48 protein-coding genes (1 of these 48 running past the window's edge) are annotated in these 56,525 nt (G+C 73.4%); 29 read left to right on the forward strand and 19 right to left on the reverse strand.

The features are described 5' to 3' along the window. The first annotated feature begins 133 nt into the window (after positions 1–133). Entirely contained in the window at positions 134–316 is a 183-nt protein-coding gene (locus ACZ58N_RS22040) for a ribbon-helix-helix protein, CopG family (protein ID WP_266574969.1), read from the forward strand. A 5-nt stretch (positions 317–321) separates the two neighbouring features. On the opposite strand, the gene ACZ58N_RS22045 is transcribed toward ACZ58N_RS22040, so the two are convergent. Beyond that, positions 322–1,749: an NCS2 family permease gene (locus tag ACZ58N_RS22045; RefSeq protein ID WP_471162438.1), complete on the reverse strand. Its 1,428-nt coding sequence runs from the start codon at positions 1,747–1,749 to the stop codon at positions 322–324. 138 nt (positions 1,750–1,887) lie between these two features. Between ACZ58N_RS22045 and ACZ58N_RS22050 the strand changes: the two genes are divergently transcribed. Beyond that, the gene (locus ACZ58N_RS22050; RefSeq protein WP_471162441.1) at positions 1,888–2,175 is read left to right on the forward strand and encodes a DUF2530 domain-containing protein; all 288 of its coding nucleotides are present in this window, start codon (positions 1,888–1,890) and stop codon (positions 2,173–2,175) included. Between the two features lie 214 nt (positions 2,176–2,389). Further along, entirely contained in the window at positions 2,390–4,843 is a 2,454-nt protein-coding gene (locus ACZ58N_RS22055; protein ID WP_471162443.1) for an HAD-IC family P-type ATPase, read from the forward strand. 54 nt (positions 4,844–4,897) lie between these two features. Here ACZ58N_RS22055 and ACZ58N_RS22060 read toward each other — a convergent pair whose 3' ends face one another. The 4 genes from ACZ58N_RS22060 to serC all read right to left on the reverse strand — a co-directional run bounded on the left by ACZ58N_RS22060 (position 4,898) and on the right by serC (position 11,041). Next, positions 4,898–8,062 (reverse strand): sacsin N-terminal ATP-binding-like domain-containing protein, encoded by a 3,165-nt coding sequence (locus ACZ58N_RS22060; protein ID WP_471162446.1) that lies wholly within the window; start codon positions 8,060–8,062, stop codon positions 4,898–4,900. A gap of 76 nt (positions 8,063–8,138) precedes the next feature. Further along, positions 8,139–8,789: a class F sortase gene (locus ACZ58N_RS22065; RefSeq protein ID WP_471162448.1), complete on the reverse strand. Its 651-nt coding sequence runs from the start codon at positions 8,787–8,789 to the stop codon at positions 8,139–8,141. After that, on the reverse strand, positions 8,782–9,591 hold the full coding sequence (locus ACZ58N_RS22070) for a hypothetical protein (protein WP_471162451.1): 810 nt from the start codon (positions 9,589–9,591) through the stop codon (positions 8,782–8,784). The genes ACZ58N_RS22065 and ACZ58N_RS22070 overlap by 8 nt, the downstream gene beginning before the upstream one ends. 331 nt (positions 9,592–9,922) lie before the next feature. After that, positions 9,923–11,041: a phosphoserine transaminase gene (gene serC / locus ACZ58N_RS22075; protein WP_471162454.1), complete on the reverse strand. Its 1,119-nt coding sequence runs from the start codon at positions 11,039–11,041 to the stop codon at positions 9,923–9,925. 85 nt (positions 11,042–11,126) lie between these two features. Between serC and ACZ58N_RS22080 the strand changes: the two genes are divergently transcribed. The 3 genes from ACZ58N_RS22080 (at position 11,127) to ACZ58N_RS22090 (ending at position 15,385) form a co-directional block, all read left to right on the forward strand. After that, complete coding sequence (locus tag ACZ58N_RS22080) at positions 11,127–13,853, forward strand: FAD-binding and (Fe-S)-binding domain-containing protein (RefSeq protein WP_471162457.1); 2,727 nt, start codon at positions 11,127–11,129, stop codon at positions 13,851–13,853. Between the two features lie 141 nt (positions 13,854–13,994). Further along, on the forward strand, positions 13,995–14,972 hold the full coding sequence (locus ACZ58N_RS22085; protein WP_471162460.1) for an EamA family transporter: 978 nt from the start codon (positions 13,995–13,997) through the stop codon (positions 14,970–14,972). Further along, positions 14,972–15,385, forward strand: coding sequence for a DUF1801 domain-containing protein (locus ACZ58N_RS22090; protein WP_471162463.1), 414 nt, complete (start codon positions 14,972–14,974; stop codon positions 15,383–15,385). The genes ACZ58N_RS22085 and ACZ58N_RS22090 overlap by 1 nt, the downstream gene beginning before the upstream one ends. A gap of 46 nt (positions 15,386–15,431) precedes the next feature. On the opposite strand, the gene ACZ58N_RS22095 is transcribed toward ACZ58N_RS22090, so the two are convergent. After that, the gene (locus ACZ58N_RS22095) at positions 15,432–16,391 is read right to left on the reverse strand and encodes a helix-turn-helix transcriptional regulator (protein WP_471162466.1); all 960 of its coding nucleotides are present in this window, start codon (positions 16,389–16,391) and stop codon (positions 15,432–15,434) included. Between the two features lie 97 nt (positions 16,392–16,488). On the opposite strand from ACZ58N_RS22095, the gene ACZ58N_RS22100 reads away from it, so the two are divergent. After that, positions 16,489–16,950, forward strand: coding sequence for a hypothetical protein (locus tag ACZ58N_RS22100; RefSeq protein WP_471162469.1), 462 nt, complete (start codon positions 16,489–16,491; stop codon positions 16,948–16,950). A gap of 54 nt (positions 16,951–17,004) precedes the next feature. Here the strand turns inward: ACZ58N_RS22100 and ACZ58N_RS22105 are convergent, their stop codons facing one another. Continuing rightward, on the reverse strand, positions 17,005–18,672 hold the full coding sequence (locus ACZ58N_RS22105) for a CocE/NonD family hydrolase (protein ID WP_471162472.1): 1,668 nt from the start codon (positions 18,670–18,672) through the stop codon (positions 17,005–17,007). Between the two features lie 329 nt (positions 18,673–19,001). Between ACZ58N_RS22105 and ACZ58N_RS22110 the strand changes: the two genes are divergently transcribed. The 7 genes from ACZ58N_RS22110 to ACZ58N_RS22140 all read left to right on the forward strand — a co-directional run bounded on the left by ACZ58N_RS22110 (position 19,002) and on the right by ACZ58N_RS22140 (position 28,026). Beyond that, positions 19,002–19,805 (forward strand): TIGR03084 family metal-binding protein, encoded by an 804-nt coding sequence (locus tag ACZ58N_RS22110; protein WP_471162474.1) that lies wholly within the window; start codon positions 19,002–19,004, stop codon positions 19,803–19,805. Between the two features lie 68 nt (positions 19,806–19,873). After that, on the forward strand, positions 19,874–21,724 hold the full coding sequence (locus ACZ58N_RS22115) for an acyclic terpene utilization AtuA family protein (RefSeq protein ID WP_471162619.1): 1,851 nt from the start codon (positions 19,874–19,876) through the stop codon (positions 21,722–21,724). Then, on the forward strand, positions 21,721–23,319 hold the full coding sequence (locus ACZ58N_RS22120) for an acyl-CoA carboxylase subunit beta (RefSeq protein ID WP_471162477.1): 1,599 nt from the start codon (positions 21,721–21,723) through the stop codon (positions 23,317–23,319). Before ACZ58N_RS22115 ends, ACZ58N_RS22120 begins: the two co-directional genes overlap by 4 nt. 8 nt (positions 23,320–23,327) lie before the next feature. Then, a complete protein-coding gene (locus tag ACZ58N_RS22125; RefSeq protein ID WP_471162480.1) occupies positions 23,328–25,247 on the forward strand; it encodes an acetyl/propionyl/methylcrotonyl-CoA carboxylase subunit alpha in 1,920 nt (639 codons plus the stop codon). After that, positions 25,244–26,404: an acyl-CoA dehydrogenase family protein gene (locus ACZ58N_RS22130; protein WP_471162482.1), complete on the forward strand. Its 1,161-nt coding sequence runs from the start codon at positions 25,244–25,246 to the stop codon at positions 26,402–26,404. Before ACZ58N_RS22125 ends, ACZ58N_RS22130 begins: the two co-directional genes overlap by 4 nt. Positions 26,405–26,710: 306 nt before the next feature. Then, entirely contained in the window at positions 26,711–27,451 is a 741-nt protein-coding gene (locus tag ACZ58N_RS22135) for an enoyl-CoA hydratase family protein (RefSeq protein ID WP_471162485.1), read from the forward strand. Continuing rightward, entirely contained in the window at positions 27,439–28,026 is a 588-nt protein-coding gene (locus ACZ58N_RS22140) for a TetR/AcrR family transcriptional regulator (protein ID WP_471162488.1), read from the forward strand. Before ACZ58N_RS22135 ends, ACZ58N_RS22140 begins: the two co-directional genes overlap by 13 nt. 66 nt (positions 28,027–28,092) lie before the next feature. Here the strand turns inward: ACZ58N_RS22140 and ACZ58N_RS22145 are convergent, their stop codons facing one another. Together ACZ58N_RS22145 and ACZ58N_RS22150 are read right to left on the reverse strand one after the other, a co-directional pair. Beyond that, positions 28,093–28,479 (reverse strand): DUF3592 domain-containing protein, encoded by a 387-nt coding sequence (locus ACZ58N_RS22145; RefSeq protein WP_471162491.1) that lies wholly within the window; start codon positions 28,477–28,479, stop codon positions 28,093–28,095. Between the two features lie 80 nt (positions 28,480–28,559). Beyond that, positions 28,560–29,666, reverse strand: a complete 1,107-nt coding sequence (locus ACZ58N_RS22150; RefSeq protein WP_281208451.1) for a citrate synthase 2 — start codon at positions 29,664–29,666, stop codon at positions 28,560–28,562. Positions 29,667–29,904: 238 nt separating this feature from the next. Between ACZ58N_RS22150 and pdxH the strand changes: the two genes are divergently transcribed. The 3 genes from pdxH (at position 29,905) to ACZ58N_RS22165 (ending at position 32,951) form a co-directional block, all read left to right on the forward strand. Continuing rightward, entirely contained in the window at positions 29,905–30,528 is a 624-nt protein-coding gene (gene pdxH, locus ACZ58N_RS22155) for a pyridoxamine 5'-phosphate oxidase (RefSeq protein ID WP_471162622.1), read from the forward strand. A 380-nt stretch (positions 30,529–30,908) separates the two neighbouring features. Then, a complete protein-coding gene (locus tag ACZ58N_RS22160) occupies positions 30,909–31,514 on the forward strand; it encodes a PH domain-containing protein (RefSeq protein WP_471162494.1) in 606 nt (201 codons plus the stop codon). A 102-nt stretch (positions 31,515–31,616) separates the two neighbouring features. Further along, a complete protein-coding gene (locus tag ACZ58N_RS22165; RefSeq protein ID WP_471162496.1) occupies positions 31,617–32,951 on the forward strand; it encodes a PAS domain-containing protein in 1,335 nt (444 codons plus the stop codon). A gap of 10 nt (positions 32,952–32,961) precedes the next feature. Here the strand turns inward: ACZ58N_RS22165 and ACZ58N_RS22170 are convergent, their stop codons facing one another. Together ACZ58N_RS22170 and ACZ58N_RS22175 are read right to left on the reverse strand one after the other, a co-directional pair. Beyond that, positions 32,962–34,188, reverse strand: coding sequence for a serine hydrolase domain-containing protein (locus ACZ58N_RS22170; protein WP_471162499.1), 1,227 nt, complete (start codon positions 34,186–34,188; stop codon positions 32,962–32,964). A 74-nt stretch (positions 34,189–34,262) separates the two neighbouring features. Further along, positions 34,263–35,018 carry an SIS domain-containing protein gene (locus ACZ58N_RS22175; protein WP_471162502.1) on the reverse strand — a complete coding sequence of 252 codons (756 nt, stop codon included), beginning with the start codon at positions 35,016–35,018 and terminating at the stop codon, positions 34,263–34,265. A gap of 232 nt (positions 35,019–35,250) precedes the next feature. Between ACZ58N_RS22175 and ACZ58N_RS22180 the strand changes: the two genes are divergently transcribed. Together ACZ58N_RS22180 and ACZ58N_RS22185 are read left to right on the forward strand one after the other, a co-directional pair. Continuing rightward, the gene (locus tag ACZ58N_RS22180) at positions 35,251–35,943 is read left to right on the forward strand and encodes a metal-dependent transcriptional regulator (RefSeq protein ID WP_356875822.1); all 693 of its coding nucleotides are present in this window, start codon (positions 35,251–35,253) and stop codon (positions 35,941–35,943) included. 274 nt (positions 35,944–36,217) lie between these two features. Then, positions 36,218–37,090 (forward strand): alpha/beta fold hydrolase, encoded by an 873-nt coding sequence (locus ACZ58N_RS22185; protein WP_471162505.1) that lies wholly within the window; start codon positions 36,218–36,220, stop codon positions 37,088–37,090. Positions 37,091–37,310: 220 nt separating this feature from the next. Here ACZ58N_RS22185 and ACZ58N_RS22190 read toward each other — a convergent pair whose 3' ends face one another. Beyond that, the gene (locus tag ACZ58N_RS22190; RefSeq protein WP_471162507.1) at positions 37,311–38,306 is read right to left on the reverse strand and encodes a helix-turn-helix transcriptional regulator; all 996 of its coding nucleotides are present in this window, start codon (positions 38,304–38,306) and stop codon (positions 37,311–37,313) included. Positions 38,307–38,461: 155 nt separating this feature from the next. On the opposite strand from ACZ58N_RS22190, the gene ACZ58N_RS22195 reads away from it, so the two are divergent. The 5 genes from ACZ58N_RS22195 to ACZ58N_RS22215 all read left to right on the forward strand — a co-directional run bounded on the left by ACZ58N_RS22195 (position 38,462) and on the right by ACZ58N_RS22215 (position 42,873). Further along, positions 38,462–38,821 (forward strand): hypothetical protein, encoded by a 360-nt coding sequence (locus tag ACZ58N_RS22195; protein WP_471162510.1) that lies wholly within the window; start codon positions 38,462–38,464, stop codon positions 38,819–38,821. A gap of 141 nt (positions 38,822–38,962) precedes the next feature. Beyond that, complete coding sequence (locus tag ACZ58N_RS22200) at positions 38,963–39,091, forward strand: hypothetical protein (protein ID WP_453434883.1); 129 nt, start codon at positions 38,963–38,965, stop codon at positions 39,089–39,091. 218 nt (positions 39,092–39,309) lie between these two features. After that, positions 39,310–39,597, forward strand: a complete 288-nt coding sequence (locus ACZ58N_RS22205) for a hypothetical protein (protein ID WP_471162514.1) — start codon at positions 39,310–39,312, stop codon at positions 39,595–39,597. A gap of 253 nt (positions 39,598–39,850) precedes the next feature. Next, on the forward strand, positions 39,851–41,479 hold the full coding sequence (locus ACZ58N_RS22210; RefSeq protein ID WP_471162517.1) for a CHAP domain-containing protein: 1,629 nt from the start codon (positions 39,851–39,853) through the stop codon (positions 41,477–41,479). A 125-nt stretch (positions 41,480–41,604) separates the two neighbouring features. Beyond that, positions 41,605–42,873, forward strand: coding sequence for a transglycosylase family protein (locus ACZ58N_RS22215; RefSeq protein WP_471162520.1), 1,269 nt, complete (start codon positions 41,605–41,607; stop codon positions 42,871–42,873). A gap of 79 nt (positions 42,874–42,952) precedes the next feature. Here the strand turns inward: ACZ58N_RS22215 and ACZ58N_RS22220 are convergent, their stop codons facing one another. The 3 genes from ACZ58N_RS22220 to ACZ58N_RS22230 form a co-directional block, all read right to left on the reverse strand. Next, complete coding sequence (locus ACZ58N_RS22220) at positions 42,953–44,608, reverse strand: transporter (RefSeq protein ID WP_471162522.1); 1,656 nt, start codon at positions 44,606–44,608, stop codon at positions 42,953–42,955. Beyond that, positions 44,605–45,432 carry an ABC transporter ATP-binding protein gene (locus ACZ58N_RS22225; protein ID WP_471162525.1) on the reverse strand — a complete coding sequence of 276 codons (828 nt, stop codon included), beginning with the start codon at positions 45,430–45,432 and terminating at the stop codon, positions 44,605–44,607. Before ACZ58N_RS22225 ends, ACZ58N_RS22220 begins: the two co-directional genes overlap by 4 nt. A 121-nt stretch (positions 45,433–45,553) precedes the next feature. Continuing rightward, entirely contained in the window at positions 45,554–46,240 is a 687-nt protein-coding gene (locus tag ACZ58N_RS22230) for a bifunctional DNA primase/polymerase (protein ID WP_471162624.1), read from the reverse strand. Positions 46,241–46,454: 214 nt separating this feature from the next. Here ACZ58N_RS22230 and ACZ58N_RS22235 point away from each other — a divergent pair, with 214 nt between their 5' ends. After that, a complete protein-coding gene (locus tag ACZ58N_RS22235; protein ID WP_471162528.1) occupies positions 46,455–47,837 on the forward strand; it encodes a transcriptional regulator in 1,383 nt (460 codons plus the stop codon). Positions 47,838–47,919: 82 nt separating this feature from the next. Further along, positions 47,920–49,599: a hypothetical protein gene (locus tag ACZ58N_RS22240; RefSeq protein WP_471162530.1), complete on the forward strand. Its 1,680-nt coding sequence runs from the start codon at positions 47,920–47,922 to the stop codon at positions 49,597–49,599. A gap of 49 nt (positions 49,600–49,648) precedes the next feature. Here ACZ58N_RS22240 and ACZ58N_RS22245 read toward each other — a convergent pair whose 3' ends face one another. Further along, positions 49,649–51,052 (reverse strand): ABC transporter substrate-binding protein, encoded by a 1,404-nt coding sequence (locus ACZ58N_RS22245; protein ID WP_471162533.1) that lies wholly within the window; start codon positions 51,050–51,052, stop codon positions 49,649–49,651. A gap of 185 nt (positions 51,053–51,237) precedes the next feature. On the opposite strand from ACZ58N_RS22245, the gene ACZ58N_RS22250 reads away from it, so the two are divergent. Together ACZ58N_RS22250 and purU are read left to right on the forward strand one after the other, a co-directional pair. Beyond that, positions 51,238–51,684, forward strand: a complete 447-nt coding sequence (locus ACZ58N_RS22250; protein ID WP_471162626.1) for an SCO4402 family protein — start codon at positions 51,238–51,240, stop codon at positions 51,682–51,684. Between the two features lie 14 nt (positions 51,685–51,698). Further along, complete coding sequence (purU, locus tag ACZ58N_RS22255; RefSeq protein WP_471162535.1) at positions 51,699–52,571, forward strand: formyltetrahydrofolate deformylase; 873 nt, start codon at positions 51,699–51,701, stop codon at positions 52,569–52,571. A 95-nt stretch (positions 52,572–52,666) separates the two neighbouring features. Here purU and ACZ58N_RS22260 read toward each other — a convergent pair whose 3' ends face one another. Both ACZ58N_RS22260 and ACZ58N_RS22265 read right to left on the reverse strand, forming a co-directional pair. Further along, the gene (locus tag ACZ58N_RS22260) at positions 52,667–53,929 is read right to left on the reverse strand and encodes a maleylpyruvate isomerase N-terminal domain-containing protein (RefSeq protein ID WP_471162538.1); all 1,263 of its coding nucleotides are present in this window, start codon (positions 53,927–53,929) and stop codon (positions 52,667–52,669) included. Continuing rightward, positions 53,926–54,504, reverse strand: coding sequence for a sigma-70 family RNA polymerase sigma factor (locus tag ACZ58N_RS22265; RefSeq protein WP_281211046.1), 579 nt, complete (start codon positions 54,502–54,504; stop codon positions 53,926–53,928). The genes ACZ58N_RS22260 and ACZ58N_RS22265 overlap by 4 nt, the downstream gene beginning before the upstream one ends. 295 nt (positions 54,505–54,799) lie before the next feature. Between ACZ58N_RS22265 and ACZ58N_RS22270 the strand changes: the two genes are divergently transcribed. Continuing rightward, positions 54,800–55,315 carry an EF-hand domain-containing protein gene (locus ACZ58N_RS22270; RefSeq protein WP_471162541.1) on the forward strand — a complete coding sequence of 172 codons (516 nt, stop codon included), beginning with the start codon at positions 54,800–54,802 and terminating at the stop codon, positions 55,313–55,315. Between the two features lie 86 nt (positions 55,316–55,401). Here ACZ58N_RS22270 and ACZ58N_RS22275 read toward each other — a convergent pair whose 3' ends face one another. Then, positions 55,402–56,525 carry the 3' portion of a class I adenylate-forming enzyme family protein gene (locus ACZ58N_RS22275; protein WP_471162544.1) on the reverse strand. Its footprint extends 424 nt past the window's final position, so 1,124 of the gene's 1,548 nt are visible here — the last part of the coding sequence; its start codon lies off the right edge, out of view — the gene reads right to left on this strand; the stop codon is at positions 55,402–55,404.

The following is a 56,525-nucleotide window of genomic DNA, read 5'->3' on the forward strand; positions in this document are numbered from 1 at the left end:
ACCGGGTTGATCGAGCCGTGGGACACACCCGGGACGTGGCGCGCCACACACCGCAAAGATCGAGTCACTCGTACGGGTGAGTCGGGCGCGGAAAGCGGCACGCGTCCGCTACCTGTGGCCCGACTCTTTCGGCATGGGGACACATGTGCTGAGCATGCGCATAGACGGGGAGCTGCTGGAGCGGCTCCGGCACCATGCCGCCAAACGCGGAATGAGCGTCCAGGACTATGTCGTCCGGACGCTCATTCGCGATGACTTCGACGAGCGGTTCAAGACCGCGGTCGACGAGACGGAGAAGTTCTACGGCCTTACGTGAGGGCCTTACGTGAGGCCGAGGGCCGGCATCGCGTAGTAGAAGACGAAGACCGCCGACACGACGTACATCGCGGCCGGGACCTCGCGGGCCCGGCCCGTCGCGGCCCGCAGGACGCAGAAGCTGATGAAGCCGATGCCGATGCCGTTGGTGATCGAGTAGGTGAAGGGCATCATCACCATGGCCAGGAAGGCCGGGACGGCGATGGTGAAGTCGCTCCAGTCGATGTCCTTGACCGAGCCGGCCAGGATCAGGAAGCCGACCGCGACGAGCGCGGGGGTGGCGGCCTGGGAGGGGACCATCGTGGCGAGCGGCGTGAGGAACAGCGAGACGGCGAAGAGGCCACCCGTCACGACGTTGGCCAGGCCCGTACGGGCGCCCTCGCCGACGCCGGCGGTCGACTCGACGAAGCAGGTGGTCGCCGAGGACGAGGTCGCACCGCCCGCGGCGACGGCCAGGCCGTCGACCAGGAGCACCTTGTTGATGCCGGGGAAGTTGCCGTCCGCGTCGATCAGCTTGGCCTCGTCGCCGACGCCGAGGATGGTGCCCATCGCGTCGAAGAAGCAGGACAGCAGCACGGTGAAGACGAAGAGGACGCCGGTGACCAGGCCGACCTTGCCGAAGCCGCCGAACAGGCTGACCTGACCGACGAGCCCGAAGTCGGGCGCGGCCACGGGGTTGCCCGGCCACTCGGGCACGGTCAGGCCCCAGGCGAGGCCCGGGAGGTCGGTGACCAGCTGGACGCCGACGGCGACCACCGTCATGACGACGATGGAGATCAGGATCGCGCCGGGCGTCCTGCGGATCAGCAGGGCGAGCGTGAGCAGGACGCCGACCACGAAGATCAGGACCGGCCAGCCGTGCAGGTGCCCGTCGGTGCCGAGCTGGAGCGGGACGGTGGTGTGGGCGGCGTCCGGGATGCGGGTGATGAAGCCGGAGTCGACCAGGCCGATCAGCATGATGAACAGGCCGATGCCGATCGCGATGCCCTTGCGCAGGCCCAGCGGGACGGCGTTCATGACCCGCTCGCGCAGACCGGTGGCGACCAGCAGCATCACCACGAAACCGGCGAGGACGACCATGCCCATGGCGTCCGGCCAGCTCATGCGCGGGGCCAGCTGGAGGGCGACGACGGTGTTGACGCCGAGACCGGCCGCCAGCGCGATCGGGACGTTGCCGATCACGCCCATGAGGAGGGTGGTGAAGGCGGCCGTCAGGACGGTGGCGGTGACGAGCTGGCCGCCGTCGAGCTGGTGCCCGTACATGTCCTTCGCGCTGCCCAGGATGATCGGGTTGAGCACGATGATGTAGGCCATCGCGAAGAAGGTGGCCAGACCGCCCCGGACCTCGCGGGCCACGGTCGAACCGCGTTCCGAGATCTTGAAGTAGCGGTCCAGGCCGGTGGTGGGGGCCGCGGCGGGTGCCGAGGTGCTCATGCGGTCCTCAAACTGGTCTATAGGTGGTTCGTACGAACGAATCAGGCCGTAGGCAAACCGTTTCAGTATGAACACATCACTGGAGGCCAGTCCATCTCCGCGCGTAGACCCGAAAACAGGCCACCTAGACTGGGCGGCATGGCGAAGTGGACAGCGACACACGAGGCGCCCGAGCCCCTTGAGGGCCCGGTGGTGGCCACCATCACGGGCGGAACGATCCTCTGGTTCGCCATGTTCGTCGTCCAGCTGCCCTTCTACGGCTGGTTCGCCGACCGGGACCTGCTGTGGTGGCTGTGGACCTGCGCCGCCGGCGGCGCCCTCGGCCTCATCGGCATCTGGTACGTCCGCGGCCGTGACGCCGCCCTCAAGCGGCACGCCGCCGAGCAGGCGGACCGGGACGCGGCCGCCCCCACCACCGACCGGTAGTCCCACCCGCCACCGGGCCCGACCCCTACCGGTGGTCCCGTCCGCCACCGCGCCCGATGCCGACCGGTGGTCCCGACCGACGCCGACCCGTAGGCGTGCCGGGGGACGCGCGGGCGGGACGCGGGGGACCAGGGGAGGATTCCGCTCATCCTCAGGTCGGATCTTGCGACCGCTCGGCGGGTGAACCGTTCGAACCCCGTTTACGGTCGGAAGCATGACGCAGCGGGCGAAGACCGACCAGGACGGGCCGGAGCGGTCCGGCGCCGCCATCGACGCGGGGGCCGAGCTCGATCCGGTGCACCCGGTCACACCGCCCGCCCCGCGCTTCAAACCGGCCGGCCTCAGCACCGCGCAGGTCGCCGAACGGGTCGCCCGCGGCGAGGTCAACGACGTCCCGGTCCGCTCCTCGCGCTCCACCACCGAGATCGTCCGCGCCAACGTCTTCACCCGCTTCAACGCGATCATCGGCGTCCTGTGGGTGATCATGCTGATCGTCGCGCCCATCCAGGACAGCCTCTTCGGCTTCGTGATCATCGCGAACACCGGCATCGGCATCATCCAGGAACTGCGCGCCAAGAAGACCCTCGACGGCCTCGCCGTCATCGGCGAGGCCAAACCCAGCGTCCGTCGCGACGGCACCACCGCCGAGATCTCCACCTCCGCGATCGTCCTCGACGACGTCATCGAGCTGGGCCCCGGCGACAAGGTCGTCGTCGACGGCGTCGTCGGCGAGGCCGACGGCCTGGAGATCGACGAATCCCTCCTCACCGGCGAGGCCGACCCCGTCCTGAAGAAGCCCGGCGACCAGGTCATGTCCGGCTCCTTCGTGGTCGCCGGCGTCGGCGCCTTCACCGCCACGAAGGTCGGCCGGGAGGCCTACGCCGCCCAGCTGGCCGAAGAGGCCTCGCGCTTCACCCTCGTCCACTCCGAGTTGCGCTCCGGCATCTCCACCATCCTCAAGTACGTCACCTGGATGATGATCCCGACCTCGATCGGGCTGATCATCAGCCAGCTCGTCGTCAAGGAGAACAACCTCAAGGACGCCATCGCCCGGACCGTCGGCGGCATCGTCCCGATGATCCCCGAGGGGCTCGTCCTCCTCACCTCCGTCGCCTTCGCCATCGGCGTCATCCGGCTCGGCCGCAAGCAGTGCCTCGTCCAGGAACTGCCCGCCATCGAGGGCCTCGCCCGCGTCGACGTCGTCTGCCTCGACAAGACCGGCACCCTCACCGAGGGCGGCATGGACGTCACCGAGCTCCGCCCGCTCGGCGGCGCCGACCCCACCTACGTCAAGAAGGTCCTCGGCGCCCTCGGCGAGTCCGACCCCCGCCCCAACGCCAGCCTCCAGGCCATCATCGACGCCTACCCCGACAGCGCCGAGTGGCGCTGCACCGAATCCCTGCCGTTCTCCTCCGCCCGCAAGTACAGCGGCGCCGGCTTCAGCGAGGGCGACGGCGAGAACAGCACCTGGCTGCTCGGCGCCCCCGACGTCCTCCTCCCCGCCGGCGATCCCGCCCTGGAGGAGATCGACGGCCTCAACGAGCAGGGCCTGCGCGTCCTGCTGCTGGCCCGCTCCACCCGCGAACTCGACGACCCCGCCGTCGCCGACGAGGTCCGGCCCACCGCCCTGATCGTCCTCGAACAGCGGCTGCGCCCCGACGCCGCCGACACCCTGCGCTACTTCGAGGACCAGGACGTCAAGGCCAAGGTCATCTCCGGTGACAACGCCGTCTCCGTCGGCGCGGTCGCCGGGAAGCTCGGGCTGCCCGGCGCCCAGAACACCGTCGACGCCCGGGGCCTGCCCGCCGACCGGACCGAGATGGCCGCCGTCCTCGACGGGAACTCCGTCTTCGGCCGGGTGACCCCGCAGCAGAAGCGGGACATGGTCGGGGCCCTCCAGTCCAACGGTCACACCGTCGCCATGACCGGCGACGGCGTCAACGACGTCCTCGCCCTCAAGGACGCCGACATCGGCGTCTCCATGGGCTCCGGCTCCGAGGCGACCCGGGCCGTCGCCCAGATCGTCCTCCTCAACAACAGCTTCGCCACCCTGCCGTCGGTGGTCGCCGAGGGCCGCCGCGTCATCGGCAACATCACCCGCGTCGCCACGCTCTTCCTCACCAAGACGGTCTACTCGGTCCTGCTGGCCGTCCTCGTGGTCTGCTCGCAGGTCGAGTACCCGTTCCTGCCCCGCCACCTGACGCTGCTGTCCACGCTGACCATCGGCATCCCGGCGTTCTTCCTGGCCCTCGCCCCGAACAAGGAACGGGCCAAGCCGCACTTCGTGAAACGCGTCATGCGCTACGCCATCCCCGGCGGCGTCATCGCGGCCACCGCCACCTTCGTGACGTACATCGTCGCCCGCGCCCACTACAGCGGCCCGGAGGCCCTGGAGGCCGAGACCAGCGCGGCGACGCTGACCCTGTTCCTGACCTCGATGTGGGTCCTGGCGATCATCGCCCGCCCGTACACGTGGTGGCGCGTCGGACTGGTCGGCGCCATGGGCGGCGCCTTCCTGATCGTCCTGGTCGTGCCGTGGCTCCAGGAGTTCTTCCAGCTCAAGCTGGTGGGCGTCACCATGCCGTGGATCGCGGTCGCGATCGCCGTCGGGGCCGCGGCCCTGATCGAGTTCGCGTTCCGCTGGGTCGACCGCAGGTTCCCGGCGTAACGCCCGCGGACGGACGGGGCCCGGACGTCGCCGTCCGGGCCCCGCGCGCGGGTGTCAGTCGAACCAGCGGTCGCGGGCCAGTTCCGCCGTGCGGGACGGGTCCTCCAGGAGGGCCGCGACCTCGAAGCGGCGCGGCCACTGGTGCGCCGCCCAGGCCAGACCCGCCGCCACGCCCTCCAGGGTGGCCGCGTGGAGGGTGCCGTCCGGGGTGCGCCGCCAGTCCAGTTCGATGCCGCCCGCGATCAGCTCCTCGTGCTCCAGGTACGTCGGCGGGGTCGCCGGCCCCAGCAGCACCCGCACGGACTCCGGGACCTCGTGCTCCTCGCCCGGGGTCGTCACCTCCGCCGGGACGGTGTCCGAGAGGCGCCGCACCTGGAGCAGGTCCGCCAGGTCGGCCGCCCGGGCCGGCGCCACCGGCAGCAGCGGCAGGCCCCCGGTCAGCGGCAGCAGGTCGGGGGCGTCCGCGACGAGCGCGTCGGCCGCGTCGACCACGACCACCTCGCCGTCCACCACGGCCCGCAGCTCGTCCGGCAGCGTCACCTGCTCCGGGTCCAGATCGGCCAGCGCCCCGTACAGGCCGTGCAGCCGGCCGCCCGTCACCTCGCGGTCCGGGTCGGCGAGCCGGGCCAACAGCTCGGCCGCCCCGCCGGGCTCCTCCAACAGGGCTCGCACGGTGGTGCGCACGCCCAGCGCCCGCAGCACCTGCTCGTCCTCGAAGCCGGTCGCGTCCGCCGGCGTGTACAGGCCCTCCAGCAGCGGATCCCCGCCCGCCGCGCGCAAACCGGCGGGGCGGCGACCGTCGAGCACCGGGTGGTCGCGCAGCCACCAGGCGGTGTACGGGCGCACGGACTGCGTCGTGCCGTCGGGGAGCAGGATCCGCACGGGCTGGACGAGGGCGTCGCGCAGCGGGGGCTGCGCCAGCATCGCCAGGGCCTGCGGCCAGCGGTCGTCGTCGACGAGGTCGAGGTCGCGGACGGCGACGAGTTCGGTGGCCACCGGCGGGACGGGGGTGTCGGGGAACTGGTCGAGGAGGTCCTCGCACCACACGTCGACGGCGTCGAGCAGGCCGACGTCGTCGGGTTCGGCGAAGTCCCCGTCGCGGGGCTCCAGGTCGTCCGGGTCGAGGACGACGTCGGTGGCGCGGACCAGCTGGAAGGCGGTCAGCACCCCGCAGGCGGCCAGCGTTCCGGCATCCCACCGCGCGGCCAACTCGGCGTCCAGGTAGGGGATTTCGTCCTCGCGCAGGACGGACGCCAGCGGGCTCCCGGCGAGCAGGAGTTCGCCGGCCGGGGTGAGTTCGCCGTCCTCGTCGGGCAGCGCCAGCGCGCCCAGCCACGGTTCGTCACCGGCGGCCAGGCCGGCGTCGCGGACCAGGGTCAGGACGACCTCGGCGAGTTCGTCGGCGTCGAGGGCGTCCTCGTCCCAGATCTCCCCGACGTCGAGGGAGCCGGCCACGGCGGCCCGGATCTGCGGGGTCGTCAGGACGGCGCGCGGGGTCGCGGGCAGGGCGCCGAGCTTCTCCAGCAGCGGGTGCGCGGCGTCCGGGTGGGCCACCTTCAGGCCCAGCCGGGCCAGGTCGGCGGGGGTGTCGGTGCCGGGCAGCAGCAGGTGGCGCGGGCCGATCGCGGTGCGGCCGTCGGCGAGGGGGACGGGCAGCCCGGACAACCGGTCGGGGTCCACCCCGGCGAGGCTGTCGTAGAGCCGGTGCCACCACTGCGGGGTGCGCTCGATGCCGGCGATCCGCTCGATGGCGTCGCCCAGCGGCAGCCGGCCCACCCCGAGGGTGCGCAGCTCGGGGCGGCGCTCCAGCCCGGCGGGCAGCAGGGTCGGCAGGACCTCGGCGAGCACCCGTACGGTGTCGGCGCCGGCCCCTTCGACGATCTCCGCCTCGAAGGGGCGCAGTGCGGCCCGCCCGCCGGGCTCGGCGTGGTCGGTGGCGGACGGGTCGGCGGATCCGTCGGCGGGGACCGGCGGGGCCGCCGGGGCGAGGAACGCGGTGCGGGGCAGGCGTTGCAGGACGGCGGCGCGCAGGGCCCCGTCGAGTTCGCCCTTGCCGAGGGGGCCGGGCACCAGGTCGACGAGGGCGGTGGTCACCGGGTCCCAGGAGCCGAGGAGTTCGGCGTAGGCGTCGGCGGCGCGTTTCACCAGGAAGTCGGTCAGGGGTCCGGGGGCGGGGTGGCGGCGCGAGGTGTCGAGCGGCAGCGAGGCGATGAGCAGCGCGGGGATGCCCAGCGGTTCGTCGGTGGGGGTCGGCGCGTGGACGACGGGCGCGGTCCGGGGCCGCTCGGGGGCGCCGTCCGGGTCGACGGGGGCGGCCCAGGTGACGGTCCAGGTGGGGCGCAGCCGTTCCTCGACGGGCCGGTCGGCGAGCAGTTCCCGCTCGATGGGCCCGCTGTGACGGACGGTGCGCCAGCGGTGGGTGCCGGAGGCGGAGTCCTCGATGACGGTGTACGGGCCGTCGGTGGTCCGGTAGAGGACGCGGTGTCCGGCGGCCGGGGTCTCCACGACGACCTCGCGCAGGCCGGGCAGGGTGAGGAGCAGCGCGTCGTCGATGCCGGCCAGCAGCCGTTCGACGAGTTCCTCGGCGGCGGCGTCGCGCAGCGGGAGGACGACGACGGTGTCGTAGCCCTCGGGGGCGGTGCCCTCGGCGGGCAACGGCAGGCGCAGCAGCGGGACGTGGCCGTCGCGGCGGCGCAGTTCGTCGCCGAGGCCCGGGCTGCCGTTGGAGGCGTCCCGGGCCATCTCGCGGGCCTCGGCGAGGGACCAGCGCACACCTCCGTGGCGGCCGAGCACCGCCGGTTCGTCGGAGACGGCCAGGACGGCCGCGAAGCCGACGCCGAAGCGGCCCACGGTCTCCCCGGCGCCGCCCGGTTCGCGCTTGGCGGAGGCCCGCAGGGTGCTCAGCGACTCCACGCCCGTGGCGTCGAGCGGGGCCCCGGTGTTGGCGGCGGCGAGGACGGCGTGCCCGCCGTCGCCGGGGTGCAGGGTGAGCCGCAGCCGGCCGGGGACCTTGGCGCGGGCGGCGGCGTCGGCGGCGTTCTGCGCCAGTTCGACGACGAGCCGGTCCCGGTAGCCGCCGAGCGCCAGGTCCTCCTCGGCGTTGGCGTCCTCCCGGAATCGGGCCGGTCCCGCGCCCCAGGCGTCGAGCACCCCGCGCCGCAGTCGTGCGGTCCCGAAGGGGTCCCCGCCACTTTGTGCCGCCGTCACTCGCACGCTCACGCCGCTGCCTCCAAGAACTCGCCCGGCCCGGAACCCCCGAGCCTGCCCCGAACTGCTGAAGGTATCGCGTGCGGGGCTACGCCTTGCCCGTGAGGTGTGCGAACACGACGACGTTCGCGTCCCAGTGGCGGTCGGCGGTGAGGTCGCCGCCGCAGGTGATCAGGCGCAGTTCGGCCCTGCCGTGGGTGTCGTTGTAGACGCGGTCGGTGGGGAAGGCGTCCTTCTTGAAGGTGTCGACCTCGTCGACGGTGAAGACGGCGGTGGTGCCGTCGGTGCGGTGGACCTCGATCCGTTGGTCCTTCTTGAGCTCCTTGAGGTTGAAGAAGACGGCCTTGGGGGCCTGCGGGGTGTCCATGTGGCCGACGATCGCGGCGGCGCCCGGCTCGCCGGGGGTGGGGCCCTGTCGGTACCAGGCGGCGTCGTCGGGTTTGGCGAAGTCGGGTTCCCGCATGACGCCCTTGGCGTCGAGGTCGACGGTGTCGAGGGGGGCGTCGACCTTGATGTCGGGGATCTCGATCCGGTCCGGTACGGCCGGCCCGAGGACGGAGACGGCCGAGGCGGCCGGGGTGGTGGCCGCCCGCGCGGAGCCCGCGCCGCCCGAGCAGCCGGCCGACGCGGCGCCGAGCAGCAGGACGAGAGCGGGGACGAGGGCCAGGGGCCGGGCACCGGCCCGGGCGGCCGCACGGTGTGTGCGGCTGCCCGGGCGGAGGGGGGTGCGCTCAGCCACGGGTGGGCTCGGCGGCGGTGCCGGCGGGGGCCTGACCGGTGTTCACGGAGCCCTTGGGGATCCGGTGCTCGCTGGGGCGCAGCGGCTGGACGGGCTTCACGTCCGGCTTCACGGGCTTCACGTCCGGGGCGGCCTTGCCCTCGGTGGAGAACTTCACGGTGTCGAACTTCTTGCCGCCCGCGTAGGCGTCGACGCCGTAGTAGCCGGTCCTGACGTCCGCGGCGACGGTGGCGGTGCCGGTGAAGGTGCCCTTGCCGTCGCTCTTCAGGTTGACCTGTCCGCCGGTGAAGGCCTCGGACTTGACGGAGGCGTCCTTCGCGGAGGTCTTCACGGTGACGACGATCCGGTCCCCGGGCCGGCCGAAGTCCTGGGACAGTCGGAGGGTGGACGGCGCCGGGGTGGGCTTGGCGTCCGACACGACGTGCAGTTGCGCGGTGGCCTGGAGCTTCTGTCCGTCGGGGCCGGTACCGACGAGGGAGACCCCGTAGTCGCCGTCCTTGACGTCGGCCACCTTCGCGCTGACGCCCCTGCCGTCGGTCATCCGGACGTCCTTGAGGGCCGCCGAGGACACGGAGAGGTGCGTCGAGCCGTCGGGAACCTCCATGGAGAGGGTGACGGAGTCACCCGGCTTCACCGGGGAGCCGGGTACGGACAGGGAGGCGCGGGCCTGCTCCGGGCGGGTGCTCGCGCTCGCCGTGGGCGAGGGGGAGGCCGGGGAGTCGGCTGCGAAAGCGGTGGCGGCGCCGCCGAGGGCCATCGACGAGGCGAGGGCTATCGCCGAGAGGGTGAGTGCCTTGCGCATGGGGTTCCTCCTGAACGGGCCGGGCTTTTTCCCGGCACATCAGACATGAGGGACATCACGGGGCACTCGGTTGCAGGGGGTTCCGGCGCCCGATCGCCTCCCGCCGAAGGTCCCGCGTCGCGAACGCGCAGGCCGGACGGGGCGCCGAGATCTTCCCTTGGTGGGCTCTTTGCCCCGATTTTTGGGACCAAGGTCCCTGCGGAGGGCGGAGGTTCGCCGCGGATCGGGAGAGCCGCCGGGCGGACGGGAACGCCGGAACCCCGGCGCCGGGGCGGGCGCCGGGGTTCCGGATGCTGCGGGTGCTGCGGGTGCGGGGCGTGGGCCCGTACGGTCAGAGCTGCTCGATCACGTGGTCGATGCACGCGGTCAGCGCCTGCACGTCCGCCGGGTCGATCGCCGGGAACATCGCGACGCGCAGCTGGTTGCGGCCGAGCTTGCGGTACGGCTCGGTGTCCACGATGCCGTTCGCGCGCAGCACCTTGGCGACGGCCGCCGCGTCGATGTCGTCCGAGAAGTCGATCGTGCCGATGACGGCGGAACGCTTGTCGGCGTCCTGCACGAACGGGCTCGCGTACTTCGACGCCTCGGCCCAGCCGTACAGGTTCCGCGCGCTGGCCGCCGTACGGCCGGTCGTGAACTCCAGGCCGCCCTGGGAGTTCATCCACCGCAGCTGCTGGTCCAGCAGGAAGAGGGTGGACAGCGCCGGGGTGTTGTACGTCTGGTTCTTCAGCGAGTTGTCGATCGCCGTCGGCAGCGAGAAGAACTCCGGGATGTGCCGGCCGGAGGCGTGCACACGGGCCGCGCGCTCCAGGGCCGCCGGGGAGAACGCGGCCAGCCACAGGCCGCCGTCGGAGGCGAAGGACTTCTGCGGGGCGAAGTAGTAGACGTCGGACTCGGTGATGTCGACCGGCAGACCGCCGGCGCCCGAGGTCGCGTCGACCAGGACGAGCGAACCGGCGTCGGCGCCGGCGACGCGCCTGATCGGCGCCGCGACACCCGTCGAGGTCTCGTTGTGCGTGTACGCGTACACGTCCACGCCGGCCTCGGCGACCGGCTCGGGGTGCGTGCCCGGGTCGGAGGAGATCACGGACGGCGCGTCCAGCCACGGCGCGAGCTTGGCGGCCTTGGCGAACTTGGACGAGAACTCGCCGAAGGTCAGGTGCTGGGACTTCTGCTCGATCAGTCCGTGGGTCGCGATGTCCCAGAAGGCGGTGGAGCCGCCGTTGCCCAGGATCACCTCGTAGCCCTCGGGGAGGGAGAAGAGGTCCCGCAGGCCCTCGCGCACCGAGCCGACCAGGTTCTTGACCGGGGCCTGGCGGTGCGAGGTTCCGAGCAGGGAGGTACCGGTGGCGGCGAGGGCGTCCAGCGCCTCGGTCCGCACCTTGGAGGGGCCCGCGCCGAAGCGTCCGTCGGCGGGCTTGATGTCAGCGGGAATCTGGATCTCAGCCACGAGCGGAGCGTATCGGGTCCGGGTCCGCGTGTTGGAAGCGCGTCCACCGGATGAGACGCCCCGGGACGGTGGCAGGGTGGGCGACGTGACGACACCCGGCGAACTCGAACGGACATTGCGGGCGAACCTGCGCGGAGAGGTCGACTTCGGGGCCGCCGCCCGCGCGTTGGTGACCATGGACGCCTCGAACTACCGCCGCGTCCCGGCCGGCGTGGTCGCCCCGCGCGACGCCGAGGACGTGGCGACCGCCCTGCGGATCTGCGCCGACGCCGGGGTCCCCGTCGTCCCGCGCGGCGGCGGCACCTCCATCGCCGGTCAGGCGACCGGCACCGGAGTGGTCCTCGACCTCACCCGGCACATGAACGCCCTGCTCTCCCTCGACCCCGCGGCCCGGACGGCCGTCGTCCAGCCCGGACTCGTCCTCGACCGGCTGCTCGACGCGGCCCGCCCGCACGGACTGACCTTCGGCCCCGACCCCTCCACCCACTCCCGCTGCACCCTCGGCGGGATGATCGGGAACAACGCCTGCGGCGCCCACTCCGTCGCCCGGGGCACCACCGCCGACAACGTCACCGAGCTGTCCGTCACCGCTTACGGGGGAACCACCCACCGGCTCGGGACGGGCTGGGCCGGCACGCCCACCGGGCTGCGGGAACTCGTCGAGGGGAACCTCGCCACCCTCCGCACGGGCTTCGGCGGGCCCGCCGCACCCGGGGCCCCCGCCTTCACCCGGCGGATCTCCGGCTACGCCCTGGACGCCCTGCTGCCCGAACGCGGTGTCGGGGCCGCCCGCGCCTTCTGCGGGAGCGAAGGCACCCTCGGCGTGGTCACCGAGGCGGTGGTCCGCCTCGTCGAAGTGCCGTCCGCACCCGTCCTCGCCGTCCTCGGGTACGCCGACGAGGGCGCCGCCGCCGACGCCGCCGCCGGACTCCTCCCGTACGGGCCGCTCACCGTCGAGGGCATGGCCCAGGACCTGGTCCGCGGGGCCGCCGGACTGCCCGCGGGCGGCGCCTGGCTGTTCGTGGAGATGCCCGACGAGGGCGCCGCCCGCACCCTGATGCGCGCCGCCGACACCGTCGACGCGCTGCTCGTCACCGACCCGTCGGCGCAGCGCGCCCTGTGGCGGATCCGGGAGGACGCCGCCGGGACGGCCACCCGGATGCCCGACGGCACCATGGCCTGGCCCGGCTGGGAGGACTGCGCGGTCCCGCCCGCCCGGCTCGGCGCCTACCTGCGGGCGTTCCGCGCGCTGCTGGCGCAGCACGGGCTGCGCGGAACCCCGTACGGGCACTTCGGGGAGGGCTGCGTCCACGTCCGGATCGACTTCGACCTGCTCACCCCGCCGGGCGTGGCCCGCTTCCGGACCTTCTCGGAGGAACTCGCCGACCTGGTCGCCGCGCACGGCGGCTCCTTGTCGGGGGAGCACGGTGACGGGCAGGCCCGGGCCGAACTGCTGCCGAAGACGTACGGCCCGGAGGTCATCCGGCTCTTCGGCGCCTACAAGGACCTGTGGGACCCGGCGGGCGGCATGAACCCGGGCATGCTGGTGCGGCCCGCCCGGCTCGACGAGAACCTCCGCTTCGCTGTCCTGCCCGCGACCCCGTTCGCGGCGGAGGTCGCCCGCTGCGTAGGCGTCGCCAAGTGCCGCACCGAACAGGGCGGCGGGCCCGGCGTGATGTGCCCGACGTACCGGGTCACCGGCGACGAACGGCACTCCACCCGCGGCCGGGCCCGGCTGCTGCACGAGATGCTGGCCGGGGAGATCGTCACCGACGGCTGGCGCTCGACCGAGGTCGCCGAGGCCCTGGACCTGTGCCTCGGCTGCAAGGGCTGCCGCAGCGACTGCCCCGTCGGCGTCGACATGGCCGCGTACAAGGCCGAGTTCCTGCACCACCACTGGGCGGGCCGGATCCGCCCCCTCGCCCACTACCTCCTCGGCGACCTCCCGGACCTGCTCCGGCCGGTCGCGGCGCTGCGCGCCGCGCCGTTCGTCAACGCCGCCGCCCGACTGCTGCCGGTCCCCGGCCTCACCCGCGAACGGCCCCTGCCGCCCGTCGCCCGGACGCCGTTCAGCCGGTGGTGGAGGCGCCGGGGCGCGGCCCCCGGGGCGCCGGCGGGCCCCCGGGTGACCCTGTGGCCCGACACCTTCACCGAGCACCTCGCCCCCGAGGCCGGCCGCGCCGCGGTACGGGTCCTGGAGGCGGCCGGGCTCACCGTCGACGTCCCCCGCGGCCGGATCTGCTGCGGACTCACCCTCGTCTCCACCGGCCGCCCCGACCGCGCGCGCACCGTCCTGCGCCGCACCCTGGACGCCCTGGGGGAGGTGCGCGGACCCGTTCTCGTCCTGGAACCCAGCTGCGCGGCGGCCCTGCGCACCGACCTGCCCGCCCTGCTCCCCGACGACCCGCGCGCGGAGCGCCTCGCGGCGGCGGTCCGCACCTTCGCGGAGACCCTGGAGGAGTACGCCCCGCACTGGACCCCGCCCCGGCTGGACCGCGCCGTCGTCGGCCAGACCCACTGCCACCAGCACGCCGTGCTCGGCGACGCCGCCGACCGGCGGCTGCGGGAACGCGCCGGCCTCACCGGGGACCTCAGTGGCGGCTGCTGCGGCCTGGCGGGCAACTTCGGCTTCGAGCCGGGCCACCACGCCGTCTCGGTGGCGTGCGCGGAGGAACGACTGCTGCCTTCGGTGCGCGCGGCCGGGCCCGGCACGGCGGTCCTCGCCGACGGGTTCTCCTGCCGTACCCAGATCGCCCAGCTGGGCGGAGTCCGGGCCCGCCACCTGGCGGAGCTCCTGGCGGAGGCGCTGTGAGGCAGGAGCGCTGTGAGGGGGAGCCCTGCTTCGGGGGACCGCGAGGGAGGGGGACCGCGGGGGGAGGGGCGCCATGACGGGACGAGCCCTGTAAGGAAGGACACCGCGTCACGGCCCTTACGTACCCCTTAGGCTGGATTCATGCCCGCACCCTCCCCGTCCCCGACGGCCTCCCACGAAACCTTCGCCACCGCGACCGCGCGAACGGCCGCCGGGCCCGCCCCGGTACCTGCCCGTACGCGGTTCGGGCCGGTGGCTCTCGTGGTCTCGGCCGGGATCTCGGTGCAGTTCGGGGCCGCCCTCGCGGTCATGATCATGCCGAGGGCGGGCGCGGCCGGGGTCGTCACGCTGCGGCTGGCCGCCGCCGCGCTGGTGCTGCTGATCCTGTGCCGGCCCAAGGTCCGCGGCTACAGCCGCTCCGACTGGGGCACCGTCATCGCCTTCGGCGTGGCGATGGCCGGCATGAACGGCCTCTTCTACCAGTCCATCGACCGGATCCCCCTCGGCCCCGCCGTGACCCTGGAAGTCCTCGGCCCGCTGGCCCTGTCGGTGATCGTCTCGCGGCGCCTGGTGAACCTGCTGTGGGCGGGCCTCGCCCTCGGCGGCGTCGTCCTGCTGTCCGGACACGGCGGGGGCGGCCTCGGCTTCGGCTCCCTCGACCCGGCGGGTGCAGCGTTCGCGATCGGAGCGGGCGCCATGTGGGCCGCGTACATCGTCTTCAGCGCCCGGACCGGCCGGCGGTTCCCGCAGGCCGACGGACTGGCCCTGGCCATGGCCGTCGCCGCGGTCATCTCGCTGCCCCTGGGCGTCGTCGAGTCCGGGTCCGCCCTGCTGGTGCCGAGCACCCTGGCGCTGGGCCTCGGCGTGGCCGTCCTGTCGTCGGTCCTGCCGTACACGCTGGAACTGCTGGCCCTGCGCCGGATGCCCGCCCCCACCTTCGCCATCCTGATGAGCCTGGAACCCGCCATCGCGGCGACCGCCGGCTTCCTGGTCCTGAACCAGGCCATGTCCGCCCTCGACGCCCTCGCCATCGCCCTGGTCATCGCGGCCAGCATGGGCGCGGTCCGCTCCCAGATCGGCGGCCGGGCGAAGCCCGGCCCCAAGGAGGAAGTTTCCTGATGGACCACGTGGATCACCCGGTCACGCCCGAGGCCCCGGCCCCCGGGCCCGTTGCCGCCGACCCCGTCGCCGGCTACCTCGCCGCCGCCCCGGACGCGCGACGGCCGGCCCTGACCCGGCTGCGCGAGCTGTGCCGTACGGAGCTGACCGGCTTCGAGGAGACCATCGCGTACGGCATGCCCGTGTACGTCCGGCCCGGTGGGACCGAAGGCGAGGTCGCCTGGGCGAACCAGAAGCAGTACGTGTCCGTGTACCTGCTGCGCACCGACGTCCGGGACGCCTTCGCCGAACGCCTCGCCGGACACGACATGGGCAAGTCCTGCCTGCGTTTCCGCCACCCCGACCGGATCGACTTCGACCTGCTGCGCGACCTCCTGCGGGCCACGGCCGCGACCCCCGGCAAGGCCAGCTGACCCGGCCCGGCCCGGTGGGCCCCGCCCCGACCCCGCCCCACCGGGTTCACCCGTAGCGGGCCGTCAGCGCCGCCAGGGTGGCCCTGACGCGGGCCCGCAGGGCCGGTGGGCCCAGTACCTCCGCCTCCGCCGCCAGTGCCAGGAACTGTGCCTCCGCCTGCTCGGGTGACTCGACGGGCAGGACCGCGCGGATCCAGCCCGGCACGTCCGGATCCGGCCGGCCCGTCGCGGCCAGTGCCCGCGCGGCGGCCCCCGTCAGCCGCTCCGCCGCCCGCGCGGAGAGACGTACGGCCGCCTCCTCGGGGTGCAGCCGTTCGTGGAAGTCGGCCTGGCTGCGCCGCCAGTGCGCGGCCAGGTCGAAGCCCTCGGGCAGTTCGCACCCCTCGTCGCCCGCGGTGACGTCGAGGATCTGATCGACCCGGTACGTACGCGGCCCCTCCGGCCCCGCCACCAGGTACCAGCGCCCCGCCTTCAGGACCAGCCCGTACGGTTCCAGCCGCCGCTCCACCTCCTGCGGCTCCTTCCACCGGCGGTAGCGCACCGCGATCACCCGGCCCCGCCACACCGCGTCGGCGACCTGCGCGAGGTACGGGACCTCCTCGTGCTCCGCGTACCAGCCGGGCGCGTCCAGGTGGAAGCGCAGCCGGATCCGGTCGGCCTGCGCGCGCAGCTCCGGCGGCAACGCCGCCCGCAGCTTCAGCTGCGCCGCGGCCACGGCCGGGCCCAGTCCGAGGTCCGCAGCGGGCCCCGGCATCCCGGTCAGGAACAGCGCCTCGGCCTCGTCCGCGCTGAGCCCCGTCAGCCGGGTCCGGTAGCCGGCGAGCAACCGGTAGCCGCCGCTGTGCCCGGCGTCCGCGTACAGGGGCACGCCCGCGGCGGTCAGCGCCTCCGCGTCGCGGTAGACGGTGCGTACGGACACCTCCAGCTCCCGCGCCAGCTCGGCGGCGGTCATCCGCCCCCGGGTCTGGAGCAGCAACAGCATCGACAGGAGACGGCTGGACTTCACTGACACAGGATGTCAGGGGAGCGCTCCTACGGTTCCCTCCGAACGCAGCGCCCCGGAGCCGACCGGCGCCGGGGCACGGAACAGGGGAGCGCACCGCATGAACGACTTCGACTTCCTCGTCGGGACCTGGGACATCGCCAACCGTTGGCGCACCGACTTCCTCGACCCGGACAGCGAGTGGGAGGAGTTCCCGGGGGTCTCGCGGATCTCCCGCCACTTCGACGGCGGGGCCAGTTTCGACGAGGTCGACTTTCCGACGAAGGGCTTCGCCGGGCTCACCCTGCGCCTGTTCGACCGGGAGCGCGCGCAATGGTCGCTGTACTGGTCGAGCCGTCGCACCGGAGTGCTGTTCCCGCCCGTCGTCGGCCGGTTCGCGGACGGCCGGGGGATCTTCGAGGGCGAGGACACGCACGACGGCAGGGCGGTGCGGGTGCGGTACCTCTGGTCGGGGACCACGGCCGGCGCACCGCCCCGTTGGGAGCAGTTCTTCTCCGTCGACGGGGGCGGCACGTGGCTGCGGAACTGGACGATGGACTTCACGCGCAGGTCGGGCTCCTGACGGGGCGCGCCGGATCGTCGGCCCCGCGTCGTCGGATCCGGATCCGGTTCGGGGTCAGCCCAGGGGGAGGTCCAGGTAGGAGGGGGTGGTCTCGGGCGAGGTGAAGGCGAGGGAGGCGCGCGGCAGGTTGGCGTCCGCGTAGAAGGCGTCGCGGCCGGCCATCACCAGCAGCAGGCGGTGCCCGCGCGGGACGTCGTACGCGGTGGCCTGGAGGTCGATGTCCGCGCCGACCAGGCTGTCCGGAGCCGACCCGAGGTCGCTGTACGGGGCGTGCGTGATCAGGCGGGCCGAGTCGTCGGGGGCGAGGTCCAGGAGGTGGGCGACGAAGCTGGAGCCGGCGTTCGCGGCCCGGTAGGTGACCCGCAGCCGGGGGACGCCGCGCAGCCGCAGGGTGTCCTCGGCGGGGGCGCAGACCCAGACGGCGGCCACCGTGCGGTCGATGTCACCGGCCGGGTGGATCCGGGGGCGGCCCGCCATCTCCGCGTACCCGGAGCGCACGACCTCGTCGGCGACGGCCGTCGGGGTGTCCACCCCGCACAGCAGTCCGGCGGTCCAGCCGGCCTCGGGCCGTTCGGCGAGCCGCCCGCCGCCGGTGAGGTGCAGTCGGTGGATCCGCCGGGTGAGGGCGTGCCGGGTGGCCCGGTGCTCGACGGTTCCGCTCCACATCACCTCGCCCGCGACCTGGCCCTCGTCCGCGACGCCGTTGTCGGCGCCCATGAGGTGGTGGTCGAACCAGCGGTCGGCGTCCGTCCAGACACGGTCCGGGAGGCCGAGCAGTCCGGCGGAGCCGGGGCCGGCGTGGTCGCCGATCGACAGGACGACGCGCTTGGGGCCGGTGAGTTCGTCGAACAGCTTGAGGGTCTGGTTGGTCGGGTAGAGCGTCTCGTGCCAGGCGTGGGAGAGGAACACCGGCAGCCGGCGCCGGTTGAACTCCTTGACGTGGCCGAAGGGGGAACGTTCCTCCGCCCAGCGCAGGGCGCCCACGACGTCGCGGCCGGTCAGTACGTCGTCCAGCGCGCGCTCCGTCTCCGGGCTCAGCCGGGCCCGGGCGGCGGCCGCGAGCAGGGCCCGCACGGCGCCGACGCGCCGGGTCGAGTTCTCCACGAGGACCGCGCCGAGGTCGCCCCAGGCGCTGAACGCGCCGACCGCGTCCACCCGGGGGTCGTGCGCGGCGACGAGCAGGCCGATGCCGGCGCCGTAGGAGACGCCCAGGAAACCGATCCGGGTGACGGGTCCGGCGGTGCGTTGCAGCAGGTGGTCCAGGGCCCGGCTGCCATCGGCGACGTCGAGGGGGCCCGCGGCGTCGGCCTGTCCCGCGGAGGCGCCGAAGCCACGGGGGGTGTAGGCGAGGACGTCGTAGCCGCGGGTCGCGAACGCGCTGGCCCGGACGGCGTACGTGACCCAGCCCAGGTTCGTCCACGGCGCGGGCATCACGACGACCGGCCGCGGCCCGGAACCCTTGCGCCGCCACAGCGCGGCGTCGAGCAGGACACCGCCCGCACCGCCCACCCGGCCCCGGCTGAACACCGCGACGGACCGGACGGCCTCCACCTCACCGGCCCGCGCGGGCGGCAACCCGGAAGGATCACCGCTCTCCAGGGCGGCGGCGAAGGACCCGAGGGCCGCGGCGTCGAGCTCGGGGTGGAGGGACCCCGGGGGCGGGGTGCAGGAGTCGGACGGGGTGGACGGGCCGGACGGGGTGGCTGGGTCGGCTGGGTTCACGGCGGTTCATCCTCTTCGTCGAGGTGACATGGACGTGTTCGGCTGCGACGGCGCACTCCCGGGCCCGGAGCGAAGCCCCCAGTATCGACGCGCCACCACGCCCACCCGCCGCACTCCCACCCGCCCGACCGAAACCCCTCCACCCGCCCCGCGGCCCGGCGCGCGCCCCGCCGGGCCGGACCATTCCGAACGGCAAACCCCGCCCGGTTCGGGCCGGTTGGCCCGCTTGGCGGGAACGGGACGGTCCCCGAAGAAATCATGCAAGCGTGCTTGATTGTTTCTCCGGCGGGTGCCAGGCTTCCCCCCACGCCGAGCAGGGGAGCGCAACCGTGCCCGATCCGTCCGCCGTCGCCGTCTTCGCCGATCTCCGTGCTGAGGGCAGTGAACTCGACTCCCTCGTAGCGGAGTTGCCCACCGCCGACTGGGCGCGGGCGACGCCCGCGAGCGGTTGGGACATCGCCCACCAGATCGCCCACCTGCACTGGACCGACCGTGCCTCGCTGCTCGCCCTCACCGACGCCGACGGCTTCGGGCAGATGGTGCAGGAGGCGCTCAAGGCCCCCGACTCGTTCGTCGACGACGGCGCCGCCGAGGGCGCCGCGCTGCCACCCGCCGAGCTGCTCGCCCGCTGGCGGGCCGGCCGGGTGGCCCTCGACGACGCCCTCGACGCGGCCTCGCCCGACGCCCGCTTCCCCTGGTACGGGCCGCCCATGAAGGCCAACTCGATGGCCGGTGCCCGCCTGATGGAGACCTGGGCCCACGGCCAGGACGTCGCCGACGCCCTCGGGGTCCGCCGCACCCCCACCGCCCGGCTGCGGCACGTCGCCCGGATCGGCGTACGGGCCCGCGACTACGCGTACGCGGTACGGGGCCTGCCGGCGCCCGCGGTGGAGTTCCGGGTGGAACTCCACGCACCGGACGGCGGGGAGCCCTGGACGTACGGCCCGGCCGACGCCGAGCAGCGGGTCTCCGGGCCGGCCCTCGACTTCTGCCTGCTCGTCACGCAGCGCGCCCACCGCGACGACCTCGCGCTGACGGCCGGCGGCCCCGACGCGGACCGGTGGCTGGACATCGCGCAGGCCTTCGCCGGTCCGGCCGGCGCCGGACGCACCCCCCGGGCCGGATCCCGGTGAGCCGCCGCCCCCTGCGCATCGGCAACGCCTCCGGCTTCTACGGGGACCGCGCCGGCGCGCTGCGCGAGATGCTGACCGGCGGCCCCCTCGACGTCCTGACCGGCGACTACCTCGCCGAACTCACCATGCTGATCCTCGGCCGCGACCGTCTGAAGGACCCCGGCCTCGGCTACGCCAAGACGTTCCCGCGCCAGCTGGAGGACTGCCTGGCCCTGGCCCACGAGCGGGGCGTACGGATCGTCACGAACGCGGGCGGACTCAACCCGGCGGGCCTCGCCGACGCCGTCCGCACCCTCGCGGCCAAGGCGGGGATCCCGGTCGCCGTCGCCCACGTCGAGGGCGACGACCTGATGCCCTACGAGGAGGGCGCGCTCACCGCCAACGCCTACCTCGGCGGGGCCGGCATCACCGCCTGCCTGCGGGCCGGCGCCGACATCGTCGTCACCGGCCGGGTGACGGACGCCGCCCTGGTCAGCGGGCCGGCCGCCTGGTGGTTCGACTGGGCGGCCGACGACCTGGACCGACTGGCCGGCGCGGTGGTCGCCGGCCACGTCCTGGAGTGCGGGACCCAGGCCACCGGCGGCAACTACGCCTTCTTCACCGCCCACGACGTCCGCCGCCCCGGCTTCCCCCTCGCCGAGGTCTCCGAGGACGGCTCGGCCGTCATCACCAAACACCCGGGCACCGGCGGTGCCGTCACCCCGGGCACGGTGACCGCCCAACTGCTGTACGAGACCCAGGGCGCCCGCTACCTCGGCCCGGACGTCACGGCCCGCCTGGACACCGTCCGCCTCACCACCGTGGGGCAGGACCGGGTCCGGGTCGGCGGGGTCCGGGGCGAGGCCCCGCCGGACACCCTCAAGGTGGGCGTGACCCGCATCGGCGGCTGGCGCAACGAGGTGGTCTTCGTCCTGACCGGCCTGGACATCGACGCCAAGGCCGCCCTGGTCCGCGAGCAACTCGCCGATCTCCTCACCGAGGTGGGGTCGGCCGGCTGGACCCTCGCCCGGACCGACCACGACGACGCCGACACCGAGGAGACCGCGAGCGCCCTGCTGCGCCTCGTCGTCCGCGACCCCTCCCCGGACCGGGTCGGCCGCGCGCTGACCTCGGCGGCCGTGGAACTCGCCCTCGGCAGCTACCCGGGCTTCCACGTCACCGCCCCGCCCGGACCGGCCCAGCCGTACGGGGTGTTCACCTCGGCTGCCGTCCCGGCGGACTCCGTCCCGCACACCGCGGTCCTCCCCGACGGCAGCCGATTCCCCGTACCCGCCCCACCGGCGACGACACCCCGGGACGCACGCCCCGCGCCGGGTGAAACCCCGGACGCCCCCGCGCCCGCCGCGCCGGGGGAGACCCCCGACAACCCCGCGCACGCCGAGGGCCCCGCGCCCGCCGCGCCGGGGAAGACCCCGGACGGCCCGGCGCACCCCGCGCACGCCGACAACCCGGCGCACCCCGCGCACGCCGACAACCCCGCGCACCCGTACACCCCGCACCCCGACGGCCCCACCACCCGCGCGCCCCTCGGCGCGGTCGCCGGTGCCCGCAGCGGTGACAAGGGCGGCGACGCCAACATCGGCGTCTGGGTGGAGAGCGACCCCGCGTGGGACTGGCTGCTCCGCACGCTCACCGTGGACACCCTGCGCACCCTGCTCCCGGAGACGGCGGAGCTCCCCGTCACCCGCCACGAACTCCCGAACCTGCGGGCCCTGAACTTCACCGTCACCGGCATCCTCGGCGCCGGCGTCGCCTCCGGCCACCGCTTCGACCCGCAGGCCAAGGCCCTCGGCGAATGGCTCCGCGCCCGCCGCCTCGACATCCCGACCCACCTCCTGCCGACCCCGGAGGGGACCCGCGCCCACCGCCTCGACATCCCGACCCACCTCCTGCCCACCCCGGAGGGGACCCGCCCATGACCCGCCTCGGCACCACCGTCGACCCCCGCAGCCCCGAGCACACGACGGCCCGTACGGCCGCCCTGGAACGCCTCGACGCCCTGCACGCCGAACACGCCAAGGCCCTCGCGGGCGGCGGCGACAAGTACACGGCCCGCCACCGGGACCGGGGCAAGCTCCTGGCCCGCGAGCGCGTCGAGCTGCTCCTCGACCCCGACACCCCGTTCCTGGAACTGTCGCCGCTCGCCGCCTGGGGCAGCGACTATCCGGTCGGCGCATCCATGGTCACCGGCATCGGCACCGTCGAGGGCGTCGAATGCCTGATCACCGCCAACGACCCCACGGTCCGCGGCGGCGCCAGCAACCCGTGGACCCTGAAGAAGGCGCTGCGGGCCAACGAGATCGCCCGGCAGAACCGGCTGCCCTGCGTCAGCCTCGTCGAATCCGGCGGCGCCGACCTGCCCTCCCAGAAGGAGATCTTCATCCCGGGCGGCGCGATCTTCCGCGACCTCACCCGGCTCTCCGCCGACGGCATCCCGACCATCGCCGTCGTCTTCGGCAACTCCACCGCCGGCGGCGCGTACATCCCCGGCATGTCCGACCACACCATCATGATCAAGGACCGTTCGAAGGTGTTCCTCGGCGGTCCGCCCCTGGTCAGGATGGCCACCGGCGAGGAGAGCGACGACGAGTCCCTCGGCGGCGCCGACATGCACGCCCGCACCTCCGGCCTCGCCGACCACTACGCCCTCGACGAGTACGACGCGATCCGCCAGGCCCGCCGCATCGTCGCCCGCCTCAACCACCGCAAGCCGCACCAGGACCCACCGGCCGCCGCCGAGCCGCTCCACGACCCGGAGGAACTCCTCGGGATCGTCCCCCCGGACCTGAAGACCCCCTTCGACCCGCGCGAGGTCATCGCCCGCATCGTCGACGCCTCTGACTTCGACGAGTTCAAGCCCCTCTACGGACCCAGCCTCGTCACCGGCTGGGCCTCCCTGCACGGCTACCCGGTCGGCATCCTCGCCAACGCCCAGGGCGTGCTGTTCAGCGCCGAGTCGCAGAAGGCCGCCCAGTTCATCCAGCTCGCCAACCAGCGCGACATCCCGCTCCTCTTCCTCCACAACACCACCGGCTACATGGTCGGCAAGGAGTACGAGCAGGGCGGCATCGTCAAGCACGGCTCGATGATGATCAACGCGGTGTCCAACTCCCGCGTCCCGCACCTGTCCGTCCTCATCGGCGCCAGCTACGGCGCCGGCCACTACGGCATGTGCGGACGGGCCTACGAGCCCCGCTTCCTCTTCGCCTGGCCCAGCGCCAAATCGGCCGTCATGGGCCCCGCCCAACTCGCCGGCGTCCTGTCCATCGTGTCCCGCCAGTCCGCCGCCGCGAAGGGCCTCCCGTACGACGAGGAACAGGACGCCGGGATGCGCGCCTTCGTGGAGGCGCAGATCGAATCCGAGTCCCTGCCGACGTTCCTGTCCGGGCGGCTGTACGACGACGGCGTCATCGACCCCCGTGACACCCGCACCGTCCTCGGCCTGTGCCTGTCGGCCGTCCACAACGCCCCCGTCGAGGGCGCCCGTGGCGGCTTCGGCGTCTTCCGGATGTGAGCCCGCAGATGACCATCACCTCCCTCCTCGTCGCCAACCGGGGCGAGATCGCCGTCCGGATCCTGCGCACGGCCCGCGCCCTCGGCCTCGCGACGGTCGCCGTCCACTCCGACCCCGACGCCGACGCCCTGCACGTCCGGTGCGCCGACGCCGCCGTCCGCCTGCCCGGCGCCGCACCCGCCGACACCTACCTCCGCGCCGACCTGCTCATCGAAGCGGCCCGGACGGCCGGCGCGGACGCCGTCCATCCCGGCTACGGATTCCTCTCCGAGAACGCCGACTTCGCCCGCCGGGTCCGGGCCGCCGGCCTGACCTGGATCGGCCCGCCCCCCGAGGCGATCGAGGCGATGGCCTCCAAGACCCGGGCCAAGGAGCTCATGCGCGCCGCCGGCGTCCCCCTCCTCGACCCCGTCGACCCGGCCGACGCCGGCACCGCCGACCTACCCCTGCTCCTCAAGGCCGCCGCAGGCGGCGGAGGCCGCGGCATGCGCGTCGTACGGGACCTCGACACCCTCAAGGAGTCCCTCGACGCGGCCTCCGCCGAGGCCCTCTCCGCCTTCGGCGACGGCGAGGTCTTCGCCGAGCCCTACGTGGAGCGCGGCCGGCACGTCGAGGTACAGGTCCTCGCCGACACCCACGGCACCGTCTGGGCGCTGGGCACCCGCGACTGCTCCCTCCAACGCCGCCACCAGAAGGTCATCGAGGAGGCTCCCGCACCAGGCCTGCCCGACACCCTGCGCGCCGCCCTCCACGACGCGGCCGTCTCCGCCGCCCGCGCCGTCTCCTACGAGGGCGCCGGCACCGTCGAGTTCCTCGTCACCGCCGACGGCCGCCCGTACTTCCTGGAGATGAACACCCGCCTCCAGGTGGAGCACCCCGTCACCGAGGCCGTCTTCGGCCTCGACCTGGTCGCCCACCAGCTGCGCGTCGCCGAAGGCGCCGCACTGCCCCCCACCCCGCCGCAGCCCACCGGCCACGCCGTCGAGGCCCGCCTCTACGCCGAGGACCCGGCCCACGACTGGCGGCCCCAGGCCGGTGTCCTGCACACCCTCGACGTCCCCGGCGGACTCCGCGTCGACACCGGCTTCGCCGACGGGGACACCGTCGGCGTGCACTACGACCCGATGCTCGCCAAGGTCATCGCCCACGCCCCCACCCGCGCCGAAGCCGTCCGTGTCCTCGCCCACGCCCTGGCCGGGGCCCGCGTCCACGGCCTGATCACCAACCGGGACCTCCTCGTACGCTCGCTGCGGCACCCGGAGTTCACCGGCGGTCGGCCCGACACGGGCTTCTACGACCGCCACCTGGCCGCCCTCACCACGGACACCCCGGACCCGACGACGGCGGTCCTCGCCGCCGCCCTCGCCGAGGCGGCCCCCGCCCCCGGCGCCGGCCTCGCCGCCCGGCTCGGCGGCTGGCGCAACGTCCGCTCCCAGCCGCAGACCCGCAGCTACACGGCGGCCGGAACCACGTACACGGCCCGCTACCAGCAGGACGGCGTCCTCGCCGACCACCCCGACATCAAGCTCCTCGACGCCACGCCCACCCGCGTGACCCTGGAAGTCGACCGCATCCGACGCGTGTTCCACGTGAAACACAACCCGCACACCGGCGAGGTCCACGTCGATTCCCCGCTCGGCGCGCACACCCTGCTCCCCGTCCCCCGGTTCCCCGAGCCCGAGGACCACACCGCGCCCGGCTCCCTGCTCGCCCCGATGCCCGGCACCGTCGTCCGCGTCGCCGAGGGCCTCGCCCCCGGCTCCGCCGTGACCGCCGGGCAACCCCTGCTCTGGCTGGAGGCCATGAAAATGGAGCACCGCGTCCTCGCCCCCGCCTCCGGCACGCTCACCGCGCTCCACGCCGCTCCCGGCCAACAGGTCGAGTTCGGCGCCCTGCTCGCCGTAGTCCAGGAGGAAACGCAGACATGAGCCCCACCATCGAATCCGACGAGCACAAGGCCCTGCGCACGGCGGTGGCCGCCCTCGGCCAGAAGTACGGCCGCGACTACCTCGCCCGCGTCGCCCGCGAGGGCGGCCACCCCGACGAACTGTGGGCCGACGCCGCCGGCCTCGGCTACCTCGGGGTCAACCTTCCGGAGGAACACGGCGGCGGGGGTGGCGGCATCGCCGAACTCTCCATCGTCCTGGAGGAACTCGGCGCGGCGGGCTGCCCGCTCCTCATGATGGTCGTCTCGCCCGCCATCTGCGGCACGGTCATCGCCCGTTTCGGCACCGAGGAGCAGAAGCGCGCCTGGCTCCCCGGCCTCGCCGACGGCACCCGCACGATGGCCTTCGGCATCACCGAACCCGACGCCGGGTCCAATTCCCACCGCATCACCACCACCGCACGCCGCGACGGCGACGACTGGATCCTCACCGGCCGCAAGGTCTTCATCTCCGGCGTGGACATCGCCGACGCCACCCTGATCGTCGGCCGCACCAGCGACGCCCGCACCGGCCGCCTCAAGCCGTGCCTGTTCATCGTCCCCCGCGACACCCCCGGCTTCGGCCGCACCGTCATCGACATGGAACTCCAGGCGGCGGAGAAACAGTTCGAACTCACCCTGGACGAGGTCCGCCTCCCCGCGTCCTCCCTCGTCGGCGACGAGGACGCCGGCCTCCTCCAACTCTTCGCGGGCCTCAACCCGGAGCGGATCATGACGGCCGCCTTCGCCATCGGGATGGGCCGCCACGCCCTCGCCAAGGCCGTCGACTACGCGAAGACCCGCCAGGTCTGGCGCGAGCCCATCGGCAGCCACCAGGCCATCGCACACCCCTTGGCGGCAGCCCACATCGAACTCGAACTGGCCCGCCTCATGATGCAGAAGGCCGCCCACCTCTACGACGCGGGCGACGACATGGCCGCCGGCGAGGCGGCGAACATGGCCAAGTACGCCGCCGCCGAAGCCTGCGTCAAGGCGGTCGACCAGGCCGTCCACACCCTGGGCGGCAACGGCCTCACCCGCGAATACGGCCTGGCCTCCCTGATCACGGCCGCCCGCGTCTCCCGCATAGCCCCGGTGAGCCGAGAAATGATCCTCAACTTCATCTCCCACCAAACCCTGGGCCTCCCCAAGTCCTACTGACCCCCCGTGACCCAAGGGCGACAACGCCGTATCGGACCCGAGGCCGACCACGATCGCCAGGCCGGGGACGAACCCGAGGGCGGGGGCGGGGTGGGGTGCCGTCCGGGATGTAAAACGTGATTTGTTGGCGCCCACTCCCGCCCGCAAACTCAGACCCGGAACGGGCGCCATAAATCATGCCCATCCCGGACGGCACCCCACCCCGCCCCCGCCCGACCCACGCCCCCGCCCGACCCACGCCCCCGCCCGACCCACCCCACCCCGTCCCGCCGGCCGCCCCCGCCGCAGCCCGCCCCCGGAGGACCCATGCCCCCACTCGTACACGCCGGCCAGGCGAACGGCATCAGCACCCTCACCCTCACCTCCCCGACCAACCGCAACGCCCTCTCCGCGCAGCTGGTCGCAGACCTCCGCTCGGCCCTCGCCGGGGCCGCCGCCGACCCCGACATCCGCGCGGTGGTCCTCACCCACACCGGCAACACCTTCTGCGCCGGCGCCGACCTCAAGTCCCCCTGCGACCCGGCCGACTTCCTCGCGCTCCTGCGCGAGACGACCGAACTGCCGAAGCCGGTGGTGGCCCGCGTCACCGGTCACGTCCGCGCCGGCGGCCTCGGCCTGCTCGGCGCGTGCGACATCGCCGCCGCCGGACCGCAGTCCTCGTACGCGTTCACCGAGACCCACCTCGGCCTGGCCCCGGCGGTGATCTCCGCGACCCTGCTGCCCCGCCTCGACCCGCGCGCGGCCTCCCGCTACTTCCTCACCGCCGAATCCTTCGGCCCGGCCGAGGCCACCCGGATCGGGTTGCTCACGCTGCACGCCGAGGACGACGTCGACACCGCCCTGGCCCCCGTGCTCGACGGCCTGCGCAGGGCCGCCCCGCAGGCCCTCGCCACCACCAAGGTCCTGGTCACGGCCGGGGTGCGGGAGGCCCTGGACCGGGACGGCGCCCGGCTGACCGAGCTGTCCGCGTCCGTCTTCGCGTCGGCGGAGGCCCGCGAGGGCATCACCGCCCGCTTCGAGCGCCGGGACGCGGCATGGGTACGGTGACCGGCCCCAAGCAGGCCCGCAGTCGCGTCACCCGACGCCACCTCCTGGAAGCCGCCGTCGCCTGCCTCGCGGAACACGGCTGGGCGGGCTCCACCGTCGCCGTCGTCGCCGAACGGGCCGGGGTCTCGCGGGGCGCGGCCCAGCACCACTTCCCGACCCGCGAAGCGCTCTTCACCGCGGCGGTCGCGTTCGTCGCCGAGGAACGCTCCACCGCCCTGCGCGAGCTGTTCCACACGGCCCCGGCACCCCGCCCGGCCGTGGTCGAGGCCATCGTCGACCTGTTCACGGGCGCCCTGTTCCGGGCCGCTCTCCAGCTGTGGGTCGCCGCCTCGAACGAGGAGCAGTTGCGCCCGCAGGTCACCGATCTCGAAGCGCGCGTCGGCCGTGAGACCCACCGCATCGCGGTGGAGCTGCTGGGCGCCGACGAGTCCGTGCCCGGCGTACGGGAGACCGTGCAGGGCCTCCTCGACATGGCCCGCGGCCTGGGCCTGGCCAACGTCCTCACCGACGACACGGCCCGCCGGGCCCGCGTGGTGGCCCAGTGGTCCCGCATCCTGGACGCGACCCTGACCTGACCGCCGACGCCCCCCGACGCCGACGCCCGCCGCCCGAGCCCGCCGCCCCGGCGCCCCCGCCCCGTGTCAGATCCGGGCCGCCGCCACCGCGACGCCGAGGGACAGGACCATCAGGGCGTACAGGTCGTAGTGCCGCCAGGGGGACTTCCGTGCCGTGAGCGCCGTACCGGCCCGGGACGGGTCCCGGGGGTCGTACAGCACCTCCACGGGGTCGCCCTCGCGGGTTCCCGGCGGGCATTCCCGCTCACCCGTCGCATGGGTGCGGGTGCGGCCGTCCGGCGTGGGGTAGCGCAGCGTGATCCGGGCCTCGCCGCCGCGCGCGGGCCGGTGCACGGCGGAGCAGCGGGCCGTGACCGCGATGCCGCGCGCGTGCAGGAGGCGGCGTCGCCGCAGCAGGCAGACCGCGGCCACGAGCGCGCCGACGGCGAGGAAGAGGTAGGGGATCCTGGACACGTGGCTCCGAACGGGGTGCGGGCGCCGCACCCCCGTGAAGGGGTGCGGCGCCCGCCGGGCGAAAAGGGGTGCGGGACGGATCAGGCCGTCTCGGCGATGTCGGCCCAGCCCTCGATGTCGCGGGGGTCGCGACGGCCGGGACCGGTGTAGCGGGCCGACGGGCGCACCAGGCGGCCCGTCCGCTTCTGCTCCAGGATGTGCGCGGACCAGCCGGCGGTACGGGCGCAGCTGAACATGGACGTGAACATGTGCGCCGGGACTTCCGCGAAGTCCAGCATGATCGCGGCCCAGAACTCCACGTTGGTGGCGAGGACCCGGTCGGGGCGGCGCGCGTGCAGCTCCTCCAGGGCGGCCTTCTCCAGTGCCGCCGCCACCTCGTAGCGCGGGGCGTCGAGTTCCTTGGCGGTGCGGCGCAGCACGCGGGCGCGGGGGTCCTCGGCGCGGTAGACGCGGTGTCCGAAGCCCATCAGGCGCTCGCCCTTGTCGAGGGCCTTCTTCACGTAGGCGACGGCGTCGCCGGTGCGCTCGATCTCCTCGATCATGCCGAGCACGCGGGACGGGGCGCCGCCGTGGAGCGGGCCCGACATGGCGCCGACCGCCCCGGACAGCGCCGCCGCCACGTCGGCGCCGGTGGAGGCGATGACGCGGGCGGTGAAGGTGGAGGCGTTCATGCCGTGCTCGGCGGCGGACGTCCAGTAGGCGTCGACGGCCTTGACGTGCTTGGGGTCCGGCTCGCCCCGCCAGCGGATCATGAACCGCTCGACGACGGACTCGGCCTTGTCGATCTCGCGCTGCGGCACCATCGGCAGGCCCTGCCCGCGGGCGGACTGGGCGACGTACGACAGCGCCATGACGGCGGCCCGGGCCAGGTCGTCGCGCGCGGTGCGCTCGTCGATGTCCAGCAGCGGTTTCAGGCCCCACACGGGGGCGAGCATGGCGAGCGCGGACTGGACGTCGACGCGGATGTCACCCGAGTGCACCGGGATCGGGAAGGGCTCGGCGGCCGGCAGCCCCGGGTTGAACGCACCGTCGACCAGCAGGCCCCAGACGTTCCCGAAGGAGACGTGTCCGACCAGGTCTTCGATGTCCACCCCCCGGTAGCGGAGCGACCCGCCCTCCTTGTCGGGCTCGGCGATCTCGGTCTCGAACGCGACGACCCCTTCGAGTCCGGGTACGAAATCGGACATCAGGCGGCTCCTCAGATAGTGCGAACACGCGCGGCTCCCGGCGTGATTCGCGGTCCGGCGCGGTCATCCCCGTTGATGCCCGGCACGGCCGAAGGTCATCCGTACGGGGGCCCTCGGACCGGCCCCAAGATTTTGTCCGCTCCGGATGCCCTGCGGAAGCGTGACATACGGCACACCACCGGTCGACGTCCTGCGGCAGGATGGCCGCGTGAGCGATCAGGACCTTGACCCCGCCGTCATGCGCAAGCAGTACCGTTCCGAGATCGTCCGGGAGGAGAGCCTCGCGGACGACCCGATGGAACAGTTCGGCCGCTGGTTCCGGCAGGCGGCCGACGCGAACGTCTTCGAACCCAACGCCATGGTCGTGGCCACGGCGACCCCCGACGGGCGGCCCAGCACCCGCACGGTGCTGCTGAAGCGGTTCGACGAACAGGGCTTCGTCTTCTTCACGAACTACGGCTCCCGCAAGGGCGTCGAGCTCGCCGCGAATCCGTACGTCTCGCTGCTCTTCCCCTGGCACCCGATCGCCCGCCAGGTCGTCGTCACCGGCACCGCCTCCCGCATCGGCCGCGACGAGACCGCCGCGTACTTCCGCTCCCGGCCGCACGGCTCGCAGCTGGGCGCCTGGGCGAGCGAACAGTCCCGGGTGATCGGCTCCCGGGAGGAACTGGACCGGCGTTACGCGGAGCTCGCGGAGCGTTACCCGGAGGGCGAGCGGGTTCCGGTGCCGCCGGAGTGGGGCGGGGTGCGGGTGGTGCCCGACGCGGTGGAGTTCTGGAACGGGCACGAGAACCGCCTGCACGACCGGCTGCGCTACGTCCTGGAGGGCGAGAAGTGGCGGATCGAGCGGCTCTGCCCGTAGGACGGCGGCGCGGACTCCGCGAGAGGCCCGGGAACGCAGGCGACCCGCGGGCTCTGGTTCCTCTCCTGCAGTGAGAGGAGCCGGCCGGACGTACCGGCGAGCCCGCGGGTCGGGTGACTGCTTGGGATTGGCGCCTGGCGGCCACGCCGGGCACCGCACTGGGTGCGTTGCGACAACGGGCCGTCAGCCCGCAGTCACCTCACGCGTCCGGTTTCCGTACATTGCGGGAACCACCTCCCTTCTCGTGTACTCCAGAGCCTAGATCCGCCGCGCCGAGCCCTCAACCCATTTATGAGGGCCCCGCCGGAACGGCCGCAACTCCCCTATCCCGCACCGGAGTTCCTTCCTACACTGGCCGTCCCGCAGCGGGGAGGGGTGCCATGGGCGCAGGGTTGCTGCCGCGCGACTACCGGGTCCGCGCCGCGCGGATGGTGGGTGTCCACGTCGCGGTCGGGATCGGCGCGCCCGGTGTGCTGCTGACCGTGGCGACGATGGAACACGTGGTCACCGGTGTGAAGCTGCTGATCGCCGCCCTGGTCGTCACCCTGTTCGGCTGGCTGGTGCGGGCCTCCCGGCGCTGTTCGACCCTCATCGACGAGGAGGGCATCCGGGTCCGGCGGCTCACCGGAAGCCGACGGCTGGCCTGGGCGGACGTCCAGGACATCCGGGCCGCGCCCCATCCCGGCGCGGCCGTGGCGGGGGACCGGCCGCCGGTCCTCACGTACGCCTATGACCGGGCCGGGCGCCGGATCCGGCTCGTGTGCGTCGACGACGACCACGTCGACGTCGCCCGGGAGGTCGCCCTGATGCGGGCCGCCTGGAAGGAGCTCCGCGGCCCCGACTGGGCGCCCGACCCCGGGGTCCGGCGCAGGATCGAGCGGCAGGCCCTGCGTGAGGGGCGCGGGGAGGTGGCCGCGCTGCGGGGCTGCGGGACGGCCGGGCTGCTCCTCGCGGCCGGGATGGTCGTCCTCGCCCTCGCCGACTGAAGGACATTCCGGGAGGAATGCGGGAACTGTGTGTGGCCTGCGTCACGTTCCAGTTCAATGATCTGACGTGCCGCACACGCGAACACCTGCAGGGGGTGCCAGGTGAGTGCTTCCGGTCGTGGTGAGACCGCCGACGATCTGCTCGCAGCGCTGCTGGACGGGATGGACGCCGCCCTGTGCGCGTTCGACTCCGACGGAGTCGTCACCCACTGGAACCGGGAGGCGGAACGGATCCTCGGCTGGTCCGCCGCCGAGGCCGTGGGCCGCAAGGGCTTCGCGGGCTGGGCCGTGCGCGCCGCCGACGCCGACGACGTGCAGGACCGGCTCATGTCGGCCCAGGACCTGCCCGGACGCCAGGTCCACGAGTTCGCCCTGCTCACCAAGGACGGCGGCCGGATCCTCGTCCGCACCCAGTCCGCCGGGGTCCCCGGCGCCGACGGCAAGCCCGCCGGCGTGTACTGCGCCTTCAGCGAGGTCCACGCCCAGATCGACCTCGAACGCTCCATCGCGCTCAGCGAGGCCCTCATGGACGACGCCTCCTGGGGCGTCGTCCTCGTCGACGTCGACCTGCGGCCGGCCGTGGTCAACACGCATGCCGCCCGCGCCTTCGGGGCGGGCCGGGGCGCGCTCCTCGGGCGCCCCCTCGGGGACCTCCTCGTCCAGGGCGTCGAGGAACTGGAGGGCGCGCTCCAGCACGTACTGGCCGAAGGGGCGCCGCCGGCTCCGCTGGAACTGTGGGTCTCCGTACGGACCGCCGAGGGCGTCCGGCGCCGGTGCTGGCGCTCCGGCTTCCTGCGACTGGCCTCCCCCCTCGCGGAGGAACCCGTGCCGCTCGGCGTCGGCTGGCTGTTCCAGGACGTCACCGAGGCCCGGCGGGCCGAACTGGACACCGGGCAGCTCCGGTTCCGGGCCAACCAGCTCCACCGCGCCGGCCGGGCCGCCGCCGAATGCGCCGACCCGGCCGAGGCCGCCGCGATCCGGCTGGACTTCGCGCTGGCGGGCTTCGCCGACCACGCCCTGGTCGACGTCCTGGAACGGGCGCCGGGGCCCGACGCCCCCGACCGGGGCAGGCGGCTCGTCCGCTCGGCCGTGTCCCCCTCCGGGCTCGCCCTGCTGCTCCCGGGACCGGGCGCCATCCCGGTCCGCTACGACAGCGCCCACCCGGCGCTCCAGGCCCTGGACCGGATCGGTCCCGTCCGGGCCGGTGCCCCCGGCGGTACCGAGGACGACGGCTGGGCGCGGGCCCGGCACTGGCCGGCCGGGGCGACGTACGCCCTGTGCGTGGTGCTGCGCAGCCGCGGTCGGACCCTGGGCGCCCTGACCTTCCTGCGCGGCTCCTCCCGCCCGGCCTTCGAGCGGGCGGACGCCCTCTACGCGGAGGAGGTCGCGGCCCGCGTCGCCGCCGACCTGGACCTGGCGACGGCCGGCCCGTCCTGACGGCCTTCCCTCAGTGTTGGTTCTCGCCGACCTGGGTGGGGGAGGGCAGGGTCCACACGTGCTCGGGGGTGACGATCTCCGTCACGGCCTTGCCGATGCGCGTGCTGAGCGAGCCGCCCCGGTCGATGTCGGAGTTGATCAGGACCGCCAGCGTGACCCCGCTGCCCGGCAGCCCGGCGGCGATCGTCTCGTAGCCGGGCAGCTCGCCGTTGTGGCCCAACCAGCCGTCGACCCGGGCGATCCCCAGCCCGTACTCGACGCCCGGGTAGCCCACGGGGCCCGTCCGCAGCCGCTCGGCCTGCGTGGCCGGCTTCAGCAGCCGGCCGTCGATCAGCGCCGGGATCCAGGTGTGCAGGTCCTCCAGGTCGGAGATGACGGCTCCGGCCGCCCACCCCCAGGACGGGTTCCAGTCGGTGGCCTCCACGACGCTCCCGTCGGGGCTGAACGTCGTGTAGCCCTGGGGGTGCGGGTCCGGGAACGCGCTGCCGGTCGGCAGCGAGGTGGAGTCGAGCCCCAGCGGCGCGAAGACCTGCTCCTCCAGGTACGCGGCCAGCGACTTCCCCGACACCTTCTCCACCAACAGCCCCAGCAGCACCGTGTTGGTGTTGCTGTACTCCCACTTCGCGTTCGGGGCGAACTGCGGCGGATGGGCGAAGGCGTACCCGAGCAGCTGCCGCGGCGTGAACGGGCGGTACGGGTCGTCGCGCATCGCGTCGAGGAACTTCGGGTCCGAGGTGTAGTCGTACAGTCCGCTGCGCATGGCCGCGAGTTGCCGCACGGTGACGCGCTCGCCGCCGGGCACCCCGTCGACGTACTTCGAGATCGGATCGTCCAGACCGACCAGGCCCCGGTCCACGAGCTGGAGCACCCCGGTGACGGTGAACGTCTTGGTCACGCTGCCGATCCGCGAGTACATGCCGGTCTTCAGGGCGGCGCCGCTGCTCCGGTCCGCCACCCCGAAGGACTTGACGTAGTCGCCGCGCCCCGGGATCCACACGCCGACGCTCACCCCCGGGATGCCGGCGTCCTTCATCACGGCGGTGATCGCCGCGTCGAGGCGGGCCACCGTCCCAGGATCCAGGTCCGCCCGGCCGGGAACGGCCGCGGCGGTGACCGCCCCGGGCGGCTGCGGGGGTGCGGCGGGAGCCGTTCCGGCGCCGGCCAGGAGCAGTAGCAGCGCGGCCACGCCGGCGGGCAGGGCCCGCCGCGCCGCGAACGTCGTACGTGTGCAGGACATGCCCGGCCACCTCAGCTCCCCGAGACCCCGAGCCACGTCCTTCCCATGCTAGGCCGCGGGGGCCGCGCCCGCCGTCAGTGGCGGAAGAAGATCCGGTCGCCGTACTCCTGCATCACGCGGCCGTTCCACTCGTGGCCGCCGTCCACGTTGCCCGAACGCAGCAGCGGCGGCTCGACGCCGCGCGCGACCAGCTCCCCGGCCGCGGCCGCCATCACCGCCTGCATGATCGCGCTGGTCACGACGGTGGAGGCGGGGGCGAAGGGGGCGTCGATGCCGTCGAGGCTCAGCTCGGCGTCACCGACGGCGATCTTGCTGTCGAGGACGATGTCGCAGTGGTCCTTGAGGAAGGTGCCCGAGACGTGCCGCGAGCGCGTCCCCGTCGCGTACGCCACGGAGGTCACGCCGATGACCTTGAGCCCGATCGCCCGGGCGTTCATCGCCATCTCGACCGGCAGCGCGTTGCGCCCGGACAGCGAGATGATCACCAGGACGTCGCCGTCGGAGGCCGGGCTGCTGTCGAGGACCGCCCCGGCGAGTCCGTCGACCCGCTCCAGCGCGCTGCCGAGCGTGGCGGGCATGACGTCGATGCCGGCGGTGCCGGGAACGGCGAGGAAGTTCATCAGGGCGAGTCCGCCGGCCCGGTAGACCACGTCCTGGGCGGGCAGTGAGGAGTGTCCGGCGCCGAAGGCGAAGAGCCGGTTCCCCGAGGCGACGGCCTCGGCGATGACGATTCCGGCCTCGTTGATGCGCGAGGCCTCCTCGTCCCGCACCCGCTCCAGCAGGCCGATGGCCGCGTCGAAGAACTGCCCGGCCAGCTTGCTCTCGCTCATACGCCGAAGGCCCTTCCGAGGTGGGGTGCGATGGGGTACGTCGGTGTCCGTCGCTCACCGTGCGGTCTGGACCAACCGCGTGTCAATACGAGCGTCAATCCCCGGGACCAACGGCCCGCCGCGGGACCCCGGAGATGTCCCGTACATGCCTTGACGCTCGGCGCGGGACGGTTGTCGGCGCGATGCGTCAGAATTGGGGGCAGGGCCAGCGCACGCAATCCGAGGGGCACGAATGTCCGGACTGATCGATACCACGGAGATGTATCTCCGCACCATCCTTGAGCTGGAAGAGGAAGGCGTGGTCCCCATGCGCGCCCGGATCGCCGAGAGGCTCGACCAGAGCGGCCCGACGGTCAGCCAGACGGTGGCACGCATGGAGCGGGACGGTCTGGTGGCGGTGGCCAGCGACCGTCACCTGGAGCTGACCGACGAGGGCCGCAAGCTCGCCACCCGCGTGATGCGCAAGCATCGCCTCGCGGAGTGTCTGCTCGTCGACGTCATCGGCCTGGAGTGGGAGCAGGTGCACGCCGAGGCCTGCCGCTGGGAGCACGTCATGAGCGAGGCGGTGGAGCGGCGCGTACTGGAGCTGCTGCGCCACCCGACCGAATCCCCCTACGGGAACCCGATCCCGGGCCTGGAGGAGCTGGGGGAGAAGGCGGAGGCCGATCCGTTCCTGGAGGACGGCATGGTCAGCCTGTCCGAGCTGGACCCGGGCAGCGAGGGCAAGACGGTGGTCGTGCGCCGGATCGGCGAGCCGATCCAGACGGACGCCCAGCTGATGTACACGCTGCGGCGCGCGGGCGTGCAGCCCGGTTCCGTGGTGAGCGTGACGGAATCCCCGGGCGGGGTGCTCGTCGGCAGTGGCGGCGAGGCCGCCGAGCTGGACGAGGAGACCGCCTCGCACGTGTTCGTGGCGAAGCGCTGACGGTTCCCGCGGAGCGGGAGGAAACGGGCGGTCCCGGCGCCTCACGGCGCCGGGACCGATCCTCCCCTTGCTGACCTGGAGCCCCGAGCTCTCAAGGTCATCCCCTTCGGACCGTCTTCCCCGAGCGGCCCGCCTCCCTGCTGAAAGGATCTCCATCGGCAGGGGCGGCCAATCCTTGAGCAAGGTCACTCGAAAGAGCGGTGTTGTCGGCGAGACGCCCGTTCTCGAATGCAGGTTCGATACTCTGGCGAGGATCGAAGGGGGTGCATCTGCGGTGGTACAGCGCATCGATGTGACGGGGGCCGACGGTGTTCGCCTGGCCGCCTGGGAATTCCGCGAACCGCCCGCGGAGCCCCTGCGACCGGCAGTCCTGTTACTCCACGGCCTGATGGGCCGCGCCCTGCACTGGGCCGGCACCGCCCGCTGGCTCGGCGAGCGCCACCGGGTCGTGGCCCTCGACCAGCGCGGACACGGCCACAGCACCCGCCCCGCGGCCGGACCGGACCTCTCCACCCCCCTGGACCGCGAGGCCTTCGTGGCCGATGCCGAGGCGGCCGTCGACCAGCTCGGCCTCGCCCCCGTGATCCTCGTCGGCCACTCCATGGGCGCCCTCACGGCCTGGCAGCTCGCCGCGCGCCGTCCCGAGCTCGTCCGGGCCCTCGTCATCTGCGACATGCGGGCCTCGGCCCTCGGCGAGGCCTCCCAGCAGGAATGGGAGGAATGGTTCCGCCGCTGGCCGCTGCCCTTCCCCACACAGGACGCCGCCCGCCGCTGGTTCGGCGAGGACGATCCCCGCGTGGAGCGCCCCGACCCCGGTCGCGGCGCGTTCTTCGCCGAGGTCATGCACCGTGCCCCCGACGGCTGGCGCCCGCTGTTCTCCCGCAGTCAGATGCTGACCGCCCGGGAGACCTGGGTGCACGACGCCCACTGGGAGGAACTCGCCCAGGTCCGCTGCCCCACCCTGGTCGTCCGCGGCCTGGACGGCGAACTGGGCCGCGCCGAGGCCCAGGAGATGGTCCGGGTCCTCCCGGAAGGCCAGTACGCCGAGATCCCGGACGCCGGCCACTACCTCCACTACGACCGGCCGGCCGCCTGGCGCGAGGCCGTCGAACCCTTCCTGGAGGGAGTCACCGCCGACGCCCCCTGACAGCCGCGCCGGCGCCCCGGCCCGCCCCGGTCGGGGCCGCTCCAGCGGCGCACGAGCGGTCCCGGGTTGACTGGGACCACTCCGGCCGGTGCCCGCGCGCCCCTGACCGTGCGCAGGGCGGCGGCCGGACTCCCGAACGGGCCGGCGCACGCGTATCCCGGCAGCGGTCCACCGCCGGGGTACGCCACACCCGTCCGTCCTCACGTGCTCGGGTCCGCCCTCACGTGCTCGGGAGCCAGCCCCGTTGGACCGCGCGAACGCCGAACTCGAAGCGACTGGCCGCCCCCAGGCGCTCCATCAGCCCATTGGCCAGACGCCGGGCCGTCCGCGGGGAGACCGCGAGCCGCTTCGCGATGGCCTCGTCCGTCAACCCCTGCGCCAGCAGCCTGATGACGGTGTTCTCCTGGGCGCTGAGCGCGGCCTCGTCCCGTTCCTGCGGAACGCCCAGCGGCTGCGCGCCGACCCACACGTTCTCGAAGAGCGCGCACAGCGCGGTCAGCGTGCCCTGCCCGGTGAGGATCACCGCGCCCGCCCCGCTGTCCTCGTTGTTGATCGGGATGACCGCCGACGTCCGATCGAAGATCATGAGCCTGGTCGGCAGGTCGGGAGCGGTCCGCACCTCACCGCCGAGTTCGCTCAGCCACGTCGCGTACGCCACCGTCGGCTGGCTGTTGCGCACGCTGTCCTGGAACAGCGACCGCATCCGCACCCCCCGGCCGAGCAACGCCCGGTCGTTCGGCTTCGACGCCTCCAGGGTCTGCGGCTGGTGGCCCCCGCCCGGCGCGAAGCTCATCAACTCCGTCCGGAGCCCGTGGGCCAGGCTGCTGATCCTGGAGCGGATCTCGTCCAACCCCACCAACTGCTCCACGCCCGGGCTCGTCGCCGCGGTCGGACTGAGGTCCGCGTACTCGGCGATGAGCTGGGCCGCGGCGGCGCGCGACGCCTCGATGCGCAGTTGCTGCGCGGCCAGCTCGGCCTGTTGGCGGGCCATGAGGATTTCCATGCCGACTTCGGGCGTGACCGCGCGCAGCTCGCCGGCGCGTTCGTAGGACGGTCGGATCAGGGCCAGTTCGCTGAGCGTGTCGAGGCTGCGTCGGACGTCGTCCTCGGGCACGCCGAGTCGGTCGCCGAGGGCTTTCACCCCCTCGCGCGGAAAAGCGAGCATGGTGCGGTAGACGGCTTCGGCCGTCGAGTCGAGGCCAAGCGTGGCTAGCACAGCGGTTCCCCCCGTGTGTGCCTTATTGATCAAGTTCCGCAGATCATCGCACGCAGTGATCGGGCGAAACCAGCCCGTGGACACTTCCGGCCAAGGACCGAACTGTCCGCGTTCAATGCTTTGTTCGGGCCTCCACTTCCGGAAGGGTCGACCTCATGTTTCTGATCCACGCGGCCCTGCGCGCCCCGACTCCCGGCGTCCAACTTCCCTCGGGCACGGCAGAGTTCATTCGGACGCTGCCCGGTGCCGCAGGGCTGGTCGAGCACGTCTCGGCGCATCCCGGCGCCCTGCCGGACCCGGTCGTCGGCGTGTACGTGCTCGCTGACGGTCTCGCCGAGGCGGAGCGCCGCACCGAGGACCTCTGCCGGCGCGCCCTCACCGAGGTACGGGCCTTGCGGGGTTGGCGGGTGACCCGGGTGGGCGTGCCGTTCGTGGCGCCCTACTACGAGCGGCTCCTCCAGTGCTCCTCCGGGCTCCCTGGACGGATTGGGACAGGACCGTTTCCGTCCACCTGAAACCTCTTCCACCCCTCCTGACCTGCGACGAAAGTAGTGATTGCCAGCAGGGAACACCACCCGGCGGGCAACACCGGAGGAAGCGTCACCGCGGGACGCCAGACCGGAACACCCACTCGTTCCAGGAAAAGGACTCCCGCCATGCTGCGCACCACGATCGTCAAGGCCGCCGCGGTCACCTCGCTCGCCCTCGCCGCCCTCGCTCCCGCCCTCGTCGGCCAGGCCCCCGACGCCGGGACCCACGTCACCGCCACGACCGCCTGGGAGTAGCCCGCCCCGGGGTCCCGCCGCCCCGCAGCAGCACGCGTCACCGCACGACCCACGCAGAACCCCAGGGCTTCCCGTATGCCGCCCCGACCGCTGGTCCCGCAGGACAGCCGTCGCCCCCGGCCACGATGCGCCCGATCCCCGCCGGCCCGACGCAGGGCCCCGCCCGCGGCATCCCGCGGCGCCCCCGAACTTCCCGACCCGCCCCCAGGAGCTTCGTCATGTCCCGATTCCAGACCTCCGCCGTCCGCACCGCCTCCTTCTCCGCCCTGGCGGCAGCCGCCCTCGCCCTCTCCCTGGCCGTGGCCACCCCGTCCGGCGCCGACGACACCCGGATCACCACCGCCACCACGGCCTGGGAGACGGCCCCGGTCGGTAAGAACACCACGGCCTGGGAGACGGCCCCGGTCGGTAAGAACACCACGGCCTGGGAGACGGCCCCGGTCGGTAAGAACACCACCGCCTGGGAGACGGCCCCGGTCGGTAAGAACACCACCGCCTGGGAGTAGCAGCCCCGCACCGCGGCCCACTCGGCCGTCGACATCACCGGTACCACCCACAGCACCCGCACCACCCACACCACACGCGTCCCGCGCGTCCCACACCACCGCGGTGTTCCGTCCGCCGGCCCGACAGCTGTTCCTGCAGGACAGCCGTCCACCCGCCCGACGCGCTCGATCACCTCCGGCCCGCGTCCGAGCCCACCCTGCGGCACCGCGCCGGCGATACCCAACCTTCCGACCTGCCCTCAGGAGCACCGTCATGTCCCGCGTGAAGACCATCGCCATCCGGCTCGCGTCCACCTCCGCCCTGGCCGCCTCCGTCCTGACGATGGCCGTCGCCTCGCCGGCCTCCGCCGCCTCGCTCGGCGAGAACATCGCCGCGACGGCCCGTGCTGAGAACGGCAACGGCGCCTGCGCCCACGGTGGTTACGTCGGCGGCTCCAACCAGAACAGCAGCTGTTCCAACGGTCGCACGGCGCACGCCTGGTGCGCCGACTTCGCGGGCTGGGTCTGGGCCCGCAACGGCGTCAAGAACCTGGGCGACCTGACCGACGCGGCGCTGTCCTTCTACGAGTACGGCAAGAAGCACGGAACCCTCTCGAACACCCCGCACGTCGGCGACGCCGTGGTCTACAACTACGGCGGCAGCTACAAGGACGACCACGTGGCGCTCGTGACGGCCGTCAACGGGAACGAGGTCACGATCACCGGCGGAAACCAGGGCGGCGGCGCCGGCATCGTCAGCACGAACACGACGAGGGACTGGCGGGTGGGGCAGTCCCCCTGGGGCCAGAAGATCAGCGGCTACATCTCGCCCTCCGGCACCACCACCCCCTCCTACCCGAACCCCGCCTCGCTCCCCGCCGGCACGCTCGTGAAGTCGCCGAACGGTCCGGCCGTCAAGGTGATGATCGACGGGGCGGGCGTCCCGGTCGCCGCCTCCGACGTCGGCCCGGGCAAGTACGACCTCAGCAAGATCGTGCTCATCGACGACTCGGCGTTCCGCTCGCTGGCCAGTGCCCCCAAGGCCGGCACCGTCGTCCACGACCAGGCGGGCGGCGCGGACCGTTACGTGGTGATCGACGGTGCCGCCCTGAAGATCGGCGCCGCGGACTGGACGGCCGGCGGCTACAACGTCCGCGCCGACATGGGCGTCCCGTCGGCCTGGCTGAACGAGGCCAAGCAGCGTGACGTGTCGTCCGGTCTGGTCGTGATGGACCAGACGGGCAAGGACCCCGCCCGCTACGTGGTCGTCGACGGGGCGGCGCTGCACATCTCGGCCGCCGAGTGGACCGCCGACGGGTACGCCGAGCGCAGCCTGATGGGCGTCCCCGGCGAGTGGCTGAAGTCGGCCGTCACCAAGGCCCCGGGCAACGGCGTCGTCGTCATGAACCAGAACGAGAAGGATCCCGCGCGCTACCTGATGGTCAACGGTTCCGCGCTGCACATCTCGGCCGCCGAGTGGACGGCCAACGGCTACGACGAGCGGATGCTGCTCGGCGTCCCGGGTACTTGGCTCGCCTCCTCCGCCTCCCGGCAGGTCCCGGACGGGACGATCGTGAAGGACGGTTCGGGCGCGGACGCCTCGGTGTTCGTGATGGCGGGCGGCAAGGCGGTCGCCCTGTCGTACGCGGACTTCACCGGGCTGGGTTACGACAAGCGGCCGTTGGAGGGCGTCCCGGGTGCCTGGCTGACCTCGGCGCGGACGAAGGCCGTTCCGGCGGACGGGACGATGCTGCTGTCGCAGGACTCCAACACCGTGTGGGAGGTCGTCGGCGGTAAGAAGCGGGCGATGGGCGCGGACGAGTTCGGCGCGGGCAAGCGCAGCTTCAACGACGTGGTCAGCGTCCCGGCGGCCTTCACGGCCTCCCTGCCGACCGCCCCGTAACACCCGCCGCGTCCTCGACGACCCCGAGGACCGCACCGGGCCGCCCGGCCCCACCGGCCGGGCGGCCCGGTCCCGTACCCCCGCCGCCGCGCCACCCCGACCACACTCCCGAGGGATTCCCCGTCATGCCCGTGCGCTCCGTCGCCCGCAAGAAGTCCGCGCTCGCCGTCACCGTCACCGCCCTGATCGCCGTCGCCGTCCCGCTCCTGGCGAGCAGCCCCTCCTCGGCCGCTTCCATCGCGACCTGGGACAAGGTCGCCCAATGCGAGTCGACCAACAACTGGAAGGCCATCGACCCGTCCGGCACCTACTTCGGCGGTCTCCAGTTCTCGCAGCAGACCTGGAACGCCTTCGGCGGCCAGGCGTACGCCTCCCGCGCCGACCGTGCCACCAAGGAGCAGCAGATTCGGATAGCGGAGAAGGTCCTCGCGGTGCAGGGCGAGCGGGCCTGGCCGACCTGCGGCCCCCGCTACAACCTCGGCTCGGACCACGCCACTCCCTACCCCGACGGCCCCACCTACCCGAACCCCGCCTCGCTCGGCTCGGGAACGCTCGTGAAGTCGCCGAACGGCGCCGCCGTCAAGGTGATGATCGACGGCGCCGGCGTCCCGGTCGCCGCCTCGGACGTCGGCCCGGACCGCTACGACCTCGGTAAGGTCGTGCTGATCGAGGACTCGGCGTTCCACGCCCTGCCCGGCTCACCGAAGTCCGGCACCGTCGTCCACGACCAGGCGGGCGGCGCGGACCGCTACGTGGTGATCGACGGGGCCGCCCTGAAGATCGGCGCCGCCGACTGGACGGCCGGCGGCTACAACGTCCGCGCCGACATGGGCGTGCCCACCTCCTGGCTGCGAGCGGCGACGCAGCGCACCGTCCCGACCGGTCACGTCGTGATGAACCAGAACGGCCAGGACCCGGCGCGCTACGTCATGGTCAACGGGGCGGCGCTGCACATCTCGGCCGCCGAGTGGACGGCCAACGGCTACGACCGGCGCATGCTGCTCGGCGTTCCCGGCGAATGGCTGGCCTCCACCACGGCGCGGCAGGTCCCGGACGGGACGATCGTGAAGGACGGTTCGGGCGCGGACGCCTCGGTGTTCGTGATGGCGGGCGGCAAGGCCGTGGCCCTGTCGTACGCGGACTTCACCGGACTGGGTTACGACAAGCGGCCGTTGGAGGGCGTCCCGGGTGCCTGGCTGACCTCGGCGCGGACGAAGGCGGCTCCGGCGGACGGGACGATGCTGCTGTCGCAGGACTCCAACACCGTGTGGGAGGTCGTCGGCTGCAAGAAGCGGGCGATGGGCGCGGACGAGTTCGGCGCGGGCAAGCGCAGCTTCAACGACGTGGTCAGCGTCCCGGCGGCCTTCACGGCCTCCCTGCCGACCGCCCCGTAACCCCGGGGACCGCACGCGAAGGGCCGGCCCCTCTTCCCTCCCGGGAGCGGGGCCGGCCCTCGTGGCGTGCGGTCCGGAGTCAGCCTTTGCTGACCGCCGTCAGGATCTCGGGCAGCTTGCGCGACACCGCCGGGGCGGCCAGCCGCAGCCCCGCCCACGTGACCAGGACCGCCCAGGCGGTACCCAACGGCAGCAGGATCCACGTCAGGTCGTGGTGGTCGGCCACGTGCAGGAACACCGTCAGCGCGATCACCGGCGCGCAGATCACCACCGAGGCGAGCATGCCGAGCCCGATGCCCGCCCAGGCGAGCCCGGCCTGACCGGGGGCCACGTTCTTGAAGGCCCCGTCGGAGGGGATCGAGTACGGGAAGTGCGCCGAGGCGAGCGCGCCCGTGCACAGCATCGACCCGACGAGGGCCAGGGACACGCCCGCTCCGGCGGGGAAGGCACCCCAGTCGTCGATGAGGCCGGCCGTGACGGCCGTGACCAACAGCGTGTACGGGACGATGACCAGCGCCAGCGCCGCCGCACGGGCCCGGAGTTCGAGGTAGGCGTCGCGCGGCGTCGAGATGGTCTGGGCGACCATCCAGAAGGCGGAGGTGTCCTGCCCGAACTGGTTGTACATCTGGATGCCGAGCATGCCCGCGCCGAAGCAGGCCAGGTACACGGAACCGGTGCCCTGAAGGGCGTTGAACACCGGGACGATCAACCCGATCGCCAGGGCCGTCACCCAGGCCGACTTCGTCTTCGGGTCCCGCACGGCGTACCGCAGCGTCCGCTGCGCGGAGGCGCCCGTACGGCTGTCGGGGAGCGCCGACCAGGACCGGCCCGCGCCGGGCTCCTTGCGGGGCTTGGAGGCGGCGATGGTCGAGCCGTCCGGGGTGACCATGAGCCGGGTCAGGGTCCGCTCCCAGAACCACAGCAGGCCGACCAGCGCGCCGACGGTGATCAGGAACTGCGCGGCGGCCTCCGGGTAGGCGCCCCGGCCCGCCGAGTCGACCATGCCGACGGCCGACGCGGGCGGCAGCCACCGCACGACCTCCACGACGGGCTCCAGCCGGGTCAGGCCGCCCACCTCGAACAGGCGCTGGCTCGCGAAGTTGGCGACCTGCGCGCCGACCGCGATGAGCAGGCCGCTCAGCAGCGCGAGGTCGCGCCCCTTGCGGCTGGTCAGCAGCCGTACGTTCGCCGTCGCCACGGCCCTGGCGAGGGTCACGCAGCCCAGGACGACCAGCGGGACGGCCACGACGCCGGCCAGCGCGCCCGCCGCGCCGCGGGCCACCGCCACGACCGAGCCGACGGCCAGGCACAGCGTGAACACGGGCCCGATGCCGACCAGCGAGGACGCCAGGAGCGCCCGCACGAGGGGCCGCGGGCGCAGCGGCAGCATCACGAGCCGGCTCGGGTCCAGGGTCTCGTCGCCGGTGGGGAAGAACAGCGGCATGAACGCCCAGCCGAGCGCCAGGATCGCGGTCAGCAGCACGACGATGGTGCCCGCGTGGGCGTGGCCGCGCAGCAGGGCCAGCCCCAGCGTCACGAATCCCGCGACGACGAGGGACAGGACCAGGCTGCCGATCCAGGCGGCCTTGCGCTTCGAGGAGCCCTTCAGCCCGTTGCGCAGCAGGGAGAGCTTGAGGCGGACGAACAGCGGGGTCAGCGGCACGTCCGTGACGGTCGCGGCGACCCGGGAGGCCGCGGTGGCCTGGGCGTTCGGGGTGGCCGGGGCGGTGCTCATCGGGCGCCGCCGAGCCAGTCGAGGGAGTCGCCCGCGGCACCGTCCTGGGCGCCGACGAGTTCGAGGAAGGCGCTCTGCAACGAGGGCGCGGAGCCCCGTACGTCGGCCAGCGGGCCGGCCGCGCGGATCTGCCCGGCGGCCATGACGGCCACCCAGTCGCAGAGGGACTCGACGAGCTCCATCACGTGCGAGGAGAACACGACGGTGGCGCCGGAGGCGGTGTAGCGCTCCAGCACCCCGCGGATCGTCTGCGCCGACACTGGGTCGACGCCCTCGAACGGTTCGTCCAGGAACAGGATCTCGGGGTTGTGGAGCAGCGCGGCCGCGAGGCCGATCTTCTTGCGCATGCCCGTCGAGTAGTCCACGACGAGCTTGTGCTGCGCGCCCGCGAGGCCCAGGACGTCCAGCAGCTGCGTCGCCCGCTTGTCGGTCTCCTCGCCGGGAAGTCCTCGCAAGCGGCCCATGTAGCCGAGGAGTTCGCGCCCGGAGAGCCGCTCGAAGAGCCGCAGCCCCTCCGGCAGGACGCCGATGCGGGACTTCACGGCGACGGGGTCGGCCCACACGTCGTGCCCGACGACCGTCACCGTGCCCGCGTCGGGGCGCAGCAGTCCCGTCACCATCGACAGCGTGGTCGTCTTGCCGGCGCCGTTCGGGCCCACGAGCCCGATGAACCGGCCCGCGGGCAGCTCCAGGTCGATCCCCGAGACGGCCACCTGCTCGCCGAACTTCTTCCACAGTCCCTCTACGCGTACCGCGGCGGCCGGCGCGGTACGCGCACCGCCCGCTCCGCCCGTACCGCCCGCCGCATCACCCTGGTTCGGCATGCGCCTGCCTCTCGTCCGTTCCCCGTGGTCGTACTTTTCTCACCATAGGAGCGGGTCGCGGGCGTGAGCAGTTACTTATGTCATGAACTCGGGTCCGTTCGGGGCGAGGCCGTGCGGCCGGTCAGGCGCCCCGACGGTTGCGGGCCGCGGCGGCCTCGCTGCCGCAGGCGTACGCGAGGGCGTCGATCAGCTCCTCGGTGTCGGGCAGCCACCGGTTCGCCGGGGTGGGCTTGCGGGCCCACTGCACCGGTCCCCTGCCGCCGAGCCGGGTGGGCGGCGCGGCCACCCAGTCGCCCTCGCCGCGCGCCGCCAGGTCGATGGTCTGCGGCAGCCAGCCCAGCTTGCGGACCAGGTCCGCCATCTTCACCCCGGCGCCCGGCAGTACGAAGAACAGCATGCGGTGGTCGGGGGTCAGCGTGACCGGTCCGAGGGTGCGCTGCATCCGCTCCAGTCGGGCCAGGGCGAGGAAGCCGGCGGAGTCCGGGACGTCCAGTACGTCGAAGGTCCGTCCCGTCGGCAGCAGGATCGAGGCCGCGGGGTGCTTCGCCCAGATCCGACGGACCCCCACCGCGCTGCCCGACGCCAGGGCCGCCCAGTCCTTCACCGCCGGGTGCGCGCCGGGGGCGGGGCAGTCGGCCGCTCCGCAGGAGCACAGTTCCCGGCCGTCCCGGTGTTCCAGCCAGGTACCGGCGAAGACGTCCCAGTGCCGTTCCTCCACGTACCGCACGGCATGGTCGAGCAGCTGATCGCCACGCTGCTGGGGGATGGGCGCGGTCTCCGTGACTCCGATGGTCTCTTCCACGCCCATCACAACTGCCGGGGTCACGGCTGGTTACGGGCGTAAACGGGCCGGTGGACGGTGCATCGATCCTGCATACGGGGCGCATCGGTGCACGGGCGGGGGCGCGTAGGAGGCTGGGGCGCGGTCGCTGGGTAGCCACGAGCCGCGGAGGGGAAGATTCTCCGCACATCAGGCGGGAAGTGATCATTCCATCGATCACCCGCGGCTTCAGGGGGTTTTCATGGCAGCCAGGCCTCTCGTGGCCCGCCAGCCGAACGAACGGCTGCAGGCGCTCATCCAGGAAGCCGGGTGCTCGAACGCCGGGCTCGCCCGGCGGGTCAACATGTGCGGGGCCGAACACGGCCTCGACCTGCGCTACGACAAGACGTCCGTGGCCCGTTGGCTGCGCGGCCAGCAGCCGCGCGGCCGGGCTCCCGGAATCATCGCGGAGGCGTTGGGCCGCAAACTCGGCCGGACCGTCACCATCGACGAGATCGGCATGGCCAACGGCAAGAACCTCGCCTCCGGTGTCGGCCTGCAGTTCTCCCCGACCGTCATCGGCGCCATCGAGCAGGTCTGCGAGCTGTGGCGCAGCGACGTGGGCCGCCGGGACTTCCTGTCGGGGTCGAGCGTGGCGGCGTCCGCGCTGGTGGAACCGAGCCGTGACTGGTTGATCACCGGCGCCGATCCGCAGGTGGCGCGCAGTGGCGGCGCCCGCGTCGGCATGTCCGACGTGGAGGCCGTCCGGGCGACGACGCTGGCCCTGACCGAGCTCGACCACCGCTTCGGCAGCGGCCACGTCCGGCCCGTGGTGGTCCACTACCTGAACTCCGTGGTGTCCGGGCTGATCGGCGGTTCCTATCGGGAGCCGGTCGGGCGGGCGCTGTTCGCGGCCGTGGCCCGGCTGACCGAACTCGCCGGGTACATGGCCGTGGACACCGGGCAGCCCGGTCTGGCGCAGCGCTACTACATCCAGGCCCTGCGGCTGGCCCAGGCGGCGGGCGACCGGGCGTACGGGGGCTACGTCCTCGCCGCTTCCATGAGTCACCTCGCCGCCGAGCTGGGCAACCCGCGGGAGATCGCCCAGTTGGCGCGGGCCGCGCAGGAGGGGACGCGCGGGCAGGTCACCCCGAGGGTGGAGGCCATGTTCTACGCGGCCGAGGCCCGCGGGCACGCGCTGATGGGGGACGCGCGCTCGACGGCGGTGCTGTCCGGGCGGGCGGTCACGGCGTTGGAGCGGGCCGAGCCGGAGTCGGGGGACGACCCGGTGTGGATCCGGCACTTCGAGCACGCCTACCTGGCGGACGAGCTGGCCCACTGCCACCGGGACCTCGGTCAGGCCGACGCGGCCGCCCGGCGCGCGGAGGAGGCGCTGCGCTCGCTGCCCGCGACGAAGGCCCGCCGGCGGGCGATCGGACTGCTCCTGCTGGCGGCGGCGCAGGTCCAGCAACGGGAGGTCGAGCAGGCCTGTCAGACGGCGACGAAGGCCGCCGAGCTGTTGGAGTCGCTGCGCTCGCGGCGGGGCGCCGAGTACCTGGACGACTTCCGGGTGCGGTTGGAGCCGTACCGGGAGGAAGCGGCCGTTCGTGAGTTCGCGGCGCGGCTGGAGGTCCAGCCGGCCTGACATGTCCGCGGAGGGACCGGGTAGCGTGACCCGACGGCTGCCGTAGTTTCGGGAGACGTCGGAGAAGGCAGAAGGAGTCCCGGTGACGCAGAACGGACAAGGGGGCGTCCCCCAGCCCGGGACGCCGCGTCCGGCAGGCCCGGAGGCCACTCCGGGCTACCCGGACCAGCCGTACGCCGAGCAGCCGTACGCGGGTGACCCGTACCGGGCGGACCGGCCGGAGCAGCAGGCGGCCCACCCGGACCAGCCGTACCCGGGCGGGCAGCCGCAGCCGCCGTACGCCGAGCAGACGCCGCGGGCCGGGGAGCCGTGGGGACCGCCCGCGTACGCGTACCCGCAGCCCGAGGGCTACGGCCAGGACGGCGCCGGGTACGGGCAGCCGGGCCCGCACGCGTCGCAGGAGTACCCGTCACCGCCGTACGGGCAGCCGGCGTACGAGCCGCAGCCGCAGTCCGAGCAGCCCCCGTACGGCAACCCGCCGCCGGGACACGTCCTCGGCCCCGGTTTCGAGGGGCCGGGCCAACCGCACGGCTACGGCTACCCGCCGCTGCCGGAAGCGGCCACCCAGTACATCCCGCCGGTCCCGGCCCACCCGGGCGGGGACGCCACGCAGTACATACCGCCCGTCCCCGCGCAGGGCGCCGACGACGCGACCCGGTACATCCCGCCGGTCCCGTCCCACGGGGGCGAGGACGCCACGCAGTTCATCCCGCCCGTGCCGGCCCATGCGGGTGAGGACGCCACGCAGTTCATCCCGCCGGTCCCCGCGCAGGGCGCCGACGACGCGACGCAGATGATCCCGCCCGTCCCGCCGGGCCCCGCGCCCAACGCGGCCGAGGGCTTCGACGGGCTGTTCCGCGGCAGCGACGAGGCCGCGGGGCACACCCAGCAGCTGCCGCCCGTCCGGGAGCCGGTGGCCCGGCCCGCCCCGCGCCGGCCGGGCGGCCCGCCGCCGGCCGCCGCGCAGCAGTTCGCCCCGGGCCGCCCGGGCCCCGGGCGCCCGCCGCAGCAGGAGCAGCAGTACGCGCCCCCGCCGCCCCCGCCGGCCCCCCACCGGATCCCTCCGGCGGTCATCGCCGCGGCGGTCGTCGGGCTGGCCGTGGCCGGGCTCGGTGTCGGGGCGCTGCTCGGCGACGGGAAGGCGCAGAACAACGACCCGGTCGCGATCGAGGCACCCACGTCGAGCGGCCCGTCCGCGTCCGCGGCCGGCGAGGCGCAGGCCGACCCGGCCCGTCCGCAGGCCGTCCAGCTGGACAAGCTCCTCGCCGACAGCAACGACAGCCGCGCCGCGGTGATCAAGGCCGTCGAGGACATCAAGGTCTGCAAGAACCTCGCCCAGGCCTCCCAGGACCTGCGCGACGCGGCCCGGCAGCGCGACGGTCTGGTCACCCGGCTCCAGGAACTCAAGGTGGACAAGCTCCCGGACCACGCGAAGCTCACGGCCTCCCTGAACAAGGCCTGGAAGGCGTCGGCGGACGCCGACAACAGCTACGCGGACTGGGCCGACGACGTCGCCGGCGAGCCGGGCGGCCGAGACGACAGGGACGAGAAGAACAACAGGGACGACAAGGACGACAAGGGCGACAAGGGCGCCAAGGACGAGAAGGGCTGCAAGGACGGCAAGGCCGTCGCCACCGACAACGCCTCCGACGGCAACCGCTCCAGCGGCGAGGCGACGAAGGCCAAGGAGTCGGCAGCGGTCCTGTGGAACAGGGTCGCGGCCAAGTACGGCCTCACCCAGCGGGACAAGTCCCAGTTGTGACCCGTCGCGCGGTGGGCGGGCGGCGGCTCGCCGCCGCCACGCCCCCGCGTCAGGTGGAGCGGGGCGCGCCTTCGAGGGTGGGCGTCATGTCCTGGGACTGCTCGCCGGGCTGTGCGACGAGGCGGCCCGACCGGACGATCTGGAAGGTGACCCGGCCGTTGACCAGGCGGGGGAAGCCGGCGACGGCCCGCATGTCCTGGTAGCGCCAGCTCAGGTCGGGGGTCAGCCCGCCGGTCGCGATGCTCTCGGACCGGTTGAGGGCGCGGGTCAGCTTGCGGGCCGTGATCTCCTCGTCGTCCCCGAAGCGCTTCACGACCTCGTTCAGGACGGTGTACGCGATCCAGGTGGTCTGCGCCCCGCTGTCGTCGGGGTCCACGCTGTCGTCGCCGAAGGCCTGCTCGGAGATCACCTTGCGCATGGGTGCCCACAGCGGGTCGGTGGACACCGGGTACCAGCTGGTGACGTACGCGCCTTCGAAGGGGCTCTCCTTGCCGCCCGTGCGGTCCACCAGGGCCTGGCTGACGCTGCCCAGGACGGAGGAGATCTGCGGGTTGCGGTGCCGGCCGTCGATGCGGCGGAAGGCGTCGAAGAAGGTCTCGGTGCGCTCGCCCAGGACCGCCGTCACGCACTGCTTGTTGTCCTTCGGGTCCGTCCCGTCCGCCCCGGCCTTCCCGTCCGTCCCGTCCGTCCCGTTCTTGGGGTCCTTCTCCTTGGTGTCCTTCGCGGTGGGGGTGCCGGACGGAGTCCCGGGCGGGGCCGCCGCGGCGGCGGGCGCGGCGGAGCCGTTCAGGGCCTCCCGCGCCTGCGGCGTGAGGTCGGCGGAGTCCTCGGCGGCCCGGATGTCGGAGGCCTCCGACATCTTGTTGGCCTTCAGCCCGGCGTTGAGCAGCACCGGCATGGTGTCGCCGGCGAGGGTGTCGGGGCGGACCAGGGACACCTGTGCGCAGGCCTTGCCCAGCTGGTGTCCGGCGCCGGCCAGCAGGGCGGGCTGACCGCCGTTGACGGGGTAGGACAGGGTGCTCTGGAACTCCTCGGCGGAGACGCCGTAACCGCCGATGAAGGGGATGCCCGCGGCCTCCAGCGGGGCCATGAAGGCGCGCCCGTGCTGGCTGTAGGAGCCGACGACGGCGATCGCCTTCTCGGCGATGGCCCTGCGGGCGCAGTCGGCGGCGCCCGTCGGGGTGTTCTTCTCGTTGCAGGTCAGTACGCGGAGCGTGCGGCCGTTGATGCCGCCCTTGGAGTTGACCCAGCTCTCGTACGCCTTGGCCATGCCGGGCATTCCCGGCATGTTGGTTGCTTTGCTGTCGATCGGGGCGAACGTCATGACCGTGATGGTGTCCCCGGAACCACCCGGGCCGCCGGGGACGATCCCGCACGCGGTGGTGAGACACGCGCCCATCGTCGCCGCAAGGAGGGTGCGGGAGAAGGGGGTTGAGCTTCGCCGACTGGTCATGTCCACCGACCATTCCGCTCCACGGGGAACTGAATGCTGAGGTGTACATAACATTCGGTGGCACGGAGGTGAATTGCCGGGTGCGGGCGCCTCAAGATCGCGCTCGCGGTGAACGTACGATCGAAAGCGTGACATTCGCCCAAGGTTCGAAGAACTCTTCCCGCCGCGGCGGCCGCTCCTCCACCATGGGCGGCATGCCCCTCAACGACATGCCGTGGTGGCGCTGGCGCAGCAACGTGCGCTCGGCGCTGCACATGCTCTCCGACCCGCTGTTCCAGGAAGAGGTCTGGCTGGCCGGTGCCGAAGGGTACGGGGACGTCACCGACGCCGTGTACCGGCTCGTCGAGGACACCTGGCTCGACAGCTGGTCCGCGGAGAAGTACGTCGGCACGATCTTCCGCGACGCGCAGGAGGCCGCCGCCGTCGACCTCGCCGTGCTGCGGGTGCTGCGCATCCTGCACCAGGTCGGCCCGGACGCGCCCGTCTCCGTCTACCTGGAGCACCCCGCGTGGCCCGACGCCGTGCGGGCCGCCCGGCAGGCCCACCTCCGGATGTCGGCTGCGGACGGGGAGGACCCGGACGCCCGGCCCAGCTCCATGGAAGTTTTGAGGAGCCTCACCCGCGCGGTGTGAAAGGCTATGCGGTCATGAGCGATCCGCAGCCCGAGGCGCAGCCCCAGTACGTCCTGACCGTGTCCTGCCCCGACAAGCAGGGCATCGTCCACGCCGTGTCGAGTTACCTCTTCATGACCGGTTGCAACATCGTGGACAGTCAGCAGTTCGGGGACCGGGAGACCGGCCTGTTCTTCATGCGGGTGCACTTCGAGTCCGAGCCGGGGCTGACGGTCGACAAGCTGCGCGCGAGCTTCGCCGCGATCGGCGAGTCCTTCCGGATGGACTGGCAGATCCACCGCTCCGACGAGCGCATGAAGATCGTGCTGATGGTCTCGAAGTTCGGCCACTGCCTGAACGACCTGCTGTTCCGGTCGAGCATCGGCGCGCTGCCGGTGGAGATCGCCGCGGTCGTCTCGAACCACACCGACTTCGCGGAGCTCGTCGGCTCGTACGACGTGCCGTTCGTCCACATCCCGGTGACCAAGGACACGAAGGCGGCGGCCGAGGCGCGGCTGCTGGAGCTCGTGCGGGAGAAGGACGTCGAGCTGGTCGTCCTCGCCCGCTACATGCAGGTGCTGTCGGACACCCTCTGCAAGGAGCTGAGCGGGCGGATCATCAACATCCACCACTCGTTCCTGCCCAGCTTCAAGGGCGCCAAGCCGTACCACCAGGCGCACGCGCGCGGCGTGAAGCTGATCGGCGCGACCGCCCACTACGTGACGGCCGACCTCGACGAGGGCCCGATCATCGAGCAGGAGGTCGAGCGCGTCGGGCACGAGGTGACGCCCGACCAGCTCGTCGCCGTCGGCCGCGACGTCGAGTGCCAGGCCCTGGCCCGCGCCGTGAAGTGGCACAGCGAGCACCGGGTCCTGCTGAACGGCTCCCGCACGGTCGTCTTCGCCTGAGCCCTGAGCCCCGAGCCCCGAGCCCGGGCGTGACGCCCGAGCCCGGGCGCGACGCCCGGGCCCGGGCGCGACGTCCCCGGCCGGGGACGTCGCGCCTACAGGCGGCTGAGCGACGCGGCGGCGAACAGGACGTCGCGGATCGCCTCACGGTCGCCGGTCTGGCCCGCCGCGGCCTCCTCCGGGGAGATGTGACCGGCGGCGAGCTGACAGAATTCGAGGCCGTCCAAGGCCACCTCCGCCACCGTGTGCTCCCGCGAGGGCTTCGCGGCCGGCGAGTCCAGGGCGATGTCCCAGCCACCGCCGCCCGCGCCCTCGATCTCCAGGTGCAGGGTCCGACCCGGCGCGCCCGCCGCGACCAGACCGCGCGCCGGAGCCGCCAGCCCCGATCGGCGCCGGCCCGCCAGCGCGCCCGGCAGCAGCCGCGCCGCGAGGTCGATCATCCGGTGCAGGTCCGGGCCCGAAGGGGGCTCGTACGGGTAGTCCACCGCCTCCGCGATGTCCCAGGCGTGCACCCAGCACTCGAAGGCGCGCTCCAGGAACGCGTCCCCCAACGGGAGCGCGAAACCGCCGTAGTCCACGCCCAGTTCGGCCACGCCGCGACCCGCGAACGACACCGTGCGGACCAGCGTGTGTCCCTGCTCCCGCCACGGTTCGCGGACCTGGCGGGTGGTCGGGTACGGGGAGGAGTTCCAGAAGTGCTCGGTACGGCCCGTGGGCCCGCCGCCCGGCGGCGCCTCCGGGCCCAGCGGATCGTCCAGACCGAGCGCGGTCGCGACGAGCCCGTCCACCGTCATCAGGTGCCCGATCACGCCCGCCACCGTCGTCCGGCGGGAGCGCCGCTGCTCCTCCTCGAACCACTTCAGCCGGACCGGGGTGTGCCACTCGGAGTCGCCGAAGTCCCGCAGCAGCGCGTCGAGCCGCGCCGTCTCGGTGTCGTACGGGCTCGCCCACACCGGAACGGGGATCCGCGCCGGGCGCTTGCCCAGGCAGTCCTCCAGCACCCGCGAGCGCAGCAGCGGCTTGAGGTCCAGGCTCTCCTCGGGGTGCAGCAGCCCGACCGCGTCGCGCAACCGCAGCGCCTCCTCGGCGCAGGGCGCGCACTCCGTGAGGTGGTCCTCCACGGCCTGTGTCTCCTCGGCGGAACAGGCGGCGAGCGCCCACGCCCCGAGCAGGGACTTCAGGACGCCGTGCGAGGGCGGCTCCGGCACGGCCGTCGGCGACGGGCCGTCCGCGGGCGCCGGCAGCGGGTGCGGCGGCCGCAGGTCGTCGCCCGCCGCCCGCGGACCGGGTATCCGCGCCGGACCGCCCGTCGGGCGCTCGTTCGCGTCGTCGGGGATCTCTTCGGAGGGGCCGGTCATCGGGGCGTTCCGTATTCGCGTGAGCCGTATCCGGGCGGGGCGGGGTCCTCGCGGGGGAGGACGTTGGCGGTCGACAGCAGTTGGAGGCCCAGGCGCAGCCGGCGCCGCGCCTCGTCCTCGCTGATCTGCAGGTCGGCGGCGGCCTGCCGGTAGTCGCGGCGCTTGAAGTAGGCCAGTTCGAGGGCGGCGCGCAGCGGGGCGGGCATGGAGGTCACGATGTAGTCGGCGCGGGCCGCCGCGTTGGCGCTGCGGACCTTCTGCTCCAGTTCCTCCCGCGAGCCGCGGCCCAGTTCGGCCTGGCGCAGTCGGGCCACTGCCTGGCCCTGGGTGATCCGGGCGACCCAGGAGCGCATGGACCCCTGCTTCGGGTCGTAGGCGTCCGGGTTCTCCCAGATGTAGCCGAAGACCTCGCGGGTGATCCGGTCGGCCGCCTTCTCGTCGCCCAGCACCCGGTGCGCCAGGCTGTGCACGAGCGAGGCGAACCGGTCGTACAACTCTCCGAGCGCCGCCGCCTCACCGCGGGCGAGGCGTTGCTGCATGCGTCGGTCCCAGCGCGGTGGAACGTCCTTCGCCATGGTGCCCCCTGCCGTGTGTCGACCCGTCGAATGTAGTCCGCACCTGACGGAACGCGCCTGTTTTGGCGGAAGCGCGCCCTGGAAGGATGGCTCCCGTGCTACGCCCGTCGCGTTGACGGCGTGACACCTACCCCGGGATGGCACACGCATACGCGCCCCGCCGCGCTCCCCGTGCGCGGGTTCGATGCGGCCACCTGCTTGACCACTTCGCTTAACGCTCGGGCCACTGAGGGCTTACGCTCCTGCCTTGTCTTGAACTGCACCCCATCGCACACGTGAAGGCGGAACGCCGACAATGGACAGCGCAGAATACGAGCGCAAGATCGCCGCCCGATTCGCCACGTTCGACCAGGACGGGTCCGGCTATATCGACCGGGAGGACTTCAGTACGGCCGCGAGGGCGGTGCTGGCCGAATTCGGCACCGCCGCGCGGTCGTACAAGGGCCAGGCCGTGTTCAACGGCGCCGAGGCGTTCTGGCAGGGCATGGCCGGGATCGCCGACGTGGACGGGGACCAGCGGGTGTCCCGCGAGGAGTTCGTCACGGGCGCGGCGAAGCGGCTGCGGGACAGCCCGGACCGGTTCGCCGAGATCGCCCGGCCGTTCCTGGCGGCGGTGATCGCCGTCGCCGACGAGGACGGCGCCGGCGCGACCCCGCGGGCGGCGGCCCGCGTCCTGGGCGTGCTCGGCACCCCGGCCGAACTCGCCGACCAGGTCGCGGCGGCACTGGACGCGGACGGCGACGGCAGGATCTCCGAGGACGAGATCCTGGCGGCGTTCGCGGGCTACTGCGGGGTGGACCCGGACGCGTAGTCCGGCCCGTCCCACCCGGCGCGGCACCTCGCCGCGCCGCGCCCCGCCGCGTCCGGCGGCGGGGACCGGCGCGAGCGCCCGGAGGGTCAGGCGTAGCGCTCGCGCAGTTTGTACTTCAGGACCTTGCGCAGCGCGTCGTTGCGGGGGAGCGCGTCGGTCAGTTCCAGCTGCTCGGGCAGTTTGTGCGGGGCCAGGCCCTGCGCGCGCAGGTGGGCGGTCAGCTGGGGCAGGGTCAGTGGGGCCGCGCCCGGCGGCTGTTCGACGACGGCGCAGACGCGTTCGCCGCGTTCGGGGTCGGGCAGGCCGATGACGGCGACGTCCCCGACGGCGGGGAGGGCGTGGAGGAGGTCCTCGATCTCCTTGGCCGAGATGTTCTCGCCCTTGCGGATGATCACGTCCTTGCTGCGGCCGGTGAGGACGAGGTGTCCTTCGGCGGTCAGGTGGCCGAGGTCGCCGGTGATCAGGTACCCGTCGGCGTCGAAGACCCCGACGGTGTCCTCGCGGCCCAGGTAGCCCTGGCAGACGGCCTCGCCGCGCAGTCGTACCTCGCCGTCCGTGCCGGTGGGCAGGGCGTCGCCGGCCGGTGTGGTGATGCGGATGGACATGCCCGCCGGGGGCCGGCCCTCGGTGGTGGCGAGGTTCTCGGGGGTGTCGTCGGGCGCCCCCATGGTGATCATGGGGACCTCGGTCATGCCGTAGCCGTGGGTGAGCTGGCAGCCCAGTTCGCGGACCACGGCGTGGTAGATCTCGGGGGGCTTGGGCGCGCCGCCGCCCGCCAGCAGTCGCAGGCTCGGGACGAGCTTCGTCCCGGGGTCCTTGCGCTGCTCGGTGAGGAACATGGAGTAGAAGGCGGTGGACCCGCCGGCGATGGTGACCCGGTGGCGGCGGTAGCCGTCCAGGGCGTCCGGCATCGCGAACTTCTCGAAGAGCACCGCCGGGAACCCGTACAGCAGCAGCATCACCGTGTAGTCCGGGCCGGCTATGTGCGCGAAGGGGAAGGCCATCGAGCCGACGTCGGCCGGGGTCAGGCGCAGGGCGTCCGCGAGGCAGGAGCCGCCGGCGATCAGGGAGCGGTCGGTGTGCAGGACGCCCTTGGGGTCGGAGGTGGTGCCCGAGGTCCAGTAGATCCAGCGCACGGAGGTGCCGTCGGCGGGCGGCGGCGGCAGGACCGCGGGGTCGCCGTCCGGGAGGGTGTCGTAGGCGTCGAAGA

Source organism: Streptomyces sp. NPDC040432, from assembly GCF_055595445.1.

Excerpts from the sequence above, each read along its gene's own strand:
- ACZ58N_RS22040 (WP_266574969.1), top strand. The coding sequence starts at position 134 with ATGGGGACACATGTGCTGAGCATGCGCATAGACGGGGAGCTGCTGGAG.
- ACZ58N_RS22045 (WP_471162438.1), bottom strand. The coding sequence starts at position 1,749 with ATGAGCACCTCGGCACCCGCCGCGGCCCCCACCACCGGCCTGGACCGC.
- ACZ58N_RS22050 (WP_471162441.1), top strand. The coding sequence starts at position 1,888 with ATGGCGAAGTGGACAGCGACACACGAGGCGCCCGAGCCCCTTGAGGGC.
- ACZ58N_RS22055 (WP_471162443.1), top strand. The coding sequence starts at position 2,390 with ATGACGCAGCGGGCGAAGACCGACCAGGACGGGCCGGAGCGGTCCGGC.
- ACZ58N_RS22070 (WP_471162451.1), bottom strand. The coding sequence starts at position 9,591 with ATGCGCAAGGCACTCACCCTCTCGGCGATAGCCCTCGCCTCGTCGATG.
- ACZ58N_RS22085 (WP_471162460.1), top strand. The coding sequence starts at position 13,995 with ATGCCCGCACCCTCCCCGTCCCCGACGGCCTCCCACGAAACCTTCGCC.
- ACZ58N_RS22090 (WP_471162463.1), top strand. The coding sequence starts at position 14,972 with ATGGACCACGTGGATCACCCGGTCACGCCCGAGGCCCCGGCCCCCGGG.
- ACZ58N_RS22100 (WP_471162469.1), top strand. The coding sequence starts at position 16,489 with ATGAACGACTTCGACTTCCTCGTCGGGACCTGGGACATCGCCAACCGT.
- ACZ58N_RS22115 (WP_471162619.1), top strand. The coding sequence starts at position 19,874 with ATGCTGACCGGCGGCCCCCTCGACGTCCTGACCGGCGACTACCTCGCC.
- ACZ58N_RS22120 (WP_471162477.1), top strand. The coding sequence starts at position 21,721 with ATGACCCGCCTCGGCACCACCGTCGACCCCCGCAGCCCCGAGCACACG.
- ACZ58N_RS22125 (WP_471162480.1), top strand. The coding sequence starts at position 23,328 with ATGACCATCACCTCCCTCCTCGTCGCCAACCGGGGCGAGATCGCCGTC.
- ACZ58N_RS22130 (WP_471162482.1), top strand. The coding sequence starts at position 25,244 with ATGAGCCCCACCATCGAATCCGACGAGCACAAGGCCCTGCGCACGGCG.
- ACZ58N_RS22135 (WP_471162485.1), top strand. The coding sequence starts at position 26,711 with ATGCCCCCACTCGTACACGCCGGCCAGGCGAACGGCATCAGCACCCTC.
- ACZ58N_RS22140 (WP_471162488.1), top strand. The coding sequence starts at position 27,439 with ATGGGTACGGTGACCGGCCCCAAGCAGGCCCGCAGTCGCGTCACCCGA.
- ACZ58N_RS22150 (WP_281208451.1), bottom strand. The coding sequence starts at position 29,666 with ATGTCCGATTTCGTACCCGGACTCGAAGGGGTCGTCGCGTTCGAGACC.
- pdxH (WP_471162622.1), top strand. The coding sequence starts at position 29,905 with ATGCGCAAGCAGTACCGTTCCGAGATCGTCCGGGAGGAGAGCCTCGCG.
- ACZ58N_RS22160 (WP_471162494.1), top strand. The coding sequence starts at position 30,909 with ATGGGCGCAGGGTTGCTGCCGCGCGACTACCGGGTCCGCGCCGCGCGG.
- ACZ58N_RS22170 (WP_471162499.1), bottom strand. The coding sequence starts at position 34,188 with ATGTCCTGCACACGTACGACGTTCGCGGCGCGGCGGGCCCTGCCCGCC.
- ACZ58N_RS22175 (WP_471162502.1), bottom strand. The coding sequence starts at position 35,018 with ATGAGCGAGAGCAAGCTGGCCGGGCAGTTCTTCGACGCGGCCATCGGC.
- ACZ58N_RS22180 (WP_356875822.1), top strand. The coding sequence starts at position 35,251 with ATGTCCGGACTGATCGATACCACGGAGATGTATCTCCGCACCATCCTT.
- ACZ58N_RS22195 (WP_471162510.1), top strand. The coding sequence starts at position 38,462 with ATGTTTCTGATCCACGCGGCCCTGCGCGCCCCGACTCCCGGCGTCCAA.
- ACZ58N_RS22200 (WP_453434883.1), top strand. The coding sequence starts at position 38,963 with ATGCTGCGCACCACGATCGTCAAGGCCGCCGCGGTCACCTCGCTCGCC.
- ACZ58N_RS22205 (WP_471162514.1), top strand. The coding sequence starts at position 39,310 with ATGTCCCGATTCCAGACCTCCGCCGTCCGCACCGCCTCCTTCTCCGCC.
- ACZ58N_RS22210 (WP_471162517.1), top strand. The coding sequence starts at position 39,851 with ATGTCCCGCGTGAAGACCATCGCCATCCGGCTCGCGTCCACCTCCGCC.
- ACZ58N_RS22215 (WP_471162520.1), top strand. The coding sequence starts at position 41,605 with ATGCCCGTGCGCTCCGTCGCCCGCAAGAAGTCCGCGCTCGCCGTCACC.
- ACZ58N_RS22220 (WP_471162522.1), bottom strand. The coding sequence starts at position 44,608 with ATGAGCACCGCCCCGGCCACCCCGAACGCCCAGGCCACCGCGGCCTCC.
- ACZ58N_RS22225 (WP_471162525.1), bottom strand. The coding sequence starts at position 45,432 with ATGCCGAACCAGGGTGATGCGGCGGGCGGTACGGGCGGAGCGGGCGGT.
- ACZ58N_RS22230 (WP_471162624.1), bottom strand. The coding sequence starts at position 46,240 with ATGGGCGTGGAAGAGACCATCGGAGTCACGGAGACCGCGCCCATCCCC.
- ACZ58N_RS22235 (WP_471162528.1), top strand. The coding sequence starts at position 46,455 with ATGGCAGCCAGGCCTCTCGTGGCCCGCCAGCCGAACGAACGGCTGCAG.
- ACZ58N_RS22245 (WP_471162533.1), bottom strand. The coding sequence starts at position 51,052 with ATGACCAGTCGGCGAAGCTCAACCCCCTTCTCCCGCACCCTCCTTGCG.
- ACZ58N_RS22250 (WP_471162626.1), top strand. The coding sequence starts at position 51,238 with ATGGGCGGCATGCCCCTCAACGACATGCCGTGGTGGCGCTGGCGCAGC.
- purU (WP_471162535.1), top strand. The coding sequence starts at position 51,699 with ATGAGCGATCCGCAGCCCGAGGCGCAGCCCCAGTACGTCCTGACCGTG.
- ACZ58N_RS22260 (WP_471162538.1), bottom strand. The coding sequence starts at position 53,929 with ATGACCGGCCCCTCCGAAGAGATCCCCGACGACGCGAACGAGCGCCCG.
- ACZ58N_RS22265 (WP_281211046.1), bottom strand. The coding sequence starts at position 54,504 with ATGGCGAAGGACGTTCCACCGCGCTGGGACCGACGCATGCAGCAACGC.
- ACZ58N_RS22270 (WP_471162541.1), top strand. The coding sequence starts at position 54,800 with ATGGACAGCGCAGAATACGAGCGCAAGATCGCCGCCCGATTCGCCACG.